Source organism: Arthrobacter sp. 9V (genome assembly GCF_902506065.1).
Lineage (GTDB): Bacteria > Actinomycetota > Actinomycetes > Actinomycetales > Micrococcaceae > Arthrobacter.
Genome location: NZ_LR732912.1, coordinates 3,673,805 through 3,730,761, shown reverse-complemented (window position 1 = coordinate 3,730,761; position 56,957 = coordinate 3,673,805). Strand labels below are relative to the sequence as shown.

The following is a 56,957-nucleotide window of genomic DNA, read 5'->3' as shown; positions in this document are numbered from 1 at the left end:
GCGGAAGGGCTTGGGATGTGCGCGAGCGTTGGTGGGAAGGGCTTGGGATGTGCGCGAGGGTTAGAAGTCGCGGCGGTTTGCCAGCACCGGGAGTTTTGCGCGGGCTTCTTCCACAACTGCAGGATCGAGATCGTAGAAAATGAGGCCGGGCTCGCCTTCGAGGCCTTCCAGGACCTCGCCAAACGGGGATACGACGGCGGAGTGCCCCACGCCCGTGGGTGCGGCACCTTTGACCTCAACGCCTTGGGTTGCCGGATCACCCTGCCCGCAGGCGAGCACGAACGTGGTGGTGTCTACCGCTCGGGCCCGCGCCAGGAGTTGCCACTGATCGGCTTTGCCCGGACCTGATCCCCATGAGGCAGAGACGATGTTCACCAAAGCTCCCCGCTGGGCGTTGGCAGTGAACAGGGCAGGGAAACGGATGTCGTAGCACGTGGCCAAACCAAAGGTGAGGCCACCGGCGTCGAACGTTACCGGATCTGTGCCCGCCTCAACGGTGTCCGATTCCAAGAAGCCGAACGCGTCAAAGAGGTGGATCTTGTCGTAGCTCGTCTCCACACCCGGTCCGGTGGCCAGGAGCGTGTTGCGTACGCGCGGAGACCCGGAATCGGAAGGAGTGCCGGGGGTGAACATGCCGGCCACGATCACCAGCTGAAGTTCCTGTGCGAGGGCCCGTACGCGGCTGGCCCACGGCCCGTCCAAAGGCTCGGCGATGTCCAGCAGGGAGTTTCCGAACGCGCGCATCATCGCTTCCGGGAAGACAACCAGCTCGGCGCCGCCGTCCTTGGCCCGGCGGGCATGCTCCTCAAGGAGCCTCAGATTGCTGGCCAGATCCCGGCCGGTGATGACTTGGGCAAGTGCCACGCGCACGATAAAACCTCCAGTTGTCTCCATCCCAGTATGCCAAGGGGTGTGGCCGCCGGAAGAGCAAGGCGACACAATCGGCGCCTGGCATCACTATGAAACGCTGCGCCGATGCGGCATTCCAGCACGTGAGTGGCTGATCAAATCCCGCCATCCACGGGCAAGTAATGAAATCGAGACGCTGAACGTCGTCACATGGCAGGCCAGCGCGGTACATACTTTGCGTGGAACTAAACTTGCAAGCAATGGTTATGCCTATTTTTGACACAGCAGCTGCCCTGGACGCGTCTCAACCCAGGCCCCTCGGACTGAGCACCCCCCAGCCCGGAGTTCTTGACGCCCAAAGCACCCCGGACAATTCGGTGAACGTGGCCGTCTTCGCACCGGATCTGGATCGGGTGGAGGTGGTGTTCCAAGCGCCTGGGGAAGCTTGGCAGTCTCACATTCTGTCCAACACCGAGGACGGCGTGCACTTCAGCCTCGTCAACGGCATGCCGCCGGGCACTCGCTACGGTTTCCGCGCTGCCCCGGCCGAGGGCGGTCTTCCTCTTTCCATCCCGGCTTTGGACCTGGACGACGACGGCGGCCAGCCGCTGCTGCTCGATCCTTACGGCCGCGCCGTGGACCAGCGGGGCGAGTTCCTCACCAGCGTACACGTGGATACAGGCTTTGATTGGGGAGAGGACCATCCGCCGCGGACGCCCATGCGTACCTCGGTGATCTATGAGGCCCACGTGCGTGGCCAGACCATGCTCCACCCGGACATCCCGGAGCACCTCCGCGGGACGTACGCCGGCATGGCGCACCCGGTGATGGTCCAGCACCTTACTGAACTCGGCATCACTGCCGTCCAGCTCCTGCCCATACATTTCCACTTGGATGAGTCCCATCTCCAGGACTTGGGCATGACCAATTACTGGGGCTACAACACGGCCGCCTTCTTTGCGCCCCACGCTGACTACGCCACGGAGGCGGCGCGCAATGCGGGTCCCCACGCGGTGCAGGATGAGCTCAAAGGCATGATCAAACTGCTCCATGCGGCAGGGATTGAGGTCATCCTTGACGTGGTGTACAACCACACTGCCGAAGCGGGGCCAGACGGACCGCCACTGAGCTTCCGCGGCTTGGCAGAGAAACGTTACTACCGCCACGATGCCCACGGCCGCTACCTGGATACCACCGGGTGTGGAAACACCTTGGATTTCAGTGACCCCGTGGTGGTGGATTTGGCGCTGGATTCCCTGCGGTACTGGGTGAATGACTTCCATGTGGACGGGTTCCGCTTCGACCTCGCGGTGACTCTGTGCCGCGACGCCAGCAACACTTTTGATCCGCAGCACCCGTTCCTGCAGGCGATTGCCGAAGACCCTGTGCTTTCGGCGGTCAAGCTGATCTCCGAGCCCTGGGACGTTGGCTATGGAGGCTGGCAGACGGGACGTTTTCCGCAAGGATGGTCGGACTGGAATGACCACTTCCGCGACGGCGTCCGGAGCTTCTGGCTCTCAGACCGGGCCGCCATGGAGTCCGGTGGCCAAGGTGGCTCTGTTGCGTCACTGGCCGAGCTCATGGCCGGGTCAGCCAATCTCTTCGCATCCTCGGGTCGCACCCGGCTGGCCAGCGTCAACTTCATCACCGCGCATGACGGCTTCACCCTCAAGGACCTGGTCAGCTACGACCGTAAGCACAACGAGGCCAACGGTGAGCAGAACCGTGACGGCCACGGAGACAACCGCAGTTACAACCACGGTGTGGAGGGCAGGAGCGAGAATGAGGCCATTGTGGCCGCCCGCGCCCTCTCCGTCCGCAACCTGATGGCCACCCTGCTCCTGTCGTTTGGTGTTCCCATGATCACTGCCGGGGACGAGATCGGGCGCACGCAACAGGGCAACAACAATGCTTACTGCCAGGACAACCCCACGGCTTGGCTGGATTGGAGCCGGACCCAGGAAGCCAATGCCATGTTCAGGACTACGCGCGAACTGGTGCGGCTGCGCCGGTGGTTCCTGAGGCATCAGCCTGAGAGCTTCCCCGGCAGCGCGAACGATTCCAGCCTGCAGTGGTTTGATGACAAAGGTAAAAAGATGACGCCGGCGCGCTGGAACGATCCCAACGTCCGCTCCGTCCAACTCTTGATGGGTCACGAGGACAGCGGGATCCGTGGCTTGATCTCTGTGAACGGCAGCAACCAGGACGTCAAGATGGTTCTGCCGGAGATCTTGAGCGACTCGGGAATCGGAAAGCGCATGTTTGAGCTTCGCTTCACTACCTCGGTGCTGCATGAGCGCAGGAAGGGCGCGTTGGTTGCTTCCGGCGAGCGGGATATCCTGCAAGCCAACACCATCAACATTTACCGCACATAGTCGTCACTAACAGCGCCAACCGCACAGGGAGCCCTTCCGCATGAACCGCAGCCGCAGCAAACTGGTGGCGTTCGCGGGCCTGGTGATCGCCGTCGTCGTGCTGGTGGTCGCCATGGTGGGCGGAGGCTCGCTGTCGTCGCAAACCACGACGCCGGAGCCCGGCTCTGCCACCACGTCACCGACGACGGCCAGCACCGCAGCATCCAAGCTCGCCGCCAACCCTTCTTCGCTGCCCGCCATCAACGCCTCGCAGTTGCCCAAGGAAGCCCGTCAGACCCTTGCGCTGATTGCCAAGGGCGGCCCATACCCCTACGACCGTGACGGTGTGAACTTCGGCAACTTCGAGGGCTTGCTGCCCAAGAAGTCCGGTGGTTTCTACAAGGAGTACACGGTTCCCACGCCGGGGGAGTCTGACCGTGGCGCGCGGCGGATCATCGTGGGCAAGGACTCAGCCAAGTACTACACCCCGGACCATTACGGGTCCTTCAAGTTCATAGCAGAAGACAAGTAGGAGCCCATGAAGATCTATTCCGCAGATACCTGGACGCTTGAAGAACTGCGGGAGCAGATCTCCGACGCCGGCCGCCGGACCCTGCTGGTCCCACCGGCGACCACCAAGCAGGCGGTCCTTGAGGTCTTCGGCCAGGTCCTGGACTTCCCCGAGTACTACGGCGTGAACCTGGACGCCCTCAACGACTCCTTGCACGACTACGCCGATGCCCTCTCAGAGGACGACGGCGGCCCGGTCACCATGATCTGGCAGGTCCCGGCGGCCTACCGCACGGACCGTTCCTTCGGAGTAGTTTGCGAAATCCTCCAAGACGCAGAGCGCTACGCCGGCCGCGACCTCAAAGTTATCGCCGTCTTCGAAAACTAGTCGCGCCAACGGGCCCTATGGATCCCAACCCTAGCGGCCTGCCGAACAACAAAGCCGGATGTCAGTTATCCGGATGCGTGCGTCAAAGCGCAAAGTGGGCCCACACCGGCAGGGTTCCCTGGCCGAGCTTGCGAGGCTAGGGGGACGGTGGGGTACACGCGGAGGATGACTGACATCCGGCGGATGTCGTCTGGCCAGGCTTAGGCGTTCGCGATCAATCCCAGTTCAGCTTTGGAGGCCAACGCCGAGTGCTTCGGGAACACCCGGACGGTGTAGCCGAAGGAGCCTGAGCGGTTGATCACCAAGGAGCCGCTGAACAGGTGGCGTCCGCCGCCGAGGTCTTCGAGGGAGTCCAGTTCGGCTACCACCACGTCCTCGAGCTCATCGGAGTCCTCGGCACGTCCGAAGGCCACCTCCACGGAGACGTCGTCGGGTGTGAGGTTGTTCAGGGCTACGTACGCGTTGACTTGGAGTGCGTCGCCTACCTGGGGTTCCTCGGAGACACCCACGGAGTCCACGTGTTCCACCACAACCTCCGGCCAAGCGTTCCGCACCTTGGTGGTCCAGGCAGCCAGTTCCTTGGCTTCCTTGAAGGATTCGGCAACGGCTCTGCGGCCGGAAACGGCGGCCGGGCAGTAGAGGTTGTTGACGTAGTCGTGGAGCATGCGTTCTGCCGAGACTGCGGGGCCGAGGTTGGCCAGCGTGTGCTTGATCATGGACACCCAGTGGGTGGGCACAGTCTCGCGGCTGGATTCGGAGGGTCCTGCAGCACCGGCGCCTTGGGCAACGGTGGTTCCGTAGAAGCGCGGCGCAACCTGTGTTTCCAGCAGCTCGTAGAGTGCTGATGCCTCAATGTCGTCGCGTTCCTCGGAGGAGGCGTTGTTGTTGGCTGTGGGGATTGCCCAGCCGTTTTCGCCGTCGTACATTTCGTCCCACCAGCCGTCCAGGACGGAGAGGTTGAGCGAGCCGTTGATGGCGGCTTTCATACCGGAGGTGCCGCAGGCTTCGAGGGGGCGCAGCGGGTTGTTCAGCCATACGTCGCAGCCAGGGAACAGGGTCCGTGCCATGGCGATGTCGTAGTTGGGCAGGAACACAATCCTGTGCCTGACCTGGGGGTCGTCGGTGAACTTGACCAGGTCTTGGATCATTTTCTTGCCGGCGTCGTCTGCTGGGTGCGATTTGCCTGCGATGACCAGCTGGATGGGGTGCTTGGGATCCAGCAGCAGGGCCTTCAACCGTGCAGGGTCGCGCAACATGAGGGTGAGCCGCTTGTAGGTGGGTACGCGCCGCGCGAATCCGATGGTGAGGACGTCGGGGTCCAGCACGGAGTCTGTCCAGCCGAGTTCGGCGTCCGCAGCGCCACGCTTCTTCCAGGAGGCACGGAGCCGGCGTCGGACGTCGTCGATGAGTTGGGCGCGGAGCTCCCGGCGGAGGGCCCAGACGTCTTCGTCGCTGACGTTGTAGGCCAGGTCCCACCGTCCCATTGCTTCGGCTTCGGCCCCGAACTGGGTCCGTGCGAGGGCGGAGATGCGCGGATCCACCCAGGTGGGTACATGCACTCCGTTGGTGACGGAGGTGATGGGGATTTCGGAGTGGTCGAATCCTGGCCAGAGTCCGGCGAACATTTCGCGGGACACCACGCCGTGGAGCTTTGCCACGCCGTTGGCGCGTTGGGCCAGGCGAAGGCCCATCACGGCCATGTTGAACACCGAGGGGTTTCCGCCGTCGAAATTTTCGCGGCCAAGTTCGAGAATGCGTTCGGTAGGCACGGCAGGGGCCAGGCCTGCTTCGAAGAAGTGCTTGATCTGCACGGTTTCGAAGCGGTCAATCCCCGCGGGTACAGGCGTGTGTGTAGTGAAGACGGTGGACGCGCGGCCCGCGGCGAGGGCTTCGTCCCAGCTGAGGGGCTGGTTGGGATCGGACATGGCTTCCTGGATGCGTTCGATTCCCAGGAAACCTGCGTGGCCTTCGTTGGTGTGGAACACCTCCGGCGCGGGTGTGCCGGTGAGTTCCTGGTAGACGCGCAGCGCCTTGACGCCGCCCATGCCCAGGAGGAGTTCCTGCTGGAGCCGGTGGTCGCCGCCGCCGCCGTAGAGGCGGTCGGTGATGCCGCGCGCGGCTTCGTCGTTGGAGGGAACGTTGGAGTCCAGCAGCAACAGCGGAACACGCCCGACGTCGGCACGCCACACATGGGCGTGAAGCTCGCGTCCGTTGGGCAAAGGCAGGGAAATGTGGACGGGCTTGCCTTGGGCACCGTCCTTGGCCGGGTGGCGGAGCAGCGTCAGGGGCAGCCCGTCCGGGTCCAGTACAGGGTAGGTTTCCTGCTGCCACGCGTCACGGGAGAGCGACTGTTTGAAGTAGCCGGCCTGATACAGAAGTCCCACGCCGATCAGCGGCACGCCGAGGTCAGATGCTGCCTTGAGGTGGTCGCCCGCAAGGATTCCGAGGCCGCCGGAGTACTGCGGGAGCACTTCAGTGATGCCGAACTCGGGGGAGAAGTAGGCGATACAGGCTGGAGCGTCCTCGTTGAGGCCCTGGTACCAGCGCGGCTCGCTGAGGTAGCGGTCCAGATCGGCTGCGGCGTGCTGAACGCGTTCCACAACTCCGCCGTCATTGGCCAGGTCCTGCAGTTGCTCGCGGCTTATTGACCCCAGCAAAGCAATGGGGTCGTGCTGCGAGGCCTCCCAGAGAGCCGGATTCAGGCTCGCAAAAAGCTCCCGGGTGGGCCGGTGCCAGGACCAACGCAAATTGGTCGCCAGACGGGCCAGGGGCCGAATGGGCTCGGGGAGGACGGTACGGACTGTAAACCTTCGAATAGCCTTCACGAGCGCCACACTAACGGACTCGCATGGCAGCCGGAACTGGATTGGGTTTCTTTTAGGTAAAAGTCACCTTGCGTCGAGGAGAAAGGTCGTGTGCTTAGCATTCTGTGATTTTTCTCGCTAACGTCGTGGTTGTGACGAAAACTGCGCGAACCATCACCGCTCTGAAATCCAAGACGACCACGGACATCACGGAGGGACTTCGCTTCGGCCGGTTCCCCATCACTGCCGTGCAGCCGGTAGTTGAGGGTGGCCGTTTTCCTGCGAAAGCCCTGCCCGGCGAGGACCTGGCTGTGGGCGCCACGGTTTTCCGTGAGGGCCATGACCAGCTTGGTGTCTCTGCCGTGCTGCTCGATCCCAGGGGCAAGGAGCGTCAGCGCGTCCGCCTGACCCCGGCCCAGGGCGAGCAGTGGAAGGGCTTGGACCGTTGGGAGGGCCTGATCACGCCCACCGGCACTGGTGCCTGGTCCTTCGTCATTGAGGCATGGCATGACCGTTATGGCACCTGGCACCACAATGCCGAGGTCAAGGTAGGAGCCGGCATTGACGTTGAGTTGATGCTCGCCGAGGGCGCTGCCCTCCTGGCTGAAGCAGCCGACGACGCCGGGCGCACCGGTGTGGAGAAGCGCACCTTGCGTGCCGCTTCGGTAGTGCTGGCAGACACCACCAAGACCGCCGAGGAGCGCCTTGGCGCCGGTTTCAGCCCTGAGGTGCTGGCCGCCGTCGGACGCGTCCCCATCCGCGAACTGGTGACCGTGTCCGAACGCTTCCCGCTGCAGGTGGAACGCGACCTCGCGGGCCGTGGTTCCTGGTACGAGTTCTTCCCCCGCTCAGAGGGCGCTGTGCTTGATCACTCCACCGGTGTGTGGACTTCGGGCAACTTCCGTACGGCAGCCCGGAGGCTCGACGCCGTGGCGGACATGGGCTTTGACATCATCTATCTGCCCCCCATCCACCCGATCGGTTTCCAGCACCGCAAAGGCCGCAACAACACGTTGACGCCGGGCCCGCAGGATCCCGGTTCGCCGTGGGCCATCGGCTCCAAGGACGGCGGCCATGACGCCATCCATCCGGACCTGGGGACGTTTGAGGACTTCGACGCCTTTGTGGCCCGTGCCAACGAGCTGGGCCTCGAAGTTGCCTTGGACCTGGCCCTGCAGGCAGCTCCGGATCACCCTTGGGTGACGTCAAACCCGGAATGGTTCACCACACGCGTGGACGGGTCCATTGCTTACGCAGAGAACCCTCCGAAGAAGTACCAGGACATTTACCCCCTGAACTTTGACAACGATCCCGCCGGCCTGTCCAAGGAAATCCTGCGGATCGTACAGCTGTGGATCAGTCACGGGGTCAAGGTTTTCCGCGTGGACAATCCGCACACCAAGCCCGTCTGGTTCTGGGAATGGCTGATCGGCAAGATCAACAAGAAGAACCCCGAGGTTGTTTTCCTGGCGGAGGCCTTCACACGCCCGCCCATGATGCACGCTTTGGGTCGCGCCGGATTCCAGCAGTCCTACAGCTACTTCACGTGGCGGAACACCAAGACCGAACTTGAGGAGTATTTCCACGAGATCAGCCACGAAACCGCGGCTTTCTTCCGTCCGAACTTCTTTGTAAACACCCCGGACATCCTCACCGAGTACCTGCAGTACGGTGGGCCTGCGGCATTCAAGGTCCGCGCCGTCCTGGCCGCTACGGCCAGCCCGCTGTGGGGCGTCTACGCCGGTTATGAGTTGTACGAGCACGTGGCCCGTCCGGGTGCCGAGGAGTACATCGATAACGAGAAGTACGAGTACAAGGCGCGGGATTGGGAAGGCGCGGCGGAGTCCGGGCGGACCTTGGCCCCGTACATCACCAGGCTCAACACCATCCGCAAGGACCACGTGGCCTTGGGCGATCTGCAGAACCTGGCGCTGCACAGCAGCACCGACGACGCAACGATTGTGTACTCCAAGCACAAGACGCTGCCGGACGGCACCAAGGACACCTTGATCATTGTGGTCAACGTGGATCCGCACAGCACACGCGAGAGCACGGTGTCCCTGGACCTCGCGGCACTGCAGCTGGATCCTTCGGACTTCAACGAGGACGGCCGGTTCCGGGTGGATGACCTCATCAGCGGCCAGAGCTGGGAATGGGGCGAGCATAACTATGTGCGGCTCGACGCCCATGTTGAACCGGCGCACATTCTAAGCATCCGGAGGCAGCCTTAGTGAGTTTTTCTCCGCAGAACCCCAGCCAGTACTTCACTCCGAAGAACACCTTCGAGTTGAACGCCCCCGGTCTCCAGCACGATCCGCACTGGTACCGCAAGGCAGTCTTCTATGAGGTACTGGTGCGGGCCTTTGCGGATGCCAACGGGGATGGTTCCGGCGACTTCCACGGCCTGATCGAGAAACTGGATTACCTCCAGTGGCTGGGCGTGGACTGCCTGTGGTTGCCGCCGTTCTTCCATTCCCCGTTGCGCGACGGCGGTTACGATATCGCCGACTATACCTCCGTGTTGGACGAGTTCGGCACCATCAGCGACTTCAAACGATTGGTGGCCGAGGCCCACGCACGTGGCGTCCGGGTGATCATTGACCTGCCGTTGAACCACACCTCGGATCAGCATCCCTGGTTCCAGGAATCGCGAAAGGACCCAACGGGGCCGTACGGCGATTTCTATGTGTGGAGCGATACCGACGAGAAGTACCAGGATGCACGCATCATCTTTGTGGACACCGAGGAATCCAACTGGACGTTCGATCCCATTCGCCGCCAGTTCTTCTGGCACCGCTTCTTCAGTCACCAGCCGGACCTGAACTTTGAGAACCCGGCGGTCATCGAGGCACTCTACGACGTCATACGGTTTTGGCTGGACCAGGGAATCGACGGCTTCCGTGCCGACGCCATCCCCTACCTGTTCGAAGAGGACGGCACCAACTGCGAGAACCTGCCGGCCACGCACACCTTCCTGCAGGACCTTCGCCGGATGGTGGACTCGAACTACCCCGGCCGGGTGATCATTGCCGAGGCTAACCAGCCGCCGCATGAAGTGGTGGAGTACTTCGGCACCGAGGAAGCCCCCGAGTGCCACATGGCCTTCCATTTCCCCATCATGCCCAGGCTTTACTACGCCTTGCGGGACCAGAAGGCCGCTCCCATTATTGAGACCCTGCGGAACACTCCGGAGATCCCCAAGGGGGCACAGTGGGGGACTTTCCTGCGGAACCATGACGAACTGACGTTGGAGATGGTGCCCGCTGAGGAGCGGGCCGCCATGCTCGGCTGGTACGCCCCGGACCCCCGGATGCGGGCCAACATTGGTATTCGACGCCGTTTGGCGCCGCTGCTGGATAACTCCCGTTCCGAGATCGAGCTGATCAACGCGTTGCTGCTGTCCCTACCGGGCAGCCCGTTCCTGTATTACGGGGATGAGATCGGCATGGGCGACAACATTTGGCTCGATGACCGCGATGCTGTCCGGACACCCATGCAGTGGAATCCGGACCGGAATGCAGGCTTCTCCGGAGCTGATCCGGGCCAGCTTTACCTTCCGGTCATCCAGTCGCTGGTTTACAACTACAGCATGGCCAACGTCGAGGCCGAAGCTGCGCACTCGGGCTCGCTGCTGCGCTGGACCCGCCAGATCCTGAGCGTCCGGAAGAACCATCCGGTGTTTGGTCTGGGAGCCTTCCGCCATATCGAAGCGGACCATGAGGTGGTGCTCGCGTACGTTCGGGAATTGCCGGCGGGTAACCCTGAAGGGGAAGACGCCGAAACCATACTGTGCGTCTTCAACCTCTCCCAGCACCCCGTGGCAGCAACGCTGGATGTTCCCGAATTTGCAGGCCGCGGCCTGCGCGATGTTTTCGGCGGCCAGCCTTTCCCGGCGGTCGGCGACAACGGTCACCTGACCGTGATGCTGGGCAGCCACAGTTTTTACTGGCTGCGCGTCCGCTCGGCATTTTCCAATCCCTCGTCGCCTTTTACCCAGGCGATTCCCGTGGTGACCTCCAAAGGATGAGATGAACAAGGAAAACTTGAACCCCTCCATTGAAGGACTTCTCCGGACCTGGCTGCCAGGCAAGCGCTGGTTCCCGGTCAAGAGCCCCGACTTTGCGCTCGAGCAGGTGGGAGGCTTCAGCCTCCCCCATGGCAGCGGCGACGCACAGCTGGAAGTTGTGCTGTTGGCGGTAACCCACCGAACGGCCGACGGCGGTTTGCGGACTGACGTTGTCCAGGTTCCGTTGAGCTTCAGGAGCCAGCCGTTGTCCGAGGCGCCCACAGCATTGCTGGGGGAGTTCACGGATCCGGAACTCGGCCTGCGGCTCGTTTACGACGCCGTCTTCGATGCTGATTTCGTCACTGCATGGCTGGAACTCATGCGCAGTGAAGGAAAGGTGGGCGGCGCCCAGGGACATCTGACGCGTGGCCGTGTCGCGCTTCCGAAAACCCCCAAGACTGCCAAGGTCCTCTCCGGTGAGCAGTCAAATACCTCGGTCATCATTGACGACGGCGATTCGGCGGCGATCATCAAAATCTTCCGCGTGCTAGCGGCCGGCAAAAACCCTGAAGTGGAACTCGGTGCCGCCCTGACGGCAGCGGGGACCACCGAGGTTCCCGCGACGCTCGGATGGATTACCGGCGCGTGGGATGGTCCGGCGTCGAACGGTTCCACAGCGTCGAACGGTTCCACAGCGGCCACGGGCGAGCTGACCGTAGCCCACGAGTTCCTCCTGGGAGGCATGGATGCCTGGCGCTTGGCAGTAGAGGCAGCCGCAGCAGGTAGGGATTTCACTTCAGAGGCCCGCGGCCTCGGTGCTGCCACCGCCACGGTTCACGCCAGGCTCGCAGAAACGTTCGGCACCCTGGACGGACAGGAACAGGGGCCGGAGATCATCGCTACAGTGGACCGGCGCGTCCGGGCCTCGTGGGCGGAAGCCTCGTCCGCCGTCGGGCCTCATGATCAACAACTCGATGAGTTGCTGGCGGCCCTGGATCCGCGCGACGTGGGCCAGTTGCAGCGCGTCCATGGGGATCTGCACCTGGGCCAGATCCTGTTGGTTCCAGGCGCTGAGGGACAGCCTGGACGGTGGGCCATCCTCGACTTCGAGGGCGAGCCGCTCCGGACCATTGATGAGCGCAATTCTCCGGATCTTCCTTTGCGGGATGTCACCGGAATGCTGCGCTCCTTCGACTACGCAGCCGGTGCCGCCACGCGCGAAAACACTGACGCCAAGGTGCCCGAAACCTGGGTGGATGACTGCGCTGCCGCGTTCCTTGAGGGGTACAGCGAGGTCACCCCGGGAACCATTGACCGCCGCTCGCCGCTCTTTGTGGCATTGTGGCTGGACAAGGCCTTATACGAGGTTGTTTACGAGTTGCGGAACCGGCCCGACTGGTTGTCGATCCCCGTGAATGCATCCCGAAGAATCCTCGACAACACAAGCCGCGGCAAGCATGCGGCAGCTACAGCGGAAGGTAATGATATGACTGGCTCTGCACGCACCGAACGGCCCCGAGTTCCCCTGCACGTGGACTCCGAGACCTTGGAACGCGTGGCGGCCGGCGCCTACCATGCGCCCCACTCAGTGCTCGGCGCTCACTTGGACGATCACGGTCACGTCACCATCCGCACGGTGAAGCACCTCGCGAAGTCCGTGGCTGTGGTGACCGAAGCCGGCCGCACCGACATGACCCACGAGGCTCACGGCGTCTGGACCGTCGTCCTGGAACCGCTGCAGGCCGGCCACGTGCCGGACTACCGTTTGGAAGTGGTGTACGACGTCGAACCCGTCACCATCGATGACCCGTACCACTACCTGCCCACCGTGGGTGAGGTGGACCTGCACCTGATCGGTGAAGGGCGCCACGAACGTCTCTGGGACGTCCTGGGCGCGCACGTCCAGCATTACCGCTCCGCGTTGAGCGAGGTGGACGGAGTCTCCTTCGCCGTCTGGGCTCCCAACGCCCAGGCAGTCCGCGTGAAGGGCGACTTCAACGGGTGGGACGGCCGCTCCCACGGCATGCGTTCCCTGGGTTCCTCCGGTGTGTGGGAACTCTTCATCCCGGGGGTTGTAGCAGGGGCGTGCTACAAATACGAGATCCTCACCAAGTCCGGACACTGGATTGAAAAGGCTGATCCCTTGGCCTTCGGCACGGAGGTACCGCCACTGACTGCCTCGCGTGTTGTTGACGCAAGCTACCGTTTCAAGGACGCGGAATGGATGAATGCCCGCGCCGCCAAGGACCCGCACAACTCGCCCATGAGCGTCTACGAAGTCCACTTGGGCTCCTGGCGACTGGGCCTTGGCTACAAGGAACTCGCCAAGGAACTCGTGGACTACGTGAAGTGGCTTGGGTTCTCCCATGTTGAGTTCATGCCCGTTGCCGAGCACCCCTTCGGAGGTTCATGGGGCTACCAGGTAACGTCCTACTTCGCGCCGACCTCACGGTTCGGTCACCCGGACGAGTTCCGGTTCCTGGTGGATTCACTACACCAGGCCGGAATCGGCGTCCTCCTCGACTGGGTCCCTGCACACTTCCCCAAGGACGCCTGGGCGCTGGCGCAGTTCGATGGCCAGCCCCTGTACGAGCACTCGGACCCCGCTTTGGGTGAACACCCGGACTGGGGAACGCTGATTTTCGACTTCGGGCGCAGCGAGGTCCGGAACTTCCTGGTGGCCAATGCGCTGTACTGGCTGGAAGAATTCCACATCGACGGCCTGCGGGTTGATGCCGTGGCTTCCATGATCTACCTGGACTACTCACGTGAAGAAGGGCAGTGGCGGCCCAACAAGTTCGGCGGCCGTGAGAACCTCGAAGCGATTTCCTTCATGCAGGAAGTCAACGCCACCGTCTACAAGTCCCACCCCGGCGCTATCATCATTGCCGAAGAATCAACCGCTTTCCCGGGTGTCACTGCTCCCACCAACCACGGAGGGCTCGGCTTCGGGCTCAAATGGAACATGGGCTGGATGCACGACTCTCTCAAGTACATTTCCGAAGATCCCATCAACCGCAAGTGGCACCACGGCACCATCACGTTCTCCTTGGTCTATGCGTTCACGGAAAACTTCCTGCTTCCCATCAGCCATGACGAAGTAGTTCACGGCAAGGGCTCCATGCTCCGGAAAATGCCCGGTGACCGCTGGCAGCAGCTGGCAAACCTGCGTGCGTTCTTCGCCTACCAATGGGCACACCCGGGCAAGCAGCTCATCTTCATGGGCACCGAGTTCGGCCAGGAAGCAGAGTGGTCCGAACAGTACGGCCTGGATTGGTTCCTCGCTGACATTCCGGCCCACCGCGGATTGCAGCTCCTGGTAAAGGATCTCAACGAGCTCTACACCTCCACGCCGGCCCTTTACCAGCGCGACAACGAGGCCGGCGGTTTCCAGTGGATCAACGGTGCCGACGCCGATCACAACGTCCTCACTTTCATCCGTTGGGGTCACGACGGCAAACCGCTGGTTTGTGCCGTCAACTTCTCCGGCGGTCCTCACAAGGACTACATCCTGGGGGTACCGGCAGCGGGGGAGTGGACGGAAGTGCTGAACACAGACGCTGAGACCTATGGCGGCTCGGGAGTTCTGAACGCAGGATCGCTGAAGGCATCTGCTCCCGGAACCGACGGCCAGCCTGCGGCGCTGACCGTCACCCTGCCTCCACTGGGTGCCTCCTGGTTCACACCTACAGCCTGACCATCTCTCACATCACCACCCTTTTCCAGCGTCCCTCGCTCACATAACGGCCGCTTTCGAGCAACGCTCCCTCACTCAGGTGGGGGAGCGTTGCTGGTTCAGCCCGGCTTTGGTTTGCGGCCCGGTCCGCAGCCAAACACCCGACGACGGCGGCCCCCACCAACGCGCCTTTGCCAACGGGGGCAAAGTGTGGGTATAGTTAGTACCCGCGCTGCTCCACTGGTTGAGACCGCAAACTGACAAGAAACCGCAAGGAAAAATCAAGTCAGTCTTGCCGATTTGACTCAGAGGAAGCTAGCCGGTAAGTTTGAAAAGTTGCTCCGGAGCGATCCAGTTGAGGCTGGTGGTACTGCTCTGGAATAGTGACCTGTTGTTTGAGAACTCAATAGTGTGCCAAGTTTGTTGATACCGATTGTTTTATCAATTGGTTGAAATTATGGCCAGTACTGTCATGCACCCCCGTGTGTGGTGGTCTGGTTTTCAGCTGGTTTCGATAACAGAGTTACGGCGGTCATAGCGTGGGGGAAACGCCCGGTCCCATTCCGAACCCGGAAGCTAAGACCCACAGCGCCGATGGTACTGCACCCGGGAGGGTGTGGGAGAGTAGGACACCGCCGGACATAAATTCAGAAGAGCCCCAGCCACCCGCTGGGGCTCTTCGCATTTAACCCACCTGTGTGGCTTCGGCCAACGGTAGAGTTGGTGGTCATGGAAAATCTGTTTAGCCACCCCGAATCGGAGCCCGGGTCGTCCAGGCAGGACGGTGACGGCCTGGAGCCCTTCATCATCACTGTTGTGGTCCCCACCAACGTCTCGCACGCCTTCCAAGGCTTCACCGACCATCCACATCTGTGGTGGCCGCTGGAGCTGGAGAGCGTGTACGGCGAGGGCTCCCATGTTGAGTTCGAGGAGAACCTGATTCTGGAGACGGCTGAGGATGGCCGCACCTCCGTATGGGGAACAATCGATGACTGGCAGCCCCCGCTGTCCTTCCATGCCAGCTGGTACCCGGCCAGTACCCCATTGTGGTCCACCGAGATCCGGGTGGTCTTCCGGGCAGTGGATGGGGGCACTGAAGTCCGCCTGATCCATGATGGTTGGGAGGGTGCCGAGGACCCCGCTGCTTCCCGCGCGTCCTACGCCGAAGGTTGGCCTCGGGTCCTTGAGCGATACGTGAGGTTCATGGGCGGAGCAGTTGCCTAGGATCCGAAGGCTTCACTCAAGCGATTGGCAGTTGCTAAGGGCTGTCCGTCTGGAAATGATCGCGGACACTCCCATGGCCTACGTGGAGAGCCTGGAAGCGGCGCGCCGGCAAACGGAAACCCAGTGGCAGGTCCGTGCCGCCGCAATGTCCGGAGAGGGGAGCATCACCCTCGTAGCTGATGCGGGCGAAGACGGCAGCAAACTGTGCGGGCTGATGCGTGTGGTGCTCAAACATCCCCAAAACCCGGAGAAGCCGGTGCAGGCCGTACTGATCAGCGTCTACGTGGCGCCGGAGCACCGTGGGTTGGGACTGGCCGACGAACTCCTCAACGAATCGTGCAAGGCCGCCGCGGAGGAGCTACGCGCTGAAAGAATTGAGTTGGGTGTTCACGAGGAAAACGTGAGGGCGCTTGCGTTCTACCGGCGCCACGGGTTCGAGGCCACCGGTGCCAGCCGGCCTTATCCGCAGGACACATCAAAGTTGGAGCTCGTGATGGAGCGGCACCTGCCGTAGAGGACTTACGAGGCCCCGGCCTTGGGCACGGCTGTACTTGTCCGGACTACCAGCCGGGTTGGATGTTGGGTGTCTGCCGGTTCCAGCACCAGCCCGTTGTTGATTGCACCGAGCAGGGTCCGTACAGCTAGAGCCCCTTGGCCCTTGGCGTCCTGATCGATAGTGGTCAGGCCAAGCACCTTGCCGAGGTCGTGCCCGTCGATGCCCATCACTGAGAGGTCGTCCGGGATACGCAAGCCGAAGTCCCTGGCGGCGAGTATGGTGCCGATCGCCATTTCGTCGGAGGCCGCGAAGACTGCGGTAGGCCGCTCCGGTGCGCTTGCCAGCAGTTGCCGTGCGGCAGCGTAAGCGCCTTCTATGGTGAAGTCCGCGGAAACGATCCATTCGGGCCTGACGGGGCAGCCGGCGTCGTGCATTGCTTTTTCAAAACCGCTGCGGCGGGTTCCGGGCAGGCGGAAGTCTTGGTCATAAGCTTCAAGCCCGGTGATGTGGGCGATCTTGGTGTGGCCCAGGCCCAACAAGTGGTTGGTGGCCTTCAGCGCGATTCCGGAGTCGTCGATCCTGATGGTGGAAGCACCCGGCAAGGGCCCACCGATTCCCACAATAGGCCGGTGAACTGCGTGAAGCTGCTGGATTTCGTCTTCACTGAGCTCCAGGGATACTGCAATGACCGCATCCACCCTTTTGCGGAGCAGGAAGTCGTTGAAGACACTTTGGCGGCGCGCGGGGTTTTCGCCGATGTTGTAGAGCGTGAGGTCGTAGCCTGCCTCGAGCAGCGCCGCGGAGGCGCCCTCGATCACCGCTGAAAAGAACCAGCGGTGGACCGAGGGAACCACCAGCCCGACGTTATGCGTGCGCCCGGAGGCCAGGCTCGACGCATGGTAAGACAGTACGAATCCCAGCTCGGCGGCGGCGGTGCGGGCCCGTTCCCGGCTGGTGGGGGAGACGTTGCCCTTCCCGCTTAGTGCCCGTGAGACCGTGGCAACGGACAGCCCTGCTCGCTCGGCTACGTCCTTGATGCCGGTCATGCTGCTCCTCGGTGGAAAGTTAGCTGGCTGTGAGCCAGATTGTCTCCCCCGAGCCTAGTAGATCAGAGGCTTCTGCCGCCGAGCTCCGCAGGACCGTTTCGCCTGCAGGAAGCGGCATGGCCTCAGGCCCAACGTTGATGATCACCAGGATATTGCCGTTGAGGTAGGCGAGCGAGGTGTCGCTGCAGTAGTCCTCAACCCAGGCAAGCGAACCCTCGCCAAGGCGGTTGGTAGCGCGGAGGTCGAGCATCCGACGGTAAAGATTAAGGTGCGACGCCGGATCAACCTCTTGCTTGTCCCTCGCCAGTGCGGGCCAGGACTCGGGTTGTGGCAGCCAGGGGTCCAGGCCGCTGCCGAACCCGGAGTGTGGTTCGGAAGAGCGCCAGGGAAGCGGCACACGGCAACCGTCGCGTCCGATGCGTGTTCCGCCGGTTCGGGCGAATGTGGGGTCCTGGCGCATGTTACCGGGGATGTCGGAGGAGTCGGGAAGACCCAGTTCCTCACCTTGGTAGAGGTAGGCGCCGCCAGGCAGACCCAGCATGAACAGGGTGGCCGCGGCAGCCCGCCGTCGTCCGAGTTCCTCGTTGGGCTGGACGTCGTCAGGGCCGATTCCGTCGCCATCACGGGGCCCCGGGCCGTCATAGCCGAAGCGTGAAACGTGCCGGACAACATCGTGATTGGACAACACCCAGGTGCTCGGGGCGCCCACGGCATCAAGCGAGACCAAAGAATCGGTGATGATGTGGCGGAGGCGGTTTACATCCAGTCCGGCGTGCAGGTAAGGGAAGTTGAAGGCCTGGTGCATTTCGTCGGGACGAACCCACTGGGCCAACCGGGGGAGCGGGTCCACGTTGGCTTCGGCGCACAGGATGCGGTCCGGTCCGTATTCTTCCAGGATAGAACGCCACCGGCGGTAGATCTGGTGGAGGGCCGGTTGGCCGAACATCGGAGCGTCCTGGCCCGGGAAACCATCTGAGCTGTTGCCGTCAGCTCGCCCACCCCAGTTGGGGAGGCCCGCTGCCTTGACCAGCGCGTGGGCAACGTCAACGCGGAATCCGGAGATGCCGCGGTCCAGCCAGAAACGCAGGACGCGCTCGAACTCGGCGTGGACGGCCGGGTTGTCCCAGTTGAAGTCCGGCTGTGAGGAATCGAAGAGGTGCAGGAACCACTGGCCGGGCTGACCGTTCGGCTCCACGATGCGTGTCCATGCCGGGCCGCCGAAGTGCGACTGCCAGTTGTTGGGCGGCTCAATGCCATCGGGTCCTTGCCCGTCCCGGAAGATGAACATGTCCCGCTCCGCACTGCCGGCTCCGGCAATGAGGGCTGCCTGGAATGCGACGTGTTGATCCGAGCAGTGGTTGGGAACGAGGTCCGCGATGACGCGCAGGTTGAGCCTGTTGGCCTCGGCAATGAGCGCGTCGAAGTCGGCCAAGGTGCCGAAGAGGGGATCGACGTCGCAGTAGTCGCTGACGTCGTATCCTGCGTCGCGCTGGGGTGAGCGGTAGAAGGGTGACAACCAGACGGCGTCCACACCCAGCTTTGCCAAATGCGTGAGCTCGGCAGTGATGCCCGCCAGGTCTCCTATGCCGTCACCGTTGAGGTCGCGGAAGGAACGCGGATAGATCTGGTAGATCACAGCCGAACGCCACCAACCGGGCGCCGTCGAGGCGTCGTGGACCGGGGTCAGATGCGTGAAGGCTGTAGTGGGCTCGTGGGTCGCAACCGAGAGCATGGAATCAACGGACATGGAGACATCGTAGAAGAGTTTCCTGGAAATTGTAAACGTTTCCAGTGCTAAGGCTGCTGTCCTTACAGATGAGTGGCGCCCTTGACTACTTCCCTATGCCAGCCGGAGTCCAAAGGGTGGAAGCGCTTGCAATTGTCAATGGAAGATATGCAAAGGGATGTTCCTCGGACTGGGATCCTCCATGCGGCCGGACCGCCGCGCTTGGCCTCCGCGCAGTGCCTCCGCCCACCGGCGCTGGCTAGACTATGAGCACTGAAAACGCTGCGAAGACTGCCGATTTGGCGTGTCCGCGGCGCTCATGCGGAGGTAATGCCTTGTCGGACGAAACGGCCGTGGCCGGTACATCAGCGGAACGCATCAAGAACCGTACTGTCGGTCACGCGGAAGAGACCCGGCAGACAACCGGGCATCAAGCGTTCCTGCAGCAATTGGCCGACGGACTCCGGACAGGCCAGATAGCCCGTGACGAAGAGACCCTGACCATCTACTCCATCGATCAGGGACCAATGCTGGAGAGGCATCTGCCCTTGGCTGTTGTCTGGGCCGAGTCCGTGGAAGACGTGCAACACATTGTTCGCAGCTGCGCTGCACATGGTGTGCCGATCGTCGCCCGTGGTGCCGGCACCGGTGTTTCAGGCGGTGCGCACGCCACCCAAGGCTGCATAGTGCTGGGCTTGGAACGGATGAACCGCATCCTGGACCTTAACCCCGACGACGAGACCGCCGTCGTCGAACCCGGCGTCATCAACGCTGAACTCAACGCTGCTGCCGCCGAACACGGGCTGATGTATGCACCGGACCCCGCCAGTTACAAGATGTCCACAATTGGCGGCAACGTCGCCACCAACGCCGGGGGACTGCGGTGCGCCAAGTACGGTGTGACGCGGGATTCCGTGCTGGCCCTGGACGTTGTCATGGCCGACGGCTCACTCATGCACACCGGCCATCAAACCTTCAAAGGCGTGGCAGGCTATGACCTCACCGCACTGTTGGTGGGCTCAGAAGGAACGTTGGGGATTGTGGTGGGCGTTACCGTCCGCCTGAAGTACCTGCCCCGCGAAGTGCACACCATAGCCGCGTTCTACCAGGACTTCCGCAGCGCGGCCGCCGGAGTGCTGGCCGTGGGCAAGGCCAGAGTGCAGCCCGCCATCATGGAACTCCTGGACAACGGCACCCTGGTGCAGCTCGACGAACTCCACGGCGGGGACCTGCAAAAGCGCGGCAAGTCCCTGTTGCTTATTCAGACAGACGGCTTTGGGGCGGCTGCAGAAGCCGACGTCGTCCGGCAGGTTCTCGCCGACGGCGGCGCCACAGTTACCACCGAAGCCAGCGCCGAAGCTGAAATGCTGGTGGAATTGCGACGCAACAGCCGAGGCGTCGAAGTGGACGACGAATTCAGGGTAGGCGAAGACATCGCCGTCCCGCGTTCCCGCCTGGTGGACTTCGTGGCCGAACTCGAAGCCATGGCCGCCCGGTTCCGGGTACGCCTCAAAGTGGTGGCCCACGCCGGTGACGGCAACCTGCACCCCACCTTCTGGATGGACCGCGTAGACCCAGCCACTGATGCCGACGCCCTGCAGCGACTCAATGCTGCCTTGGACGAATCCATCCGGGTAGGCCTCGACATGGGCGGCACCATCACAGGTGAGCACGGCGTTGGGCAATACAAGCTCCGCTGGCTCGGCCTTGAGCAGCCCGAGCCGGTGCGGGAGTTGCAACGGCGGATCAAGGAACTGTTCGACCCCCAGGGGATCCTGAACCCGGGGAAGGCCATCTAAGCGCTATTTCGAAGCGGTGCTCGGCGTGGGGCCGCAGGGCCGAAACGCTCGGCGCGCTCGGCGTGGGGCCGCAGGGCCGAAACGCTCGGCGCGCTCGGCGTGGGGGCCGCAGGGCCGGAACGCTCGGCGCGCTCGGTCGTTCCTCCCTTAGACGCGCGCTGCCGCGTTCCGGCCCTGCGGCCCGTTGATGCGGCGCACCGTGGACGCTCTTTCATGTCCCTCGGGTTTGATCGTGACGCTCTTTCATGTCCCTCGGGTTTGATCGTGACGCTCTTTCATGTCCCTCGGGTTTGATTGTGACGCTCTTTCACTTCCACCCTTCCCGTGGGTTCGCTTCGCCCTCTTTGGTATCCCACGGCTTTGCGGTGCTACCCGGGAACCGCCGACTATCAGCGCGTTTGCCGCATTTACTTTCCAAGCTTTCCCCTTTAGGCTTCTTTGGTATACCAAAAATGAGTGGGGTGACGTGCGCGTGAAGCAGCTGGTTGGGGCGGGAGCGATTCCGGGGTGGGTGCTGGTGGCACTCATTGTTGTATCTATAAACCTTCGGCCGGCCATTACCACCGTTGCAGGGGTGATGAACCAGGTACCGGGAGTGTTTGGCCTGGACCCCGCCTTGCTTCCGCTTCTGGGCACCTTGCCCGTGTTGGCCTTCGGCATTTCGGGCCCGATCGGCCCTTGGCTGGCTCGGCGATGGGGGACCGGCCGGGCTGTGGCTGTTGCCTTGTTGGTTCTTGCTGGTGCATTGATCGTTCGGGCGACCGTTCCGGCCCTTTTGCTCCCCGGCACGTTCCTGGCGGGCATGGCGATCATGACCGCGAGCGTCCTGGTGCCGCAGATCGTCAAGGCAAACCGCGGCACGGGATGGTGGACAGGGTTGTGCACCATGGGTTTCGGGCTCGGTGCAGCGCTTGGGGCCGGACTCGTCCAACCACTCGAGACGGCCTTCGGCGGCAACCTGTCGTCAGCACTGGCTGTGTGGGCGGTACCGGCTCTGCTGGGCGCTTTCCTGATCCACCGCGCTGAAGGGCTTCCGTCCGGACGGCTTATGGACGTGGAAGCATTCACGACGACGACCGGGGACGCGCCGTCGTCGGCTGTCACCTCTAAATCTGCGTTGCCGCTGCGGAAGCAGCGCACGGCGTGGGCGGTGACGGCGTTCTTCGGGCTCCAAGCCATGCTGTACTTTGCTATCACGTCCTGGCTGGCTGTGTACTTGGTATCCCGCGGGTTGGTGCCTGCCGATGCCGCCGCCTTGCTGGCATGGTTCAGCCTGGCGGGCCTACCAGCCAGTCTGCTGGCACCTGTGCTGGCGGGCCGACCCGTCATCTTGAGGATCATGGCCCCCGGGCTCGGCCTATTTGTAGCGGCCGCGCTGCTGGGAGTCCTCATGGCTCCCGTTGAACTACAGTTCCTCATGGTGGGGATTTTGGGCGTGGTGCAGAGCGCCGGATTCGGGCTGGCCATGGCGTTGGTGGTGATTCGCTCCGACGGCCCCCGGTCGGCAGGCAGGCTCTCGGCCATGAGCCAGGGATTGGGCTTCGCGTTGGCGTCCCTCGGTCCACTGTTCGCCGGATTGCTGCACGCTATGACAGGCGGCTGGGAATTGACGTTCTGGATGCTCTCCGCCGAAGCCGTAGTGCTCGCCGGTGCAGGATTCTTTGCTATCCGCGGACCACTTGTCAGCGCGGACGCAAAAAAGCAGGAGCTACGGCCAGCTGAGAACGCCTCCACAGCCACGCTCGCCCCATAACCCGGAAGTGTCCGATCAACAGCCCGTTCAACGGCATGCGCAGCGAACAACACCGGGTGCAGCCACCCGGAAACCCGGTAGAAGGCCTGTTCGGGCAGCAGCTGCGCGGCGTATCCTCGGCCATATGACCAACTCAGCAGCAACAGGTACCAATCAGCCGGAAACGCCCGCTACTGAAATCCTGCAGACCAACGAGTGTTGGGAACTCCTCCGCGGTGTTTCAGTGGGCAGGCTGGCCGTTGTGGTGGACGACCACCCGGACATCTTTCCCGTCAATTACAAGGTTGACCACGGGACCATGGTGTTCCGGACCGGTGAAGGCACCAAGCTTCATGCAGCGCTCGGCGATGCTCCAGTGGCGATCGAAGCCGACGGCGTCAATGCCGAAACCGGCGTGGCGTGGAGCGTGGTGGTCAAAGGCCAAGCAACCGCCGTGAAGCTCACCCAGGACGTCCTGAATACCATTGGGCTCCTGCTCTTCCCGTGGGAGGCAGGCCAGAAGGACCAGTTCATCCGCATCACTCCAAGCGAAGTGACGGGCCGCCGCTTCAAAGTCACCCCGGCTGTGACGTGGTGGTCGCCCTTGGATGATGCACCCACAGCACGCGGCGAGTAACTCTTAGCGCCGAAACCCGCCCTTGTCCGCTGCAGCTTGCGTTGTACGACGTGGGGCTCGAACAAGAGCGGGTAGAAGGGCCGGCCGCTGGAGTAGCGTAGGGGGAGCGCCACTCACGGGACTGGCGTCGGCATGAAGGGAAGTTTGACAGTGGCTGAGGCGATGCCGGAAACCGGGAATGGCCGCGATGAAGAGGCCCGCGCGCAGAACGTCTACCAGTTGGTGTTGGAAGGCATTGTCACGGGCACGTACGCACAGGGTATGAGACTGCGGGAACGCGAACTTTCGGAGCTTTACAACGTCTCCCGCATTCCTGTGCGCGAAGCCATCCAGCGCTTGGAGCAGGACGGCTTCGTGGCGACTTCTCCCAGGCGTGGTGCGGTGGTCCGTCAACTGACTCTTACCGACGTCAACGAGCTCTTTGATGTTCGCCTCTGCCTGGAGACGTTTGCTGCGCGAATGGCTGCCACACGCGTGGCCGAAGGCAGCGACGGTGGCCGGCTGGAAGAGCTCATGGAGGCCTCCAAATCAGCCATCGACGACGAACACACCGACGACGTCGCTCTGATCAGCGCCGAGCTTCACGCCGAAATAGTGCGCCTCTCCGGAAACAGGCTGCTGATTGAATCGGTGAAGCCCCTGTTCGGGCGGATGCGCTGGATCTTCGGGCTGGCCCACAACCGCAGCAATGAACTCCAACGCAATGAACACACCGAACTCTGCAACGCGATCCTGAAGGGTAAACCGGACCTGGCCTACTCGCTGGCGTACTCCCACATTGAGCTGGGGCGCGAACCCGTTCTGGCAGGCCTCGCCGAGACACTGGAACCATAACTTAAACAGGCTCGACGCCGGCACTTACGTAAGTGCCGGCGTCGAGCCTGTTTCAGCGAATGTGGTCGAAACTAGTCGTCAGCGTCCGGGTACTCTTCCTCGTCGTCGTACCGGCCGGATTCCTCCACCTCAACCTCAAGGATCTTGAGCAGCTCCGTGTCCGGGTTGAGCATGATTGCTGCCTCGTCGCGGCGGTGCTGCAGCACAGTGTCCAAATAGGACTGGACGGTTTCAGCCAAGGGGACGTACCTGTCCTGTTTCTGGCTCATGTACCAACGGTGCTCCAGGACCTCGTGCACCACTTCGGCCGGCTCCAGCTTCCCGGCCAGGTGCCGGGGAATGGAACGGACGATTGGTTCGAAGATCTGGCTGACCCAGATGTGGGCGCTGATTTCCTCGTCAAGGTCCGGGTTGTTGTCCGCGCGGAACTGGTCCATGTCATTGAGGAGCCTGCGCGCCTGGTTCTCCTGGGCGTCAAGACCGGTGAGCCGCAGCAAACGACGCTGGTGGTGGCCGGCGTCCACCACTTTGGGCTGGAGTTGGATGGTGGAGCCGTCCGCGGTGGTCTTGATGGCGTACTCTTCCACGTCAAAGCCAAGCTCGTTGAGGCGGCGGATGCGGGCAGCCACGCGCCACCGCTCGCCGAGTTCGAAGGATTCCTTCTCCGTCAGCTCTGTCCAGAGCCGGCGGTAGCTGTCCATGATCAGCTCACTGGTGGCTACGGGATCCACCTTTTCCTCGATCAGTCCGCCATCCAGCAGGTCCATCAGTTCACCGGCGATGTTCACCCGGGCGATCTCCAGGTCATATTCACGCTGGCCCATGGAGAGGTCCGGGTAGAGCTCGCCCGTTTCGGCATCCACCAAATAAGCGGCGAAGGCACCGGCATCACGGCGGAACAGCGTGTTGGACAGCGAAACGTCACCCCAGTAAAAGCCCACAAGATGCAAACGCACCAACAGCAGCGCCTGGGCGTCAATGAGGCGGGTCAGGGTGTCCTTGCGGAGCATCTGGGAGAACAAGGCACGGTACGGCATGGAGAACTTCAGGTGGCGCGTCACAAGCACCGGGTTCAGCGGCCTGCCATCCGCAGTGGTCCTGCCCGTAATGACAGCAACCGGCTCCACGCAGGGAACGTCCAGCCGGGCCAGCTTACGCAGCATGTGGTATTCATGGCGGGCAACGTGCTCAGAGGTCTCCTTGATGGCGATCACCGAGCCACCCAAATGCGCGAATCGGACAATGTGCCGGGAGATACCGCGGGGGAGCGCAGCAAGGTTCTCTGCGGGCCAGTCCTCCAAGGCAATGTGCCATGGCAAGTCCAGCAACTCAGGGTCCGCCGCAGCAGCCGTGATGTTCAGGGAACCGATGACACTCGCCGGAGGTGCCGTGTCCTGCGCGCTCGCCGCTTCAGTCCTGGGGAGCTTGCCGATCTGCCCGTAGTCGGTGGGTTCGTCGTGCCACTGGGCTTCGTTTTGCTCGCTCATGCCTCAATTGTTCCGTACTTGGGAGTGAAGGACGTTGCCGCTTCGGGAAACGGCCACTCGGACGTGCCGGACCACTCGACGTCGGGCGCTTCCTGGAAGGCCACACCTTGCCTGGCGAGCCGCTCACCCAAGGCGCCCAACCGGCGTCGGAAGTCACCCGCATTGCGGACCTCCGGGCTGGACCATGCAACTTCGGCCAAGGAAACGGCCCTGGGGTAGAGGAGCCATTGAGCCTGCTGGTTGTTCCGGACGGTCTCAGACCAAAGGGCACCTTCAACGCCCAGGATGTGCTGGTCCTTGAGCCCGCCTTGGGCTGGATCCCAGTTGTAGTACTCTGCCCAAGTGAACGGCCCGCCTTCCACCCATTCGAGCCCAACGGGAGAGTCCGGCGCGTACTTTTGGTCCAAATATGTGTTGGCGGCAGGAGACATGATCACCGGTGAACCGTCCGTTTCTGCGTGCTTGAGCACGGGCGCAAGATCGCCGAACCAGTACTGGATCACGGACCCCGGGGGAAGTTCAGCGGCGGCGTACTCGTTCCAGCCCACCACTGTCTTACCGGTCCCGGCGGCAATCCTTGCAAATTCCTGAACCATGGCCACATAGTTCTCGTGCCCGGTCACCAGTGCTTCGTCACCGCCGATATGGAGGTACGGGCCTACCGTGATGGCGGCGAGCTGGGTGAGAACTTCCCGCACGAACTCGTAGGTGGCGGGAAGCGACTCGTCCAACGTTGACCAGCCAACCGCCGGAGTGGTGCTCATGGATTTGGCGACGCCGTCAGCGTTAAGCTGCGGAATCGCTGCGAGGGCAGTGTTGACGTGCCCCGGGACGTCGATCTCCGGCACCACCAGGACGTTCTTGCTGGCGGCATAGGCCTGGATGTCCAGGAAATCCTGCTGCGTGTAGAACCCTTCGCGTCCCCGTACAGGCGTAGCGGTGGGCACTTCAACAGCGCCTTGCGCACCCAGGGCGGTGAGGTTCGCGTAGGGCAGCCCGGACGGGTTGCCCTCAGCCCCGGGATCGTGAATTTCGATCCGCCAGGCTTGATCGTCCGTGAGGTGCAAGTGGAGGACATTCAGCTTGAACTGCGTCATGACGTCGATCTGCTCTTTCACCTGCGCCACGGTGAAGAAGCTACGGGCGACGTCCAGCATCAGGCCGCGGTAGGCAAAGCGGGGAGCGTCAGCAATCTCGACGGCGGGAATCACCCAGGTGGGATCGCTTGGACTGGCGTCTGCCGCGTCAGGGCCCTCTATCGCAGCGGGGAACAGTTGGCGCAGTGTCTGGACACCGTTGAAGAGCCCCGCAGTAGTGGAAGCGGTCAACCTGACACCGGATTCGGCGACTGTAAGGGCGTAGGCTTCGGGGCCGCCGTCGAACGTTTCTTCCAACTTCAGGGTGATGTCACCCGGGAGGGGGCCCTGGACTATCGGCAAGGCAAAACCGGTGGACCGCCGGAGCAGCGAGGCGAGCTGCTCAGCGACCGGGCCGGCTGGCTTGTCCGCAGCGATCCGGGCGGCGGATTCAAGTGTGAACGGGGGTTCGTCCTGGAGTGCCACGTGGGAGGGCCGGGGGATCAGATTATCTGTGGTGTTCATGCCGTTCTTTCGCCGGAGAAAGGTTAACGCGAGAGCGGCCCGACCGGGATGGGTCGGGCCGCTATCAAAATGCGGAACGTACAGACGCGTCAGCGCCGGTGGGACTAGTCGCCCAGGCGGAGACCTGTCTTGGTGTCGAACAGGTGCACGTGGCCGGACTGCGGACGAACAAAGATGGACTCACCCTTCATCGGAGGGCGGCGGCCATCGACGCGTGCAACGATGTCGTGGCTCTTGCCATCAAGGATGGTGTGGCCGTAGACGTAAGCGTCGGCACCGAGTTCTTCAACCACGTCAACCTCAACCTGGAGGCCTTCGCCGTTACCCACCGTCTCGAGGTCTTCCGGACGCGAACCAACCGTGACGGTCTGGCCGTGAGCCTCTTCGAGGACGTCGCGCGGCACGGGGTAAACCGTTCCGCCGAACTGGACACCGCCGTCGACGACCGGCAGTTCAAGGAGGTTCATGGCCGGGGAACCGATGAAGCCTGCAACGAAGACGTTCTGCGGGCGATCGTAGAGGTTGCGCGGGGTGTCAACCTGCTGCAGGAGCCCGTCCTTCAGCACGGCAACGCGGTCACCCATGGTCATGGCCTCAACCTGGTCGTGTGTGACGTAAACCGTGGTGACGCCGAGGCGGCGGGTCAGGGATGCGATCTGCGTACGGGTCTGCACACGGAGCTTGGCGTCAAGGTTGGAAAGCGGCTCATCCATGAGGAAGACCTGCGGGTTACGGACGATTGCACGGCCCATGGCAACACGCTGGCGCTGGCCACCGGAGAGTGCCTTCGGCTTGCGATCCAGGTACTGCTCGAGGTCAAGAAGCTTGGCGGCTTCGCGAACACGCTCGGCGCGCTCTTCCTTGGAGATACCGGCGATCTTCAGTGCGAAGCCCATGTTGTCCGCAACGGTCATGTGCGGGTAAAGGGCATAGTTCTGGAAGACCATTGCGATGTCGCGGTCCTTCGGCGGCACGTCAGTGACGTCGCGATCGCCGATCAGAATGCGGCCTGCGTTGACGTCCTCAAGGCCTGCGAGCATGCGCAGCGAGGTGGACTTACCGCAACCGGAGGGTCCAACGAGGACCAGGAATTCGCCATCGGCGATGTCGATGTTGAGTTTATCGACGGCGGGCTTATCTGTGCCCGGGTACAGACGCGTAGCGTTATCAAAAGTAACTGTAGCCACAGTTATCAATCCCTTCACCGGCAGGTACGTGCCGGACGATCCGTTGTGAATGGTTCATTTTCTTCAGTTGAACTCCCCGGCCAATGGCCGGGGAGGATCGCGTGACGCCGCACGGTACTGTGCGTCACATCACATCCAAGAGTATGTCAGACTTTTTGACTAACTACCTAAATGTTACGAACGTCACATATCGCGCTCATCACACATCAGGCCTCAGCGGTGACCTGCCGACGCTCCCGCAACAGGGCTTCCAGCAGCTCCGCCACGTGCACGGGAGCTTCCACCCGGTATTGCGCCTGAGTGAAGTCCAAGCCTACTTTGATGCCAATGTCATCGCCCATCAGCCGTCCAAGCGCATCCTCATCAGTGACGTCGTCGCCGGCAAACAGGATGGCTGTGGCGCCGGTCGCCTGCCGGAGGAACTCCACAGCCTCGCCCTTGGACGCATGGACCACGGAGGTTTCCAGAACGCGCTTGCCCGTTTTCAGGTAGACACCCGGGTGCTCGCGGAGCACCCGGGTGGCGGCCTCAACGGCGTCTTCGGCAACGTCGTCGTCAGCCATTCTCGTGTGGAGGACGACGCCGGCAGGTTTGTCCTCGAGCAACGTCCCCGGAGCGATGGTCACGATTTCCGCCAGAACCTCGCGGACCGCAGCCAGTTTTCTGCGCTGCTCATCGTCCAGTTCCAAGCCCAAGGACCCCTCGCCGAGCCAAACCTCGGCACCATGGCTGCCGATCAGCAGCGTGTCCGCCGGCGGCGAGGCGACCAGCCGCAAACTGTCCAATGCCCGGCCTGAGATGAGTGCCGTCGTCGTGCGTGGAAGTTGAGCCAGAGCCTCCAATGCCGCTGCGGACCTGGGCAGGGGGCGTGCGTCCTCCGCGCGATCAACCAGCGGGGAGAGCGTACCGTCGAAATCGAGGGCAACCAAAAGGTGCTCCGTGGTGGAAATGCGCCGGACGGCATCCAGCAATTCCGGTGACAAGGAAAGGTTTTCAGCTGTCATCGCGCACCACCTTTTCCTCCAATGCGGCCAGGAACTCAGCCGACCAGTGATCGACGTCGTGGTCCAAAATCTGCTTGCGCATCAGCTTCATGCGGCGGCGGGCTTCCTTGGGCGGAAGGTTTACTGCGCGCAGGATGGCCGACTTGAGGCCGTCGATGTCGTGTGGGTTGATCAGGAGTGCCTGCTTGAGCTGGTCCGCCGCGCCGGCGAACTCGCTGAGTACCAGAGCGCCGTCGTCCTGGGACCTGGCGGTGACGTACTCCTTCGCCACCAGATTCATTCCGTCGCGCAGTGCTGTCACGAGCATGACATCCGCGGCCAGGTACAGCGCCACCATTTCCTCCACCGGGTAGCTGTGGTGAAGGTAGCGGACGGCCGTGTTCTGGATGGTGTCGTAGGTGCCGTTGATGTGGCCTACCGTGCCTTCGATTTCCTCGCGCAGCAGTCTGTACTGCTCCACGCGTTCGCGGCTGGGGCTTGCCACCTGAATAAGGGTTGCGTCCTCCACCTTGATGCTGCCTTCGCGGAGGAGTTCCTCAAAGGCCTTGAGACGGTGGCCGATTCCCTTGGTGTAATCCAGCCGGTCAACGCCAAGCAGGATGGTCTTGGGATCACCCAGGTCCTTGCGGATCTGCTTGGCCCGCTCAATGATGTCCGGCCTGGACGCGAGCTCGCGGATCTGGTCAACGTCAATGGAAATGGGGAACGCCTGCGCCCGGGCGATGTGGGTGACCTCCCCGTCCGGGCCCTTCACGTGAACCTGCTGCTGCTTAACGCTGGCGCCCAGGAAGCGGCGGGCAGAGCGCATGAAATTGCCGGCATCGCTGGGGCGCTGGAAGCCCAGAAGGTCAGCACCCAGCAAACCGTCAATGATTTCCTTGCGCCACGGAAGCTGCGCGAAGATCTCCGGGGGAGGGAACGGGATGTGGTTGAAGAACCCGATCTTCAGGTCCGGTCGGACCTCGCGGAGCATCCGGGGAACCAGCTGAAGCTGGTAGTCCTGGACCCAGACAGTTGCGTCCTCGGCGGCATGGCGAATGATGGCGTCAGCAAACTTCTTGTTGACCTGACGGTAAGAATCCCACCACGTACGGTGGAACTCCGGCGGTGCGATGACGTCGTGGTAGAGCGGCCAGATGGTGGCATTGGAAAAGCCCTCGTAATACAGCTCAACTTCGTGGCTGCTGAGCTGGACCGGGACCAGGTCCATGCCCTCATGGCTGAAGGGGCGCACCGTTTCGTCCGGGGCGCCATGCCAACCCACCCACGCGCCGTCGGACTTTGTCATCATCGGAGCGAGTGCCGTGACCAGGCCGCCGGGCGAACGACGCCAGCCATCTCCGCCGTCGTCATTTCCGTCACTGCTGCACCGATCAACGGGCAGCCTGTTGGAAACCACCATGAAATCGAACTTGTTCGCCGTGGGCTTCTTCGTGGGAGAAGCCTCGGAGCCCTGTTCGGTACTGAGTTTTTCGCTTGCCGGATCCTGCATTAACGCTCCCTGGGGTTGCTGTGACTCAACTCCCAGCCTACTAGCGGAATCATCTCCGGCACTTGATCGTTCAACAACGGGGTCATAAGGCATGGGCAAACCTTCAAGTTTGCTCCCGTAAACTGACCCCTGTTGCCCCAAGCTATGCACGTTGACGTCGAATACCCCGAGGAACTGATGAGCCCCGCAAACGAATCACGCCTGTCCAAGGCCGAAAAGACCGCCCAGGCCCGGGAGAAAGCACGCGCAATCCGCGAAGAACAGCTGAAGAAGGAGAAGCGGAACAAGCTTCTTGTCGGCTGGGGCATCGTGGCGGCCGTGGTGGCAATCGTCGTCATCATCTTCTTTGTGTTTGTTGGAGGCGCCCAGAACAACAACGGGGCTGTACCCGATCAGGGTCCGACGCCGGCCAACGGCAACGTCCACGGCGGTGTCACATTGCTGGCAAACACCGAAGTGGTGAAATCGGAACCCGCCACCGTCAACGTGGCTGACGTCCCGGCACCCCTTGCCACCAAGCCGGCTACGGTAACCGTTCCGGGCGGCGAAGCCGAGGCCGGCAAGCCCGTCAAGGTCATTGCCTACATCGACTTCATCTGCCCCGTCTGCAAGCAGTTTGAGACCGCCTATGGCGAATCCCTCACCAACCTTCGCAACGAAGGCAAAATCTCCGTCGAATACCGCGCGCTCGGCTTCCTGGACCGCCAGTCCACCACCAACTACTCCTCACGCGCGGCCAACGCTGCTGCCTGCGTAGTGAACTCCTCGCCCGAGAAATACGCTGACTTCTTCAACCTGCTCTTCGAACGCCAGCCGGCTGAAGGCGGAGCAGGCATCTCCGACAACGACCTCAAGAAGATGGCCACCGAAATCGGTGCCGCCAACATCGACTCCTGCATCGAAAGCAAGCAGTTCCGTCCGTGGGTGAAGGTTGCCACCCAGGAAGCTGCGGCAATCGGCGTCACCGGTACACCCACCGTATTCATCGACGGCAAGCAGTGGGACGGTAAGTCGGACCTGAACGCCGAGATCCAGACGGCAATCACCGCCAAGGGCTAACACTCGCGGAATGCACGAGGGCGGCCGGTCACCCTTGCGGGTGGCCGGCCGTTGTCGTTGGCTGTTTTGGTGCCTGCTTTGAGGTGCCTTGGCTGTCTTGGAGCGGTGAATTTCGTTGAGGGGGATGGTCTGGGCTAACCTTATCTAGCGCTGTTTCGCGCTTTGCTTCGGGTAACCGAAGCGTGCCTCCTTAGCTCAGTTGGCCAGAGCACCGCTCTTGTAAAGCGGGGGTCGTCGGTTCGAATCCGACAGGGGGCTCCACGAACCCCTCCATTCCGGCGATTTTGCCCGGAACGGAGGGGTTTCTCGTGTTTGAAGTGGGGGTCTCGACCAAAACTTGGAAGGTTGCTCGAAGCTGAATCCAGCCGCCTGCATTGTGCGAAACCGATTCGGCGCCCGGCGCTTAGGGCTGGTTAGCTATGCTGCATGGGATTTTTTAGGAAGAAGACTGTCTCCACCCCTGTGGAGGACGTGGAGCGCCCGGTCTACTCCGAGCTCAGCGATGACCACAAGGCATTCCTGGCTAACCACATAAAGTTGGCGGACCAGGCAGAAGTGAACCTTGAGGACCCGGCTAGCGTGGCTGAGTTCTACGAGCTCGTTTACGCGACCTGGCAGACCTCCCCGGAGGGCACCCATGCGGAACTTCAGGAGCCGTACTGCAGCGCGGCCGGCGTCGCCTACGGCGAGCTGCTGGTAAGGACGACACCTCTGCGGTGGGTCATTGCAGAGGACTCTCTGGGACGTGAGATGGCGCTGCACTCCGAGCAGAACAACGTGTTGGTCTACCCGCTGAACGCTGTCGAGAAGCGGTGGGCGTTGGGTGAAGATGGGGACTTCATTCCCGTGTTGGCCGGTGCGGTCTACAAACAGTTCGGCGGGCGCGGCTAATCGCTGTGGCCTACTCGGGCTTGAACGTAAACAGCTGGCTGATTCGTCGTCGTGCCTCAATTATCAGAGGACGTACTGCCAGAGCCCCTGCCTTCAACAGGCCAAGAACCTTTTTGACGCTGCCGTAGAAGCGGCCCCTGCTACGCCAGTTTTGCGTAAGTTCCCACGTTGTTCGTATGGAGTGAACGCCAAGGACGACGATAAAAAGTGAGATCACCAGGCCAGCAATGGAGGCGGCCACGATCATCACACCTGTGAAGTGCACCAGAAGGACGGCAGAGATCACAACTGTGTGCGCGTCAAGAAGTTCCATGTTCATTTCTCGCTATGCGGGAGGCTGGGGTTGGTTGTGTTCGCGTGCCGGAGGCGGAGAGGCGACGCGGATGGCGACGTTCATTTCCGAGGTGCGATGAACGGTCAAGCCAATGATGGCCGGCGCGATAAGCGCACGCCAAGTCTGCGTCCGGTGTTCTTTTCGGGCACCACTTTTATCGGGTTGTTCCCCACAACAAGCCTTCCTGACCTTTGGTTTCGTCTCATCTTATCGATGGGCGCCCACACGTTTGGTCAGCAACGCATCACGGAATTGTCAGAAGCGCGAATAGGGGTGAATGGCAGCCGTGAGATTAAGGTGACGCCGGAAGACGAGCAATAAGCAACCATGGGCGTGTAGCCCTATGTGCGCTAAAAAATGTATAGGTGTTTAACCCGCCGGTGGTCCAATTTCTGCGGCGACGGCCTGATTCGATCTGCGAAGCCAGCATTTTCAGAAGCCCGGCAACAACCAGGAAAGCGATGCTGAACATTGTCGTGCTGAATGCTGCTCCCAAAAGTCTGCCCTTTCCTCGCGATGCTTCCCGGTGGTTCAAGCTAACCAGACGTCTTGGAACGCCGCGGCCAACAGCAACTTTGTCAGGCTAGATTGACACCGCATGGTTGTCAGTCTAGCCTGACAAGCATGGAAGCTGACGAACTTTCCGAACAGATCCATTCGACGAATCCCGCCGTTGGTCTTCGGGCGGTGGGAGCACTTCACCGCTTGGCGGAGCAGGTGGAGGCCATCCACGTCAGAGCGGCTCGCGAGCAGGGTTGGACGTGGGAGCAGATCGGTGACGCCTTGGGTGTCTCCCGACAATCGGTACACGCTAAATACAAGGAGTGAGTTGAGCCATGTTTGAAAAATTTGCCGGCGACACACGCAGGATCGTGGGGTACGCCATGGAAGAAGCCCGAAGCCGGGGCGATAAACGGTTGGGGACCGAGCACCTGCTATTAGGGGCGCTCCATGAACCGCAACCCTCTGCAGTCCTCGGTATTTCACTGGAAGATGCACATAAGGCAGCGTCCCGGTTGGATGCCGCAGCCTTGAAGGCAATCGGCCTTGAAGCAGGGGATCTAAAGGGGGCCTCGATGCCAACAACGGGTAGGAAGCCGCCGTTTAGTTCAGGAGCCAAGGAAGTGATGGCGAACATGGTGAAACAGGCAATGGGGCAGAAGTCCCGGCAGATTACTACATCGAACCTTCTGGTGGCGCTTTTGGACCGCGAAGAACACGATCCTGTGTCTGCCCTCTTGGAAGAACTGAAGGTGGACAAAGCGACGGTCCGGGCCCGACTCGGGTGAACTAATCAAGAGCCGCCTGGAAGGCATCAATGACAGGTGCGGAACATCGGCTCCGCACCCTACCGAGGGCTTTCCTTGCGCTTCTTGACCCTCCGGATGATGAGCCACCCGATGAAGGCGGCAAGCCCTGCGTACACGGCGTAATTGAGGAATCGTGAGTACTGATCCACCAAGTGATATTGCTTGCCGAGAAGTGCTCCCGCTCCAATGAGCAGGGCGTTCCATACGCCGGTGCCGGCAACAGTAAAGATGCTGAACGTCACCAGGTTCATGCGTTCGGCACCTGCCGGAAGCGAAATGAGGCTGCGCACGCCGGGTAGCAGCCTGCCAAAGAAAATGGCCGACTTGCCGTGGCGCTCGAACCATCCGGCAGCCTTCTCGAAATCTTCCCGATCAACCAAGGGCAGCTTTGAAAGAAGCTTGATGGACCGCTCCAGCCCCACCTTGGACCCCAGCCAATAGAGGAGCAGCGCTCCGCCATAGGCGCCCAATGTGCTGGTGGCAAACACCAGGATCAGGTTCATGCCTCCCTGCTGGGTAAGGAATCCAGCCAGCGGGAGGATCACCTCACTGGGTATGGGCGGAAATATGGTCTCCAAGAGCGTCAGCAAGCCCACGCCCCATTCACCGAGGGCCTCGATCACCTGCGCGGCGACTCCCATAATCCCAGTCAGTTCATCGGCTGCAGCAGTCGCCCTGAGAAAGCTGATCAGCTTGATCTCCTTTCGTAGCGGGCGCTTCTAAAAAAGGCCGGAGAGTAACAAAGGGAAGCCCAGTGATGGGGGACCACTGGGCTTCCACCTCAACGCTATGCCCATCTACGCCGTCGGGCAACAAGCAATGTCAAGAGGTTTTCTAAGCTGGTGAGTGCACTGCAACGGAGGCGCGCTCAACGGCGGGGCAGGCGATCTTCACGGCGGACTCGAGAGGCGCCGCATCAAGGCCCAACAGCATTCGAACACCCGCTGCGCCGAGTTCGTAGTGGGGTAGTGACACCGTTGACAGCGGAGGACGCAGATGGGCGGCGATGACTTCCTGGTTGTCGAAACCCACCACGGCAATGTCATCTGGAATGGAGAGACCGTTCTCCCGCAGGCCATCATAAAGGCCCATGGCCATCCGATCGTTGTAGCAATAAACGGCGCTGACGTTTCGTTTGAGCAGCTCATCGGTGGCGCCGAAGCCACCCTCCTGATCCGGGTAGGCTTCCAAAACCAAATCCGGGTCGAAGGGTATTCCAGCGGCCTCCAACGCGGACCTGTAGCCCTGGAGGCGTCCGTCCTTGGCCGGAGCCGGGGTGGTGGTGTTGATAAAGGCGATTCGCCGGTGGCCTTCGCGGAGGAGGATTTCCGTGGCCGCCTGTCCGCCTTGGGCCTCATCAGGTACTACGGCGCGGGCAGTACCTGTTTCCGGGGAGAAACAGTTGACCAAGACAAAGTCCGCCTCGCGAAGGGTTTCCGGAACATCAGTGGGGCGGTGGAACCAGGTTGAGTACAGGATGCCGCGCACCTTGTATTCCAGCATCATGGCGATCGCGTCCTTTTCGAGGTCCTTGTTACCTTCGGTGTTTGCGATCAATAAGGCATAACCATGTTTCCATGCTTCGTCCTGAGCCCCATGGATGATCTGACCGGCGAATGGCGTTGTGGCTACACCGTCGGCTACCAACCCGATGAATTTTGAAGTTCCGCTAACCAACGTTTTGGCCATGGCATTTGGGCGGTAGCCCAGCTTGGCGATCGCGTCCGTGACCCGTTGACGTGTCTCATCCGCGATGCGTGCGTTCTTCTTCTTGTTGATGACCAGAGAGACCGTGGCAGTGGAAACACCAGCTAATTCAGCCACTTCGCGGAGGGTCACCGGATGGGCGCGGTCTGCTCCGGCGTGAACTTTGGGGCTGGCCGCGTTGCCTGAATTTTTCTCCTGCGAAATCATCTGTCCTCCTTCTGGAGTATATCCGGCTGCCGTGGTGGTCACCCCTTGTTCGCCCCGCTTTCCAAGCCTTGAATCATCGCCTTGTTCAGGACCAGGAAGACCAAGAGCAAAGGAGTGATAGTCACGCAGACCGCAGCAAACGTGGCCGTCCAATCCACCTTGCCCATGGCGCCGATGTAGTTTTGCAGACCCAGTGGAATGGTCTTCAGGTCCTCGGACAGGACGAACGTGTTGGCAAAGATGAAGTCGTTCCAAATGAAGATGCTGTTCACCAGGACTACAGTGACCACAGTGTTGAGCGAAAGCGGCAGGGTAATAAGGCCGAAAATCCTGTAAGGGCCAGCACCATCCAAGGATGCGGCCTCGTAGGTTTCCCGCGGAATGTACTCGAAGAAGGATGAAAACAGATAGATGGCCATGGGCAAGGCGAAACCAGCCAGGGGGATAATCATCGACTGATACGTGTCCAGCAGGTTCACGGCTGAGTAGTCGATGAACAGCGGAACCAACGCGATCTGAACCGGAACAATGATCCCGATCAGGAACAGGCCACGGACGAAGCGGCTCAGTCGGAAACCGAGAACCTGGATGGCGTAGGCGGCCATCATGCCGAAGAGCACAATGAGGATGTTGGCGCCCATGGTGACGATGAAGCTGTTCAGGATGTTCCGGCCCAAGTCGCCTGTTTCAAAGGCCCTCGCGTAGTTTTCCCACGTTAGCGAACCGGGCAGCGCGAACGGATCGCCGGTTGCGAAGTCGTGTTCACTCCGGAGGCTGGTAAGGAACAGCCAGGCAAGCGGGTAGACCTGGGCGATCACGATCAGCATGATCAGGACCCGCGAAAGTGTCCGGTACAGGCTTGGCTTGCGCCGTCGTCGTTGATGAAAAGGCGAGGACGCAGCGGAGGCGCGGGAGGTAGATGGGGCTGTCTGGGTGATCATGAATCTGCTTTCCGCTTGAGCATGAACAGGATGAGGCCGACGGCCACCAGGCACTCGATCACGATGAAGACGGAGATGGTACTTGCGTAGCCGAAGTCCGTGCTGGTGAAGGCTGTCTTGTACATGTAGGTGGTGAGCAGCTCGGAGGACTGTCCGGGGCCGCCGTTGGTCATGAGGTAGGGGATATCGAAACCGCGCAGGCCGTAGGTGGTGGCCATGATGGTGGTGGTGATCCACACGGGACGGATATAGGGGAACCGGATCTTGGTGAAGAGTGTCCACTTCGAGGCCCCGTCCAGCACCGCGGCTTCTTCCAGTTCTTTGGGCACGGCGATCAGGGCTGCGTAAATGATGAGCATGTAAAGCCCGGTGAACCGCCAGCCTTCAGGAGCGGAAACGGCGGCCAGCACGGTGTTCACATCGGAAAGCCAAGCCCGCTCCAAGGTACCCAAACCCACCCAGTGCAGCAGTTGGTTCAAGAGGCCAACCGGGTCAATGGAGTAGATGCGGACAAAGAGGAAAGCGATGGCGACGGTGGAGATCACCGCTGGCAGCAGGTAGAGGGTTTTGATAATTTCCCGGCCTCGGCGCAGTGATGTGAGAAGGCTCGCTACAACCAGCGCTCCGCCAAGCTGCAGCACCAGGCAGATGGCCAGGTAGAGGAGTGCGTTGAAGAAAGATCTCCAGAAAATATCGTCCGCCGTGAGCATCCGGACGTAGTTTTCGAGTCCAACAAACTCCATGTCGCTGATGCCGTTCCAGGAGAAAAAGCTCAGGAACAGCGACTGAAGAATCGGGAAAAGGACGGCGGCGCAGTACAGCAGAAGTGGTGGAAGCAGGAAGACCAGGACTGAGGTTCTTGACCTGTTGGGTAGCATAATGGGCCTTTCCGGCGGGGGCCTTGGGGCCCCCGCCGCTTCGGTTTACTTGAAGAACTTGGGGGCGTTCTGCTGGACGGCCTCGTCCATGGTCTTGGTGAACTGTTCGGGCGTGATGTTGCCCTGGACCAGGAGGACGAGTTCCTGCTGCAGCCGGCCGTTGGTGGTGGGGTCCAGCTGGGTATCCCACGGCATCGCCTGCTTGTCCCCAAGGGTGTTGGCTGTTTCGAGCGCTTTCTTGTACAGCGGAGTCGCGTTCCCGGGGATGGCAGTTTGCACGTTGGTGGTGGGGGAGAGGGCGCCGGTGGCGGCATACTCAGCCGGGTACTTCTTCAAGGCAAACTTCAGGAAGTCGCTCACCAGCGGATCGTAGGTCTTGGAGTTCACTGCCATGCCAATGCCGGAGGGGGAGACGAACTCGTTGGCTGAGGTCACCGAACCTTCGGTGGTGGGCAAAGTGAAGAAATCGATGTCGTTCCGGACCTGTGAGTTGAGCTTGTCGGTGGCGAGGCTCGGGAGTTCCCAGGTGCCGATGTTGTACATGGCGGCTTGCCCCGAGGTGAATTGGTTCTGCGCATCCGAGTAACCCTGCGCGGAGAAGCCCTCCTGGAAGCATTGGGCCTTGCCGAGGTCGGCCATCCAGTTCACAGTCTTCTGGCCGGCGTCGTCCGCAAACGATGCTTCGCCTTTCTTCAGCTTCTGGACGAAGTCCGGTCCCGCTTCACGGAACGGCTGGTACGCAACGTAGCGTTCCAGCGGCCACTGGTCCTGCCCGTCGATGGCGATCGGTGTGATCCCTGCATTCCGCAGGGCAGTGCACATGGCGGGAACATCATCGAGGGACTTCGGCACGGAAACGCCGGCCTTTTCAAACAATGCCTTGTTGTACCAGATGAATTCGAGCTCGAACTGGAACGGAATCATGTACAGGGAGCCGTCGTCGAAGCGCTGGTAGTCCAGTGCGCCGGGGCGGTAGTCGTCATAGACGTCCAGTGATTTCAGGAGCTTGTCGGCCTCCACCATTTTTCCTTGCTTGGCAAGTTCCTGGGCGAAGGGGGTGGCATCGGTGTCGAACAATTCCGGCAGCTTGTTGGCTGCGGCCAGGGTTTCGAGTTTTTGAATGTAGGAGGGCCGGTCCGGGGTGGTGATGAGGTTCAGTGCAAAGCCAGGATGGTCTTTGGCGTAGTCGTCCGCAAGCTTTTTCATGATGTTGATGACAGCTCCGTCGGCGGGCCTGGAGAGCAGCCATGATATTTCGCGGGGTTTGATCTCCCCGGTGGGGCTGACATCGGTGGGACCAGTGGCGGCTCCTCCGCCGCCACAGGCCGTCAAGGCCAGGGCGGCGATGGCTGCAACGGCGGCAGCACGGAATAGTTTCTTCATTGAGGCAATCTCCCTTGATTGGAACAGAGGTGGGGCTGGGGGTATTCAGTTGTCGGTACGCTGGCGTATCTCAAGTTCGGTAAGAGTCACGGTTCCTTCTCCGGCGAAGACGCCGATCCGGCCCGTAGTCAGGTCGTAAATCCTGGCGCTGAGCGCTACCTGACGGTCGACGACGGCGACGCAAGTGTCGCCGTCGACGATGACCTCAAGCGTGTGCTCGCCGGGGGTGAGGTTGCAGGGCCGCTCAAGTTCGACGTCGAACGGGACGTCCCCGGAGACGTGCCACTGGGCATCGCCGGTGATGGCGCGGGGCCAGCGGTCGAAGACGAGCCGGCCACGCTTGGGTTCCAGGCGCAGGACGTAAGAATGGTCGCCGTCATGGCTGGAGCGGAGCAGCAAACCGCACTCGGTGGTGTTCGGTGTGATATCCAGTACCGCCTTGGCGTAAAACTGCTGCGGCAATTCCTCGTCGGACACCATGGCCGCGTACCCGTCCGGCACCTCGAGCCGTGCCGGCAACGCGCCGTTCAGGGAAACCGGGACGTCTTCCCAGAAGCTCTCCACGAGTTCATCCGCGAACGAAAATCCCAGGGTCCCGTCAGGGTTTTGGAGGGCTTCCAGCACGGACATGGTTCCTGCCCACTGCCATGGACCGTGATCGGTGTTGCCTTCTTTGCTGGCAATCCATCCGAAGAAGAAGCGCCGTCCGTCGCGTTCTGCCGTCTTTGACGCGTAGAAGGCGCGGCCGTCGATGCTGTCCAATGCGGGCACCATCCACGGGCCGTCGGGGCTCTTGGCCATGCGGTAGCGGGTGGTGAACGTTTCCGAGAACTCGGAGTAGACCATGTACCACCAGTCACCCCAGGCGAACACGTCCGGGCATTCGTGCGTGATGTAGCGACGCGGGTCCCAGAACGGTTCGGTGTGTTGCCACGTCATCAGGTCCGCGGATAGGCACTGCGCGATGACGCCGCGGCGGCGTTCGGGCCCGCTCGAGTGCCTTGCCGCGAGAAGCATCCTCCACAGGTTCTTGTTGTCGTCCCAGAACACGAAGGGATCGCGCCAATCACCGGATTCGTAGCCGGCCGGGGCGCCGAAGGTGTGCTCGGGGTGCTTGTGCCAGGTCCGCATGCCGTCGGTACTCGTGGCATGCATGACCAACTGCAGGGGTGCCCCATCGGGACCGAGGTTGCGGGGGTTCTGGCCGGTGTAGAACAGGTGATGGACGCCGGACTGGTCCGTGACGATGCTGCCTGTGTAGGCGTTGAAGTCCAAGTCCTTTTCGCTGCCGTGGTGCAGCGATACGCCGTGGTCCTCAAACTGCGTGAGGTCTTTGGTGGTGACCAGGTTCCATGAGGTGCCCGGTTTTGGGTCTGAGCGGTCTTCGTGAAGGTAGAAGAGCCAGAACTCCCCGTCCTTTTCGAAGGGGATGAGGTCTCCAACCCAGCCGTCGGCTGGTTGGAAGAAGACTGAGCGTTTCATCTGCGCTGATGTCCATTCTGCTAAAGCGTTTGATCACTCGTAAGTTAGCGCGGATCTCACAGGTGTTCAAGCGTTTTAGCAAAACTGGTTTCAAAGAATTGTGCCTGTGCTAAAACGCTTGACCATCAAGTTGCAAGCAGTTATTGTCGGGCATAAGTGATCGCCGGGGGCATAGTGCAGCCCCCGGAGACGGGGATCTTGACAGGCGGGAGTGGTAAGTGCGACCCCGGCTAAGCGCCGTGCGGCCGAATCCGGGCGTGGTGCCCGGATCGAACCTTCAGGGATGATGGCCGGAACCTATGGACGGCTCGCGGCTCGCCCTTTGGGTGGCGGGGGTGCCGCGCCTTGGGCTTGTGCTCCTCTTCTGCTCGGGATGAGGGAAGCAGAGCCAGTGGCAGGATGGTGGCTGCGAGCCAGACAACCACGCCGATAAACACCAGAAGGATGGCTGAAGTGGGCTCCATAACTCAAGCATAGGCACCTTGGTCACCGTTGGTAAGTAGCCTGATTACCGGCCTGAGCGGGATGCGCCCTTGAAAACCCGGGCGCTCCCACAAGACTGATTTCATGTATCGGAACAGCCGCGTCTCAGCCCAGTTTTCCATGTCCCTCGACGGATTCATTGCACGGGATGATGGCGGAGTCGGACCACTCTTGGACTGGTACGAGGCCGGTTCCGTCGAAACAAATCATGCTGGGCAATCCGGTGATCGTCCAAGGAGCGCGCGTCACGCACCTCAGCTATCAGGTACGGTCTCGGGACCCGCGCTAACGTCACCAAACCGGGGTTATCCACAACCAGGCAAACGGCGTACGACGGCGGGGCCCCGCCCGCGCTAGGCTGGTCACCTCGGCTGATGCAAGTGGCCGCAGGAACCACAACGCGGAGCCACACTTTAATGTCCGATGACCTTGCCCTGACCGCCCTGGCGGCCTCTTCCTTTTCCTTGCCTGAACTGCGCGACGGCCAACTGGCCGGTATGGGCGCCCTCGTAGAGGGGCGTGATGTCCTCGCTGTCATGCCCACGGGATACGGAAAATCCGCCACCTATCAAGTCGCAGCACTGCACCTTCACAACACAACGGGCCGTCCCGCCGTCGTCGTTTCTCCTCTCATTGCCCTTCAAGAAGACCAAATTGACGGGCTGGCTGATGACTTGGGTGAGGGCGCCGCCGTCGTCGTCAATTCTTCGCGCACCGATTCCGAGGTAGAGGCAGCCTGGGAGGCAGTCGAATCCGGAAAAGCAATCTTCCTGTTCCTCGCCCCGGAGCAATTGTCCAAGCAGGAAACCGTAGAGCGCATTGCCAAGCTGGACATCACAATGTTCGTGGTGGACGAGGCACATTGCGTATCCTCCTGGGGACACGATTTCCGCCCGGACTACCTGGAACTGGGTAATGTCCGCGAGCGCCTGGGTAACCCACCGGTCATAGCCCTGACCGCAACGGCGTCCCCACCTGTTCGTGAGGAGATCATCAACAGGTTGGGCATGATGGAGCCGCTGGTCCTGGTCCGTGGCTTCGACCGCCCCAATATCAGTCTTGATGTCGTCCGGCATCAGGAGGACAAGGGCAAGCGACGAGCCGTTGTGGAGCAGGTGGTCGCGCTTGCGAAGGCGGAGGGCCTGGGACTGTTGTATGCCGCCACCCGCAAGGACACCGAGAAATATGCGGCTCTGCTGGCGGATCAGGGTCTGCGCGCCGAGGCTTATCACGCAGGTAGGGCGGACGCTGACCGGGAAGACATCCATGAGCAGTTCCTGGACGACAAACTGGATGTAGTGGTTGCCACCACTGCCTTTGGCATGGGGATCGATAAACCCAATGTCCGGTTTGTTGTGCATGCGGATATTCCGGAGTCCTTGGACGCCTATTACCAGGAAATCGGCCGCGCGGGCCGTGATGGCGAACCGGCATCAGCCATACTTCATTACCGCGCTGAGGACCTTGGGCTGCGTAAGTTCTTCGCCACCCATGCCCCGGATCCGGAGGAGCTCATGGCCGTTCTGAAAGTCATCAAGAACGCCGGCGCACCTGCCCCCAAAACTGCCTTGGTGGAGCTTACGGGCTTCCCCGCGCGCCGCGTCACAGCACTGGTGAACCAGTTGGAGGAAGCCGGTGCTGTGAGAACCGGCAAGCGCGGCACCCGGCTTAGCTCCAAAGCGAAGCTGACCGCGCTGGTGGATAAGGCGGTTCAACTGGCTGAGGCGCGTCAACGCGTGGACCAATCCCGACTCACCATGATGCGTGGCTACGCGGAGACGGATGCGTGCCGCCGCCAATTCCTGCTGGGCTACTTCGGGGAGGACCTGCCGCGGCCCTGCGGCAACTGCGATGCGTGCGCCGAAACTCCCCACGACGCCGCGTCAGATGACGCTAGCCAGCGCACCGCAGCTGCCGAGAATTTGTTCCCTTTACAGTCCACCGTGATTCACAAAGAGTGGGGGCCCGGGTTGGTGATGCGGCACGAGGATGACGTGATGACTGTTCTGTTTGAACAGGAAGGTTACAAGACCCTGTCCCGTACTGCCGTCGTCGAGCATGAACTGCTGAAGCCGGCTTAGGTGCGGGAATCAGGTGTTGAGCTCCAGCATGAGTGCTGGTAGTTCGTCGGCGAGCTCGCGGGCCAGGAAACCCAGGGGCCCGAGCTTGCTGGCCAGACGGTCGGCGGCGGCGGCGTGAAGATGAGTGCCCCAGCACGCGGCTTGGGCGCCGCTGGTGCCGCGGGCGCGTAGCCCGGCGATGGCCCCGGCCAAAACATCGCCGCTGCCTGACGTGCCCAGGCCGCCGTAGCCGGTGGTGATCTTCCACAGAGTGGAGTCTTCGTCTGCTGCAGCGGCCTCACCGGACGGCGCAGCGATGTAGCCTTGGCAGCTTACTACCGCATCAAAACGCCGGGCGATCTCGGCAACATCGGCGCCCAGATCCTCCGCGTCCCTGCCAAGGAGAATCCCTGCCTCTGTGGGGTTCGGTGTGAGGATCAGCCGGCCGCGCCACGGCACCAAATCATCTTCGATCTTCACCAACCCGCCCAAAGCGTAGGCATCCAGAACGATAGCGGGAGCACCGCCGTCGTTGGTTGCAGTGCGGGACTCTTCCCGCTCCAGCAGCGCTCGCAGCAGCGATTCGGCGAGTTCCGGATCATCCAGGCCCGGGCCGATCAGCACCGCGTCAGCACGATCCAAGTAGGAGGAGATCCTCTGGAGTCCTTCTCCCGTTACGGACCCTTCAGTGGTCTCCGGCAGGCCCACGGACCCACACTCCGGGAGCGCAACTCCCACCGGCACGGCTACGGATTCGGCCACGGCCAAGGTGATCTTTCCTGCGCCGGCACGAAGAGCCGAGGTGCCGGCCAGCAATGCGGCGCCGGGAGTCGCACGTGCGCCACCGATTACCAGTACTGCTCCTCGTGAGTACTTGTCCTCCCCGGGTGCGGGCAACGGCCAGTCGCGCAGAAGCGAAGGCGTCACCAGAGTGGGCGTGCCGGGATCACTGTGGGTGGACACTGGCATCTCCGGAGTGTTCTGTGACAGTGACGCCCTGTTCGGTGAGGTGGTCAGCTACGTTGAAGCTCTCCAGCTCCCAGGGTCCGGCACCGGAGGGACGCACGTAGCGGGTGATTGATGCATTCAGCACCGATGTGGTGGCTGCGAGGTCGAGGATTTCCTGCTCGGACATGCCCTCCAGGACATAGCGGACCAGCAGGATGACGGCGTCGTGGCAGACCAGCATGACTCGCTGGCCTGTTCCCAAGGTGTTGAGTTCATCCAGGATTGAACGTAGGCGCAGCGCGACGTCAGCCCACGACTCACCACCGGGCGGCCGGTAGTACAGCTTGCCCAGCCACAGCCGCCTCTCGGCTTCTTCCGGATACCGGGTCTCTACGCCCAGCCGCGTCAGCCGGTCCAAGATGCCCAGCTCCCGGTCGCGGAGACGCTCGTCCGTGAGTACCTTGACCGGCCAGCCAGCCGCTTCAACGGCGATTTCCGCAGTCTGCCGGGCCCGTGCATAGGGTGAGGAGACTATGGCGTCCGGGCGGAGTTCATCGGCAATCCGGGCCAGCGCCGTTCCCAATGCTTTGGCCTGGTCCTGTCCGGTGCCCGATAGACTCACATCAGCGTCCCTGGCAGGAACATCAATGACTTCGGCGCCAGCCAAACGAGCTTCTGTTGCGGCTACGTTGCCTTCGCTCTCGCCGTGCCGGACCAGGAGCAACTCCACGGCGCCCGCCTCCTGCACTGCCTCCGTCAGCCCGTCCTCGTTCACAAAGATCACCCTTCCGCGTGCGTTGCCGAATGCAGAACACTACCCACTGCGTACCCACAGGAACACAAGATAAACGCTCGACGGCGATTGGCGAACCCCTGTTGCGGGAACCTGGAGTGCAGTAAGTTGCTCGCATGGAGGACTCATACCCAGTCATCATTGTCGGTGCCGGATTCGCGGGCGTAGCAGCAGCCAAGGAGTTAGGGCGCAAGGGCATTCATGTCCTGCTGATCGACGCAAATAACTACCACCAGTTCCAGCCGCTCCTGTATCAAGTGGCAACCTCGCAAATCGGAGTGTCAGCCATAGCCCGGCCGCTGCGTTCCGTTTTCCGGCGCTACAAAACTGTCAAGGTCCTGACCTCGAGGGTGAATTCGGTAAACGCCGCTGAGCGCTTGGTCAAGACTGGTGATGGCCACGCGTTGCGGGCTGATGTTCTGGTCATCGCCGTTGGGGCGGTGCCCAACTTCTTCAATACTCCCGGCGCAGAAGAGTATGCCTTCCCGCTGTATTCCGTCACGGACGCGACGAAGCTTGGCACCGGCCTCACCCGGCTATTGGACGAAGCCGACAGGAAGCTGGACGGGTCCGTGGACGTAGTTGTGGTGGGAGGTGGGCCTACCGGTGTTGAAACAGCCGGAGCCATGGCCGAAAACGTCAAATACGTAGTGAGTAAGTACTTCTCGCCGGAACTTGCGGCCCGCTGCCAGGTGCATTTGGTGGATATGGTGCCCAGCGTTCTGAACATGTTCTCCAAAAAGTCCCAGAGCTACGCCACCGATCATTTGAAGAAAGTGGGCGTCCAACTTCACATGGGAGTGGGCGTGACCGAAGTCCGGCCGGACGGAGTGACGTTGGCGGATGGGAATTCCGTACCCGGGCAAATTGTGGTGTGGGCCGGGGGCTTGAAGGCGGGTGACCTCATTGCAGGATCCGGTCTGCCTCAGGGGAGAGGCGGGCGAGTTGATGTCCGCACAGACCTGACTGCCCCGGACACGGACGGCGTTTACGTCATTGGCGATGCAGCCAACATCACCGATTCGACGGGAGCAAAGCTACCGCAGCTGGGCTCGGTGGCCCAGCAGGCCGGAAAATGGGCGGGCAAGAATATCCTTGCGGACCTCAACGGTGGCAGCCGTGCTCCCTTCCGATATGTGGACAAAGGCTATATGGCCATGGTGGGGCGCGGAGCTGCAGTGGCAGAGCTGGGGCGCAAGAGGATCCAACTCCAAGGCATCCTGGCGTTCCTGTCCTGGCTGTTGGTCCACCTTGCCCTGTTGTCCGGTCTCCAGCAAAAGATCCGCGCCTTGTTCTCCTGGCTCAACGGTTACCTTCTGCACAGCCCTGCGCAGGTAGTAGTCAGCGGGCCGGTGGAAAAGGAAACAACGGAGCAGGATCCGCCGGGGGCGCTGCCTTCAAAGGAATCTTGAGGAGGACTCGTTCTTATAGGTGCGGTGAGCCAAGATCCCGTGGCCGGCCAGGAGGATGCCGGCTAGCGCAAACGGGAACGCTTGCAGTGGGATGGCCAGCAGGATCAACAGCACTCCGACGGCGACGGCCAGGACGTCACGGATGCGCGGTTGAACCGGGCCTCGTACTGGAACCCCGGATTCCAATTGCCGGGCAAGATCCGGGTCTTGGATAAAGAGTTCGCGCTCAAGCTGCTGAAGAACTTTGCGCTCCCTTTCTGAAAGTGGCATGGGAGTCCCTCCTCAAAGCGCTAAGGCTCCTTTGTGCGGTTGGCGGGTCAGCTGGTTTCCTGGATGATCCTGGATTTCCAGCGACTCGATAAGCTAAGCATGCTTACTATTCAAATCGCAAGGATTAATTCCTGTTGAGTAAGTCCCGGAGCATCACGCCATTCAGGCTGGCTGGACCGGGTGGCGTGCGGCGGGAGAACACCTTGAGCGCCCAAGCTGGGAAGATGGCAGGAGGAATCCCGAACAAGGAGCAACATCATGACACTCAAAGAACGCTTGAAAGCCGACGTCGTTGACCACATGAAGGCCGGCAACAAGGTTGCCCTCACCACTGTCCGCAACGTCCTGGGCGAGATTAGCACCCGCGAAAAGTCCGGGAAGACCCCCGTAGAGCTGGACGACGCCCAGGTGACGTCACTGCTTCAAAAAGAAGCAGCCAAGCGCAGGGACACTGCTCGCATTTACACCGAGGCCGGCGAGGCAGATCGGGCCGGGGCCGAGGTGGCGGAGGCCGAAATAATCGAGGCCTACCTGCCCAAAGCCCTCACCCGGGAAGAAGTAGAGGCAATCGTTGACGACGCCGTCGCGACACTGAAAGCTGATGGCCAGGAGCTTTCCATGCGCTCCATCGGAGCCGTCATGAAGCCCGTCACCGCCAAGGTTGCAGGACGCTTTGACGGCAAGGCCGTCAGCGAGATCGTGCGGGGAAGACTGGCATAGCGTCCGGCCATCTACGCCTTGGGGTCAGCGAGCTCAGCTGACCCCAAGCAGCCACCGCAAAGTCTCAGCATTCCGCACGGCGTTACCGCCGCCGTCGTTATTGAAGTAGACGTACACGTCCTTGCCGGAACCGTCCCACTCCCGAATGCGGTCAGCCCACCATTGGAGATCCGCATCGGAGTACGAGCCGCCGTACAGGTGCTCATGGTCAGGGCCGTGCAAACGAACGTACACAAATGGTGCGGTGGCCCGGAGGATGCACGGCAAATGGGCGCCACTCATGATGCAGTAGGCGGCACCCCGGCGCTCCAGCAAGGCGTAAACGTCCGGGTGATCCCAAGTGTCATGTCGGAACTCGACGGCGATGCGAACCCACTGCGGAACGGTGGCCAGGAAGTAGTCGAGCCGGGTGTCGTCGCGTTGAAAATCCGGTGGCAGCTGGACCAGCAGGACCGCCCTTTTATCGCCGAGTTCGTGCCAGCAGTGGACGATCCGTTCCACCCAAACTTCCGGACCATAGAGCTTCTTGCCGTGCGTGAGACCCCGCGGTGCTTTCACCGACATGGCAAAGCCGGCAGGGAGCCGTTCCCTCCAACTCGCGAAGGACGTGTCACGCGGCCACCGGTAAAAACTTGCATTTAGCTCAACCGTGCTGAATCGCGCCGTGTAGTGGGCCAAGCGCTTGGCCGCGGGAAGACCCGGGGGATACAGCACGTGCTCCCAGTGGTCGTAGCTCCAGCCTGAAGTGCCAATGTGGATGCCCATGGTGTGGATGGTAGCGGGTTATTCACATAAAGCGATGGTTTGTTTGGGCGGCAATCCGGCGCTGGCTTAGACTCGAAGGGCCAAATCCAGTTGATCGGGGAACCATGGAGAAGCGGGTCAGTTCTGCTGTGCCAGAGACAACTGCCGATCAGCCCGACCGCAAGGTGCCGGGCCCTGTTCCACCGGAACTCAGTTGGCAGGCTGGTTGTTGTTGACTGCTCGGAATGCGGCTTCGTATTTTTGGGCAGCGTCCAAGGTCCAGTTCTTCAGGACCGCCAGGGTGCCCTTCGGTAGCTGGCGCAGGTCGACTAGCGAGTCTTCCGGGAGGACGTAGCCCCTGTCGTTAGCGAAGATGAGGACGGCATCCAAGGACCACTCCTTGAGCACGGCCAGCACCCCCTGAGGCAGCGGATGCAGATCAACGAGTTCGTCCTCGGGCAGTAACGTAGCGGCTGTCTGCCGCTGAGTACGTCAGTGCGCCCACTGGCGGGTACCAGATTTGTTCCCCGCGTCTTCGTCGGCTGATTTCGTAGCCGAAGATGCCGCCGTGTGTGGGTCTCCAGACCTCCACAAGTGACGCAAAGGTGTCGACGATGGCGTCTTTACCCTGCACCTGCGCTTTCTCAAAGGTCAATGAGAACGAATCGCTGGAGGATCCGTCGTGTGCTCCATCGCTGATGGCAGCGTGAAACGGGCTTGTACCTCGTTCCGTCCCTTTGACGTATGAGACGAGCTGCACGAAATAGCCTCAACTTGGGTGAAAGCTCCCGGCATCGTCCTTTCGGACACCGGCTACAACAAGTTCGACGAGCTCCTCGACGGTGCGTCCTAAAGTGTCGGATCCTGCGATCTGCCCAGCAGTATGGGGAATTCCAACCCACTCCATCGGGCGTGTATCAAGCTGCTCGAGAATCGGAAGCGTCGCTAGAACCCTCGCCGCCACATCCCGAGGTGCCGCTTCCCGCCCGCCCAACTGCAAGTCGAGATCTATATCGTCCAACGCGGAAGAGATCCCTTGAAATGACGTCTGCGACGTCGTACCTCGCGTCGTGAATCAAAACTAGCCCTCCTTCGGTGCGATACTAATGTCCACTGTGAGTGTCTGCATCCGTCCAGGCATCAACGAAATCTCCTCGTCCAAATCAAAGCCTTTGCCTGGTACGTACGCCAGGTTCCTGCGCTCGGAATAGATGACCTGACCCCGCGGATACTTCATCCAGAGCCGGCAATGACGGTTGCAGGCTATCGGCCCAATAGGTCACGAGGCCAAAGTTTGGGTCGTGGCTGCTCTGGGTGGCCATCGGTGCCTACGGGGGGGCGTTATCCGTTGTTTTACATCTGTTTCACTTTCAATGCGTAAGTGATGGCTGCTTTGCTGCTCATATCGTGTACTTGAGCGAGCATCCCCTTGACGGTCTTTCGGATGGTTACATTACTCGATGCCGGGAGCGGGCGATTGATAGTGTCTGCCCAGTAGGAAATAATTCCAATTTCCGGTTCGCCGAATGTTTGTTCAGTAGAATCAATAATCTCATCTGTTAAAACGGCAAACCATGTAGCATTCCAGAGTTCTCCGATTTCCTCGACGAGGTACGACAAGTCAGAACTTGAAAGCATCAAATCGCCGTCTCGAGGAAGAAAAGCAATTTCCAGGGAATTCCCTAGGCGGGTATCGGCACCAACTGTCCCAGTCACGGATACCATCTTGCCGGTAGGCCAGTCGCTGGCTCTCCCGTAGAGCAGTACGGTAAGGCCGCCCTTTGTCCAAACCCGTTGGGCATCATCCTTCCGAAGAAACGGCTTCAAGTCTATGTCGGAGGGATCAGCATCGGTGGGAAAGGGCCGTAGCCTGAACTCGGCTTCGCCACCTGCATCAAAGGCCCATTCCATCCGACCAGAGTTAACTGAACTCTCGACTAGTGTGAGCGTCTTCAGGAGCTTGACAGCGATTTCGGACAACTCTTCGGGTCTAGCTTGCCAGTTGCCAAGAATGAAAGGTTTTAGTGTCGCATCAACTGTAGTCATCTATGTTTTGTCCAACTGTTCTATTTCTTCAAGGGGATAAATTTCATATCGATTGGAAACCTGGCTCGACGCACAGCGGTGCGCACAATCTGAGCGAGTTCTTCAAAAGTTGTGAAAATCCACTCCAATCGTGCACCTGCAGGTAACGCCTCAAGTTGGCTCGTCATTTGACCACGGGTCCACTTAGCAATCGCAGCATCGGTAGCGCCAATACCTCGAAAGAAGGGCTTCTCCAAATGGCTGTAGTTTCCCTTGATTTCTTGAAAGACCTCGACGGGCGGATGGCCCCGCCAGAGGTGTCCGTCAAATTCAACTTCGATGTTGTCGTGGATCACTACATACTCAAGCAGTTTGCCTTTGGGGCCAACGTTATCAACCCCGTTCCCGAAGATCTGGTCAGGGACGCCATTCTTGCTTCGACCTTTGATGGGCTCCTGCCAGCTTCCAATGCCGCCGTCGGTGTCGCCGATGGTGGGTTGCAGTTCGGGGTGGCGTCCTGGGAGGGAGGTGTCTCCGAGGGTTTGGTCGACGATGCGGGGGACGGGTTCTGGGGCCGGCTACGCCTTGGCGCCTGCCGCGCTGGTCTCGTCGATCTTGGCCAGCCACTGTGTTTCTGGGACTGGGGTGGGGAGTTGGTGCGGTATTCCGGCGTGGGCGGGTTGTGGTCCGTTGAGGGTTTGGTTGAGTTTGGCCAGTCCGTTGTCGAGTTTGTCGAGGGCTGTGCCGATGCCGTGGTCCCAGATGGCGGTGCGTGCTTGGGTGAGTTTGGCGGTGATGGCTGTTGCGGTTTCGCCGAGCATGGTGCGGGTTGCGCCGGTGATAGTGGTCGTGGCTTTGGACAGAGTGGCGGCTTTGGAGAGGGCGGCGGTTTCGGCACCTAGTTTGCCGCCGAGGGATGCTCCCTTGATCCCGATACCGGTGCCGCCGACGAACATCGAGCCCACGTCGAAGGTGGTGGCGCCGATGGCGTAGCCGGCGGCGCCGCTTCTTCGCAAAGCTTGGATCGCGGTTGCTCTATGTGATGGTGTCAATGCAGACGGTCGCTTTCGTGTTCGATGTTGAAGCCTAGCTGCGGAAGAGTTTGTTGCCGATCTTCGCGAAGACGCCTGGTTCATTGGATGCGTCAATAATCTCCGGTTCGACGGAGAAGTCGGTGCCACTTTCGGTGACGGGGAGGCGTTTGTTGTCCCAATCGACAGTATTCAGTCGGGGGGTTGTACACCGGGGGCGTCTGAGCATCTGTACGCAGAGCAGTCCACATGCATTCCTGAATATTGTCAATGTGCGGGGGAATGTCAGGAGATCCATCTTGACGGCCTGCCCTGATGCTGGGCTGTTGGAGTTTTTCGGATCACCGAACATGCCGCGAGTCAGAATCTCGTAGTCGAATGCCTCTATACGCCCTTCGTCGGACGGGAAAAGGAATACTCTGAAGGTTTTCCATGTGCCGAGGCCTGGAACATAGAGTTCACGTCTGACTTCCATCAGCCAGTAGTCAAGCAGCTCGGGTGGAAAATCGGTTTGCCAGTCCCGACCACCCCACTGACCGTCGCGGCAAACATCGACGTAGCGCCTCGACGTATCTTCAAACATCAGCGAGGTGCTGATGACTTCCTGTGCACCAAAGCCTAGTGCGGCCTTGGAGAAAGTATGCTCCTGCAAGCGATCTAGTCCCTGCCTAATATAGGGCGCATCAACCACGGAATCTTGCATCAACAGCCTCACTATTTCGGCCTAGGACCCCTTCTACTCTTAGGTGTAAGTCCAGGGGTTGTCCGGTATCAATGCGGGGAACGGCCTTGGTCATGCGGTCTCTTTCGAGTTGATAGAAGCGAGTATTTGCCGCCAGGCGCTGCGGTTAGTTGCATTTGAGCAGCCCAGCAGGCTGTGGGGGCCTCGACGGCGGCTTAAGCAGCCCCGTTTCTTCATAAAACTTGGATCTCGGCTGCCCTGTCTGACCGTACTGCTGCGGACAGGGCGCGTTCGTGTCCGTGTTGAAGCCTAACCGCCGAAGAGCTTCTTGCCGATCTTCTTGGTTCTTTGGATGGGTCTACGATTTCCGGTTCGACGGAGAAGTCGGTGCCATTTTCGGTGACGGGGAGGCGTTTGTTGGCCCACTCGACTGTTTTGAGTTGTGGGTTGTAGACAGGGGGTGTGATGCCTTCGGCTCGGAACACCGTCCACATCCATTGGGGTATGTTGTCCAGCGTTCTCGGGAACGCTTTGAGGTCCTGGAACAGAGTCAGTGCGTCTGCCGGACGATCTGTCAGGTCGTCGTTGGCGTCGCGCTCGATGATCTCAATGTCAAAAGTCTCTAGTTTCCCGTGAGTTTCCGGGTAGAGATAGACCTTGCAGCTCGTCCACGTACCGACTCCAGCGCGGTAGGACTCCCGACGTAATTCTTTAAGCCAGTAATCCATGGATTGCACGGAAAAATCGACGAATCCCTCAGCGTAACCCCAGATGCCATGTCGAAGGATGTCTTCGGAACGGCTTGACCAAACTTGATGAATGACAGATGTGCTAATCACTTCCTGCGCACCGAAGCCCAAGGCGCCCTCTACAAACGTTCCGGCCTGCAGCCTCCGTAAACCCTGCAGAACATTCTCGCTCGAAATAAATGACCCGGAAATCATCCTTGGGATCCCTCCGCTAATGGAAGATTTGGAAACAATTTAGACCTTCGCTTTTCAGAACCAAACCGGTGATCGACATTGAGGGGTTGTCCGGCGTCGACGCGGTGGAGGGCCTTGGTCATGAGCTCTCGTTCGAGTTGGTAGAACGCCAGGGTGTTGGCGGGCACGTTGGGGGTTCCGTGGCCGCGGTTCTGGAACATGAGTTGGGCCAGGAGGTTGGCGCCTTCTCCTGGTCCTGCGAAAAGGGATGCGATGAGGTGGCCGCCCTCGTAGCCGCGTCCGCCGACGCGGATACCGGCTAGTATCTGCTGCCATGCGCTGCGGTTGATGTCGCCTCGAGCAGATGAACCTCGACGACGGCGTACGCAGCTCCGCTTCTTCGGGGAGTTTGGATTGTGGTTGCTCGAGGTGTTGGTGTTGTCTAGCCGAAGAGCTTTCGGCTGATTTTCGCGAAGACGCCTGGTTCTTTGGATGGGTCGATGATTTGGGGTTGGGCGGAGAAGTCGGTGCCGGTTTCGGTGACGGGTAGGCGTTTGTTGGCCCACTCGACTGTTTGCAGTTGGGGGTTGTAGACAGGGGGTGTGACGCCTTCGGCGCGGAACACAGTCCACATCCACTGCGGAATGTTGTCCAGCGTGCGTGGGAAAGCCTTCAGGTCCTGGAACAATGTCAGTGCGTCCGCCGGACGATCAGGAATTCCGTCATCGCTGTTAGGCCGAAAAAGTTCGAAATCGAAGGTTTCGAGTCTGCCGTCGGAGTCAGGATAGAGATAGACCTTGCAGCTGGTCCACGTACCAGCTCCGGCGCGATAGGACTCACGGCGTACTTCTTCTAACCACAAGTCCATGGAGTGATCGGAAAAGTCCACGGCGAATTCGCGGTATCCCCAAACGTCGTTTCGCTTGATATCTTCAGTGCGCCTGGACCATGCCTGATGGATCACGGAGGTACTCACCACCTCCTGGGATCCGAAACCGAGGGCCCCCTGCCGGAAAGTTTCCTCTTGCAGGCGGCGCAATCCGAGTAATACGGAAGGGCTGCTGGCGGGCGTAGCGTCAATCACTGCAACTCCTCTTCAGCGATGGGCAGATTTGAGAATCGGTGTGTCCTCGGTAGACCTCCGTCGAAGCCATGGGTCACCTTCAACGAGCCAGGCAGCCCGGGTTTTGGTCCTGGGACGGCTTCTACCTTTAGACGTAAGTCTAGGGGTTGTCCGGTGTCGACGCGGTGGAGGGCCTTGGTCATGAGCTCTCGTTCGAGTTGGTAGAACGCCAGGGTGTTGGCGGGCACGTTGGGGGTTCCGTGGCCGCGGTTCTGGAACATGAGTTGGGCCAGGAGGTTGGCGCCTTCTCCTGGTCCTGCGAAAAGGGATGCGATGAGGTGGCCGCCCTCGTAGCCGCGTCCGCCGACGCGGATACCGGCGAGTATCTGCTGCCACGCGCTGCGGTTGATGTCGCCTTTTAGCAACCCGGTGATGTGTGCTTCGACGCTCTTGGGCTTGGCGAAGTCATCGGTGATGATCGTGAAGTGGTTTTCCAAGCCACCGTCGGTTTTCGCGACGACGTTGTAGGTGACGTTGGGCATCCGCTTGTTCAGTTCAACGGACCAGGCACCCTTGACGCCAGCGTACGTGTCTACGCGTTCGACCCGGCCGGTGGCATCCGTATAGAACCGTTCAAGACTGTCGGCCGTGAGGCCGCCGGTGCTATCTGGCATTTTGGTGCGGTTGTCCACGATGTACAAGGTGTTGGGTTCCAGCCCGGTCTTGGCTGCGAAGTTGTCTTTGCGGCTTACCGGGAAGAAATCGTGACCATGCTGAAGGACCACGGTGTTGGTGATGTTGTTCTGTGGCGGGAAGGGGTCAGGGACCACGGGGGTATGCGCCGCCGGAGCATGGATTTCAGCGAGTGCACCGGAGCCGCCCTGTGTCTGAGGGGTGTTTCCCCGGATGCCTGCAGCACTTTTATCCAGCCAGTTCGGTACTGCTGTGTCGCCGGCGGTCCGTGTCAGGAAGCCGCTGGGATCGGGGTGAAAGGTGGTTGGAAGGATCGCGTCGGCGTTTCGTAGGCCTTGGGCTAGGGAGCTCATCCCGTCGGCGGTGAGGTTTTTGCCTCCAGTGATGAGGTCTGCTGCGCCAAGTTTCGCGTTGCCGAGAGCGGCCCACGAAGCCGCCTTCGTTTGGGTGATTTTGTCGAGCACCTTGGCCGTGGTGGATGGCATTACCAGGTCCGATAGTTTCAGTGCCAGTGAGCCGGGCTTATCCAGGAACAGTCCGGTCCGGTGGAGTCCGTTGGCGGCGTTACTGAGGGCCGAGGACAGCCTTCCCAGCCGTGGGCTGTCCATGGTTGCGGTGCTGAGTCGCTGCGCAGCCAAGCCCAGCTTCCCGGCAGCTGATCCGGCCTTGATCCCGACTCCGGCGCCACCGGCAAGAAGTGTCGCTACGTCGAAGGTGGTCGCGCCGATGGCGTAGCCGGGGTTGGTGCCCCATTCGTCGTAGTGGATGGTTTCTTTGGCCACGTTGACGGTGGTCAGGACGGCTTGCGCTTCGTCGGCGGTCATGTCTTTGCCGCCGCGGGCAAACACGTTTTGGGTGGTGAGTACTGCGGCGCCGGCGGCGAACATCCCTTGCCAGGCCTGGACTTGTTTGGCCGTATCGGTGGTGAATACAAGGGTGTGGAGGCCTTGGACGGCGCCGATCAGGGCGGTGGTGAATCCTTGGGCTGCTGAGATCGGCCCGGCCAGCCGGACGGAGATGTTTGGTGGGCCCCAGGGAAGGTCGGGTAGTTTTTCGTCGTTTCCCAGGTAGTGCTGGACGTGGGTGAAGGCGTTGGAGAGGACGTCGGTGGAGTTGTTGAGGTTGGCTCTGGGGATGGTCGGGGGAGTGTAGTTTTGCCCACCGGTGAGGGCGGCTAGTGCGGTGGCGCAGGTGGCGTCGGAGTCGAGGATGGCTTGGGCCAGGGCGCTGGCTTTGTCCATGGTGTCGCGGTGCTGGTCCACGATTTTGAGGTTGGAGCGCCAGTCATCGTTGCCGCCGATGAGCTCGTCCAGGGTGTGGACTTCGGCCCGGAGGGTGTTGATGCGTTGTTTTAGTTCCCTGGCCCGGTCCGCGTACGCGGCCAGCACGGTCGCGGCGTTGCTGGTCAGGTTGGCGAGGTCTTGGGAGCGGGAGAACACGGGGTTGAAGGCGGTCAGGACTTGCCCGGCTTCGGGGGCGTCGTAGGCGTTGGAGAGACCGGCCCAGGACCTTGCGGCGTCGTTGATCCCGGAATGCACGGCGTTCCCGGACGCTGAAAGGGCTTGTCCCTGGGTGTCCAGGGCGTCGGGGTCCGGCAGCGGCGGGAGCCCGTCAACGCTGATCCCGGACGCGCCGGGACCAGCAGCGCAGACATCTGCGAAGTTCACACTCATCGTTTTCTTCCCAATCCCGGTTGGTTACTGCAGCGGGTTGCGGCGGCTTTGGAGGTGCACGGTTGAGGCACTGGACGCCGCTGTGGATGCCATGGTCAGGTCGCTGTTGGCGTAATGGCTTACGGCTTCGGAGGTCCCGGTCAGGGCTGCGGTGCTGCGTTCGAGCACGTCCGTGGTGGCAGGAACCACCCCGTTTTCGATCAACGCCCCTAACGCTTCCTGGACTTGGGCGGAGGGCATGGCCGCGGCGATTCCTTCCACTGCGCCCTGCACGCCCGCCAACGGTTCCTCCAACGCCGAAACAGAGCTCGCGGCCGATGAGATCACCGCCCGTGCGGTGCCAACATCAATACTCCACACAGCCATACCAGTCACCTGCCTCTAAAGTGCTGC

General features: G+C 61.3%; 52 protein-coding genes, 1 tRNA gene and 1 rRNA gene. 23 read left to right on the top strand and 31 right to left on the bottom strand.

Annotated features, from left to right (window positions below; genetic code table 11):
* Window positions 1-60: 60 nt before the first annotated feature.
* Window positions 61-870, bottom strand: a complete 810-nt coding sequence (locus tag BACI9J_RS17095) for a carbon-nitrogen hydrolase family protein (RefSeq protein ID WP_159735424.1) — start codon at window positions 868-870, stop codon at window positions 61-63.
* A gap of 239 nt (window positions 871-1,109) precedes the next feature.
* Here BACI9J_RS17095 and glgX point away from each other — a divergent pair, with 239 nt between their 5' ends.
* The 3 genes from glgX to BACI9J_RS17080 are packed head-to-tail and all read left to right on the top strand — an operon-like array spanning window position 1,110 to window position 4,101.
* The gene (glgX, locus tag BACI9J_RS17090) at window positions 1,110-3,224 is read left to right on the top strand and encodes a glycogen debranching protein GlgX (RefSeq protein ID WP_159735423.1); all 2,115 of its coding nucleotides are present in this window, start codon (window positions 1,110-1,112) and stop codon (window positions 3,222-3,224) included.
* A gap of 40 nt (window positions 3,225-3,264) precedes the next feature.
* Complete coding sequence (locus BACI9J_RS17085) at window positions 3,265-3,735, top strand: ribonuclease domain-containing protein (RefSeq protein WP_159735422.1); 471 nt, start codon at window positions 3,265-3,267, stop codon at window positions 3,733-3,735.
* Window positions 3,736-3,741: 6 nt separating this feature from the next.
* A complete protein-coding gene (locus BACI9J_RS17080) occupies window positions 3,742-4,101 on the top strand; it encodes a barstar family protein (RefSeq protein ID WP_159735421.1) in 360 nt (119 codons plus the stop codon).
* A gap of 200 nt (window positions 4,102-4,301) precedes the next feature.
* Here the strand turns inward: BACI9J_RS17080 and glgP are convergent, their stop codons facing one another.
* The gene (glgP, locus tag BACI9J_RS17075) at window positions 4,302-6,926 is read right to left on the bottom strand and encodes an alpha-glucan family phosphorylase (protein WP_201296606.1); all 2,625 of its coding nucleotides are present in this window, start codon (window positions 6,924-6,926) and stop codon (window positions 4,302-4,304) included.
* A 125-nt stretch (window positions 6,927-7,051) separates the two neighbouring features.
* Here glgP and BACI9J_RS17070 point away from each other — a divergent pair, with 125 nt between their 5' ends.
* From BACI9J_RS17070 to BACI9J_RS17045, 6 genes are all read left to right on the top strand, one after another.
* Window positions 7,052-9,136, top strand: coding sequence for an alpha-1,4-glucan--maltose-1-phosphate maltosyltransferase (locus tag BACI9J_RS17070; protein WP_328699823.1), 2,085 nt, complete (start codon window positions 7,052-7,054; stop codon window positions 9,134-9,136).
* Window positions 9,136-10,932 (top strand): maltose alpha-D-glucosyltransferase, encoded by a 1,797-nt coding sequence (gene treS, locus BACI9J_RS17065; protein ID WP_159735418.1) that lies wholly within the window; start codon window positions 9,136-9,138, stop codon window positions 10,930-10,932. The genes BACI9J_RS17070 and treS overlap by 1 nt, the downstream gene beginning before the upstream one ends.
* A gap of 1 nt (window position 10,933) precedes the next feature.
* Window positions 10,934-14,608: a 1,4-alpha-glucan branching enzyme gene (locus BACI9J_RS17060; RefSeq protein WP_159735417.1), complete on the top strand. Its 3,675-nt coding sequence runs from the start codon at window positions 10,934-10,936 to the stop codon at window positions 14,606-14,608.
* A 503-nt stretch (window positions 14,609-15,111) separates the two neighbouring features.
* Window positions 15,112-15,228 (top strand): 5S ribosomal RNA (gene rrf / locus BACI9J_RS17055).
* An 88-nt stretch (window positions 15,229-15,316) separates the two neighbouring features.
* The gene (locus BACI9J_RS17050) at window positions 15,317-15,811 is read left to right on the top strand and encodes an SRPBCC domain-containing protein (RefSeq protein ID WP_159735416.1); all 495 of its coding nucleotides are present in this window, start codon (window positions 15,317-15,319) and stop codon (window positions 15,809-15,811) included.
* On the top strand, window positions 15,804-16,325 hold the full coding sequence (locus BACI9J_RS17045; RefSeq protein ID WP_159735415.1) for a GNAT family N-acetyltransferase: 522 nt from the start codon (window positions 15,804-15,806) through the stop codon (window positions 16,323-16,325). Before BACI9J_RS17050 ends, BACI9J_RS17045 begins: the two co-directional genes overlap by 8 nt.
* Window positions 16,326-16,330: 5 nt before the next feature.
* Here the strand turns inward: BACI9J_RS17045 and BACI9J_RS17040 are convergent, their stop codons facing one another.
* Together BACI9J_RS17040 and BACI9J_RS17035 are read right to left on the bottom strand one after the other, a co-directional pair.
* Window positions 16,331-17,353: a LacI family DNA-binding transcriptional regulator gene (locus BACI9J_RS17040; protein ID WP_159735414.1), complete on the bottom strand. Its 1,023-nt coding sequence runs from the start codon at window positions 17,351-17,353 to the stop codon at window positions 16,331-16,333.
* A 19-nt stretch (window positions 17,354-17,372) separates the two neighbouring features.
* Window positions 17,373-19,100, bottom strand: a complete 1,728-nt coding sequence (locus BACI9J_RS17035) for a glycoside hydrolase family 13 protein (RefSeq protein WP_236558741.1) — start codon at window positions 19,098-19,100, stop codon at window positions 17,373-17,375.
* Between the two features lie 314 nt (window positions 19,101-19,414).
* Between BACI9J_RS17035 and BACI9J_RS17030 the strand changes: the two genes are divergently transcribed.
* From BACI9J_RS17030 to BACI9J_RS17015, 4 genes are all read left to right on the top strand, one after another.
* Complete coding sequence (locus BACI9J_RS17030; protein WP_201296605.1) at window positions 19,415-20,878, top strand: FAD-binding oxidoreductase; 1,464 nt, start codon at window positions 19,415-19,417, stop codon at window positions 20,876-20,878.
* 472 nt (window positions 20,879-21,350) lie between these two features.
* Window positions 21,351-22,631: an MFS transporter gene (locus BACI9J_RS17025; RefSeq protein WP_236558740.1), complete on the top strand. Its 1,281-nt coding sequence runs from the start codon at window positions 21,351-21,353 to the stop codon at window positions 22,629-22,631.
* 124 nt (window positions 22,632-22,755) lie between these two features.
* Window positions 22,756-23,247: a pyridoxamine 5'-phosphate oxidase family protein gene (locus BACI9J_RS17020; RefSeq protein ID WP_159735413.1), complete on the top strand. Its 492-nt coding sequence runs from the start codon at window positions 22,756-22,758 to the stop codon at window positions 23,245-23,247.
* 132 nt (window positions 23,248-23,379) lie between these two features.
* The gene (locus tag BACI9J_RS17015; protein WP_159735412.1) at window positions 23,380-24,081 is read left to right on the top strand and encodes a GntR family transcriptional regulator; all 702 of its coding nucleotides are present in this window, start codon (window positions 23,380-23,382) and stop codon (window positions 24,079-24,081) included.
* 71 nt (window positions 24,082-24,152) lie between these two features.
* Here BACI9J_RS17015 and BACI9J_RS17010 read toward each other — a convergent pair whose 3' ends face one another.
* The 5 genes from BACI9J_RS17010 to BACI9J_RS16990 all read right to left on the bottom strand — a co-directional run bounded on the left by BACI9J_RS17010 (window position 24,153) and on the right by BACI9J_RS16990 (window position 30,852).
* Window positions 24,153-25,568, bottom strand: a complete 1,416-nt coding sequence (locus BACI9J_RS17010; RefSeq protein WP_159708694.1) for a DUF4032 domain-containing protein — start codon at window positions 25,566-25,568, stop codon at window positions 24,153-24,155.
* The gene (locus BACI9J_RS17005; protein WP_159735411.1) at window positions 25,565-27,169 is read right to left on the bottom strand and encodes a beta-N-acetylhexosaminidase; all 1,605 of its coding nucleotides are present in this window, start codon (window positions 27,167-27,169) and stop codon (window positions 25,565-25,567) included. The genes BACI9J_RS17010 and BACI9J_RS17005 overlap by 4 nt, the downstream gene beginning before the upstream one ends.
* 104 nt (window positions 27,170-27,273) lie before the next feature.
* Entirely contained in the window at window positions 27,274-28,356 is a 1,083-nt protein-coding gene (locus BACI9J_RS17000; protein ID WP_159735410.1) for an ABC transporter ATP-binding protein, read from the bottom strand.
* A 206-nt stretch (window positions 28,357-28,562) separates the two neighbouring features.
* A complete protein-coding gene (otsB, locus tag BACI9J_RS16995) occupies window positions 28,563-29,360 on the bottom strand; it encodes a trehalose-phosphatase (RefSeq protein WP_159735409.1) in 798 nt (265 codons plus the stop codon).
* Window positions 29,350-30,852, bottom strand: a complete 1,503-nt coding sequence (locus BACI9J_RS16990) for an alpha,alpha-trehalose-phosphate synthase (UDP-forming) (protein ID WP_159735408.1) — start codon at window positions 30,850-30,852, stop codon at window positions 29,350-29,352. The genes otsB and BACI9J_RS16990 overlap by 11 nt, the downstream gene beginning before the upstream one ends.
* A gap of 177 nt (window positions 30,853-31,029) precedes the next feature.
* Between BACI9J_RS16990 and BACI9J_RS16985 the strand changes: the two genes are divergently transcribed.
* The 3 genes from BACI9J_RS16985 to BACI9J_RS16975 all read left to right on the top strand — a co-directional run bounded on the left by BACI9J_RS16985 (window position 31,030) and on the right by BACI9J_RS16975 (window position 32,802).
* A complete protein-coding gene (locus BACI9J_RS16985; protein WP_201296604.1) occupies window positions 31,030-31,911 on the top strand; it encodes a DsbA family protein in 882 nt (293 codons plus the stop codon).
* Between the two features lie 184 nt (window positions 31,912-32,095).
* A tRNA-Thr gene (locus BACI9J_RS16980) sits at window positions 32,096-32,172 on the top strand.
* Window positions 32,173-32,337: 165 nt separating this feature from the next.
* Window positions 32,338-32,802: a DUF3806 domain-containing protein gene (locus BACI9J_RS16975; RefSeq protein ID WP_159735407.1), complete on the top strand. Its 465-nt coding sequence runs from the start codon at window positions 32,338-32,340 to the stop codon at window positions 32,800-32,802.
* Window positions 32,803-32,812: 10 nt separating this feature from the next.
* Here the strand turns inward: BACI9J_RS16975 and BACI9J_RS16970 are convergent, their stop codons facing one another.
* Window positions 32,813-33,115, bottom strand: a complete 303-nt coding sequence (locus tag BACI9J_RS16970) for a hypothetical protein (RefSeq protein WP_159735406.1) — start codon at window positions 33,113-33,115, stop codon at window positions 32,813-32,815.
* A 96-nt stretch (window positions 33,116-33,211) separates the two neighbouring features.
* On the opposite strand from BACI9J_RS16970, the gene BACI9J_RS16965 reads away from it, so the two are divergent.
* The 3 genes from BACI9J_RS16965 to BACI9J_RS16955 all read left to right on the top strand — a co-directional run bounded on the left by BACI9J_RS16965 (window position 33,212) and on the right by BACI9J_RS16955 (window position 34,425).
* Window positions 33,212-33,457, top strand: a complete 246-nt coding sequence (locus BACI9J_RS16965; RefSeq protein WP_159735405.1) for a hypothetical protein — start codon at window positions 33,212-33,214, stop codon at window positions 33,455-33,457.
* Window positions 33,458-33,760: 303 nt separating this feature from the next.
* Window positions 33,761-33,964, top strand: coding sequence for a helix-turn-helix domain-containing protein (locus BACI9J_RS16960; protein WP_159735404.1), 204 nt, complete (start codon window positions 33,761-33,763; stop codon window positions 33,962-33,964).
* An 8-nt stretch (window positions 33,965-33,972) separates the two neighbouring features.
* Window positions 33,973-34,425 carry a Clp protease N-terminal domain-containing protein gene (locus BACI9J_RS16955; RefSeq protein ID WP_159735403.1) on the top strand — a complete coding sequence of 151 codons (453 nt, stop codon included), beginning with the start codon at window positions 33,973-33,975 and terminating at the stop codon, window positions 34,423-34,425.
* 59 nt (window positions 34,426-34,484) lie between these two features.
* Here BACI9J_RS16955 and BACI9J_RS16950 read toward each other — a convergent pair whose 3' ends face one another.
* From BACI9J_RS16950 to BACI9J_RS16920, 7 genes are all read right to left on the bottom strand, one after another.
* Complete coding sequence (locus BACI9J_RS16950; RefSeq protein WP_159735402.1) at window positions 34,485-35,087, bottom strand: DedA family protein; 603 nt, start codon at window positions 35,085-35,087, stop codon at window positions 34,485-34,487.
* Window positions 35,088-35,280: 193 nt separating this feature from the next.
* Complete coding sequence (locus BACI9J_RS16945; protein WP_201296603.1) at window positions 35,281-36,360, bottom strand: LacI family DNA-binding transcriptional regulator; 1,080 nt, start codon at window positions 36,358-36,360, stop codon at window positions 35,281-35,283.
* Between the two features lie 38 nt (window positions 36,361-36,398).
* A complete protein-coding gene (locus BACI9J_RS16940) occupies window positions 36,399-37,301 on the bottom strand; it encodes a carbohydrate ABC transporter permease (RefSeq protein ID WP_159735401.1) in 903 nt (300 codons plus the stop codon).
* Window positions 37,298-38,179 carry a carbohydrate ABC transporter permease gene (locus tag BACI9J_RS16935; protein ID WP_159735400.1) on the bottom strand — a complete coding sequence of 294 codons (882 nt, stop codon included), beginning with the start codon at window positions 38,177-38,179 and terminating at the stop codon, window positions 37,298-37,300. Before BACI9J_RS16935 ends, BACI9J_RS16940 begins: the two co-directional genes overlap by 4 nt.
* 45 nt (window positions 38,180-38,224) lie before the next feature.
* A complete protein-coding gene (locus tag BACI9J_RS16930; protein WP_159735399.1) occupies window positions 38,225-39,562 on the bottom strand; it encodes an ABC transporter substrate-binding protein in 1,338 nt (445 codons plus the stop codon).
* Window positions 39,563-39,607: 45 nt separating this feature from the next.
* Window positions 39,608-41,044 carry a family 43 glycosylhydrolase gene (locus BACI9J_RS16925; RefSeq protein WP_159735398.1) on the bottom strand — a complete coding sequence of 479 codons (1,437 nt, stop codon included), beginning with the start codon at window positions 41,042-41,044 and terminating at the stop codon, window positions 39,608-39,610.
* Window positions 41,045-41,274: 230 nt separating this feature from the next.
* A complete protein-coding gene (locus BACI9J_RS16920; RefSeq protein ID WP_159735397.1) occupies window positions 41,275-41,508 on the bottom strand; it encodes a hypothetical protein in 234 nt (77 codons plus the stop codon).
* A gap of 435 nt (window positions 41,509-41,943) precedes the next feature.
* Here BACI9J_RS16920 and BACI9J_RS16915 point away from each other — a divergent pair, with 435 nt between their 5' ends.
* Entirely contained in the window at window positions 41,944-43,608 is a 1,665-nt protein-coding gene (locus tag BACI9J_RS16915; protein WP_201296602.1) for a RecQ family ATP-dependent DNA helicase, read from the top strand.
* Between the two features lie 9 nt (window positions 43,609-43,617).
* Here BACI9J_RS16915 and BACI9J_RS16910 read toward each other — a convergent pair whose 3' ends face one another.
* Both BACI9J_RS16910 and BACI9J_RS16905 read right to left on the bottom strand, forming a co-directional pair.
* Window positions 43,618-44,556, bottom strand: coding sequence for an NAD(P)H-hydrate dehydratase (locus tag BACI9J_RS16910; protein WP_201296601.1), 939 nt, complete (start codon window positions 44,554-44,556; stop codon window positions 43,618-43,620).
* On the bottom strand, window positions 44,534-45,319 hold the full coding sequence (locus BACI9J_RS16905; RefSeq protein ID WP_159735394.1) for a histidine phosphatase family protein: 786 nt from the start codon (window positions 45,317-45,319) through the stop codon (window positions 44,534-44,536). The genes BACI9J_RS16910 and BACI9J_RS16905 overlap by 23 nt, the downstream gene beginning before the upstream one ends.
* Before the next feature lie 125 nt (window positions 45,320-45,444).
* On the opposite strand from BACI9J_RS16905, the gene BACI9J_RS16900 reads away from it, so the two are divergent.
* A complete protein-coding gene (locus BACI9J_RS16900; protein WP_159735393.1) occupies window positions 45,445-46,740 on the top strand; it encodes an NAD(P)/FAD-dependent oxidoreductase in 1,296 nt (431 codons plus the stop codon).
* Here the strand turns inward: BACI9J_RS16900 and BACI9J_RS16895 are convergent.
* Complete coding sequence (locus BACI9J_RS16895) at window positions 46,726-47,010, bottom strand: DUF3040 domain-containing protein (protein WP_159735392.1); 285 nt, start codon at window positions 47,008-47,010, stop codon at window positions 46,726-46,728. The genes BACI9J_RS16900 and BACI9J_RS16895 overlap by 15 nt on opposite strands.
* 258 nt (window positions 47,011-47,268) lie before the next feature.
* Here BACI9J_RS16895 and BACI9J_RS16890 point away from each other — a divergent pair, with 258 nt between their 5' ends.
* On the top strand, window positions 47,269-47,730 hold the full coding sequence (locus BACI9J_RS16890; RefSeq protein ID WP_159735391.1) for a GatB/YqeY domain-containing protein: 462 nt from the start codon (window positions 47,269-47,271) through the stop codon (window positions 47,728-47,730).
* Window positions 47,731-47,763: 33 nt separating this feature from the next.
* Here BACI9J_RS16890 and BACI9J_RS16885 read toward each other — a convergent pair whose 3' ends face one another.
* The 8 genes from BACI9J_RS16885 to BACI9J_RS16850 form a co-directional block, all read right to left on the bottom strand.
* On the bottom strand, window positions 47,764-48,495 hold the full coding sequence (locus tag BACI9J_RS16885; RefSeq protein WP_159735390.1) for a DUF72 domain-containing protein: 732 nt from the start codon (window positions 48,493-48,495) through the stop codon (window positions 47,764-47,766).
* A gap of 189 nt (window positions 48,496-48,684) precedes the next feature.
* On the bottom strand, window positions 48,685-48,864 hold the full coding sequence (locus BACI9J_RS16880) for a hypothetical protein (RefSeq protein WP_159735389.1): 180 nt from the start codon (window positions 48,862-48,864) through the stop codon (window positions 48,685-48,687).
* 49 nt (window positions 48,865-48,913) lie between these two features.
* Window positions 48,914-49,234 carry a hypothetical protein gene (locus BACI9J_RS16875; protein WP_159735388.1) on the bottom strand — a complete coding sequence of 107 codons (321 nt, stop codon included), beginning with the start codon at window positions 49,232-49,234 and terminating at the stop codon, window positions 48,914-48,916.
* A gap of 593 nt (window positions 49,235-49,827) precedes the next feature.
* Complete coding sequence (locus BACI9J_RS16870; RefSeq protein ID WP_159735387.1) at window positions 49,828-50,520, bottom strand: hypothetical protein; 693 nt, start codon at window positions 50,518-50,520, stop codon at window positions 49,828-49,830.
* A 20-nt stretch (window positions 50,521-50,540) separates the two neighbouring features.
* Window positions 50,541-50,855, bottom strand: a complete 315-nt coding sequence (locus BACI9J_RS16865) for a hypothetical protein (RefSeq protein WP_159735386.1) — start codon at window positions 50,853-50,855, stop codon at window positions 50,541-50,543.
* 222 nt (window positions 50,856-51,077) lie between these two features.
* Complete coding sequence (locus BACI9J_RS16860; protein ID WP_159735385.1) at window positions 51,078-51,515, bottom strand: hypothetical protein; 438 nt, start codon at window positions 51,513-51,515, stop codon at window positions 51,078-51,080.
* Window positions 51,516-51,585: 70 nt separating this feature from the next.
* Entirely contained in the window at window positions 51,586-52,236 is a 651-nt protein-coding gene (locus tag BACI9J_RS16855; RefSeq protein ID WP_236558739.1) for a hypothetical protein, read from the bottom strand.
* A 209-nt stretch (window positions 52,237-52,445) separates the two neighbouring features.
* Window positions 52,446-53,156 (bottom strand): hypothetical protein, encoded by a 711-nt coding sequence (locus BACI9J_RS16850; RefSeq protein WP_236558738.1) that lies wholly within the window; start codon window positions 53,154-53,156, stop codon window positions 52,446-52,448.
* A gap of 68 nt (window positions 53,157-53,224) precedes the next feature.
* Between BACI9J_RS16850 and BACI9J_RS16845 the strand changes: the two genes are divergently transcribed.
* On the top strand, window positions 53,225-53,458 hold the full coding sequence (locus BACI9J_RS16845) for a hypothetical protein (RefSeq protein WP_201296711.1): 234 nt from the start codon (window positions 53,225-53,227) through the stop codon (window positions 53,456-53,458).
* A 119-nt stretch (window positions 53,459-53,577) separates the two neighbouring features.
* Here the strand turns inward: BACI9J_RS16845 and BACI9J_RS16840 are convergent, their stop codons facing one another.
* The 3 genes from BACI9J_RS16840 to BACI9J_RS16830 form a co-directional block, all read right to left on the bottom strand.
* A complete protein-coding gene (locus BACI9J_RS16840) occupies window positions 53,578-54,111 on the bottom strand; it encodes a hypothetical protein (protein WP_236558737.1) in 534 nt (177 codons plus the stop codon).
* A 104-nt stretch (window positions 54,112-54,215) separates the two neighbouring features.
* Window positions 54,216-56,564: a DNA/RNA non-specific endonuclease gene (locus BACI9J_RS16835; protein ID WP_159735382.1), complete on the bottom strand. Its 2,349-nt coding sequence runs from the start codon at window positions 56,562-56,564 to the stop codon at window positions 54,216-54,218.
* 24 nt (window positions 56,565-56,588) lie between these two features.
* A complete protein-coding gene (locus tag BACI9J_RS16830) occupies window positions 56,589-56,930 on the bottom strand; it encodes a DUF6507 family protein (protein WP_159735381.1) in 342 nt (113 codons plus the stop codon).
* Window positions 56,931-56,957 lie beyond the last annotated feature (27 nt).

Coding starts and splice junctions, on each gene's coding strand:
- BACI9J_RS17040 (WP_159735414.1), bottom strand. CDS start 17,353: ATGACCGGCATCAAGGACGTAGCCGAGCGAGCAGGGCTGTCCGTTGCC.
- BACI9J_RS17005 (WP_159735411.1), bottom strand. CDS start 27,169: ATGAACACCACAGATAATCTGATCCCCCGGCCCTCCCACGTGGCACTC.
- BACI9J_RS16910 (WP_201296601.1), bottom strand. CDS start 44,556: ATGCCAGTGTCCACCCACAGTGATCCCGGCACGCCCACTCTGGTGACG.
- BACI9J_RS17050 (WP_159735416.1), top strand. CDS start 15,317: ATGGAAAATCTGTTTAGCCACCCCGAATCGGAGCCCGGGTCGTCCAGG.
- BACI9J_RS16940 (WP_159735401.1), bottom strand. CDS start 37,301: ATGATCACCCAGACAGCCCCATCTACCTCCCGCGCCTCCGCTGCGTCC.
- BACI9J_RS16935 (WP_159735400.1), bottom strand. CDS start 38,179: ATGCTACCCAACAGGTCAAGAACCTCAGTCCTGGTCTTCCTGCTTCCA.
- BACI9J_RS16945 (WP_201296603.1), bottom strand. CDS start 36,360: ATGATTTCGCAGGAGAAAAATTCAGGCAACGCGGCCAGCCCCAAAGTT.
- BACI9J_RS16965 (WP_159735405.1), top strand. CDS start 33,212: ATGAACGGTCAAGCCAATGATGGCCGGCGCGATAAGCGCACGCCAAGT.
- BACI9J_RS16885 (WP_159735390.1), bottom strand. CDS start 48,495: ATGGGCATCCACATTGGCACTTCAGGCTGGAGCTACGACCACTGGGAG.
- BACI9J_RS16985 (WP_201296604.1), top strand. CDS start 31,030: ATGAGCCCCGCAAACGAATCACGCCTGTCCAAGGCCGAAAAGACCGCC.
- BACI9J_RS17060 (WP_159735417.1), top strand. CDS start 10,934: ATGAACAAGGAAAACTTGAACCCCTCCATTGAAGGACTTCTCCGGACC.
- BACI9J_RS17010 (WP_159708694.1), bottom strand. CDS start 25,568: ATGAGCGAGCAAAACGAAGCCCAGTGGCACGACGAACCCACCGACTAC.
- BACI9J_RS17080 (WP_159735421.1), top strand. CDS start 3,742: ATGAAGATCTATTCCGCAGATACCTGGACGCTTGAAGAACTGCGGGAG.
- BACI9J_RS16970 (WP_159735406.1), bottom strand. CDS start 33,115: ATGGAACTTCTTGACGCGCACACAGTTGTGATCTCTGCCGTCCTTCTG.
- BACI9J_RS16835 (WP_159735382.1), bottom strand. CDS start 56,564: ATGAGTGTGAACTTCGCAGATGTCTGCGCTGCTGGTCCCGGCGCGTCC.
- BACI9J_RS16955 (WP_159735403.1), top strand. CDS start 33,973: ATGTTTGAAAAATTTGCCGGCGACACACGCAGGATCGTGGGGTACGCC.
- BACI9J_RS16925 (WP_159735398.1), bottom strand. CDS start 41,044: ATGAAACGCTCAGTCTTCTTCCAACCAGCCGACGGCTGGGTTGGAGAC.
- otsB (WP_159735409.1), bottom strand. CDS start 29,360: ATGACAGCTGAAAACCTTTCCTTGTCACCGGAATTGCTGGATGCCGTC.
- BACI9J_RS16930 (WP_159735399.1), bottom strand. CDS start 39,562: ATGAAGAAACTATTCCGTGCTGCCGCCGTTGCAGCCATCGCCGCCCTG.
- glgX (WP_159735423.1), top strand. CDS start 1,110: ATGGTTATGCCTATTTTTGACACAGCAGCTGCCCTGGACGCGTCTCAA.
- BACI9J_RS17035 (WP_236558741.1), bottom strand. CDS start 19,100: ATGTCCGTTGATTCCATGCTCTCGGTTGCGACCCACGAGCCCACTACA.
- BACI9J_RS17015 (WP_159735412.1), top strand. CDS start 23,380: ATGAAGGGAAGTTTGACAGTGGCTGAGGCGATGCCGGAAACCGGGAAT.
- BACI9J_RS16990 (WP_159735408.1), bottom strand. CDS start 30,852: ATGCAGGATCCGGCAAGCGAAAAACTCAGTACCGAACAGGGCTCCGAG.
- BACI9J_RS16895 (WP_159735392.1), bottom strand. CDS start 47,010: ATGCCACTTTCAGAAAGGGAGCGCAAAGTTCTTCAGCAGCTTGAGCGC.
- BACI9J_RS16870 (WP_159735387.1), bottom strand. CDS start 50,520: ATGACTACAGTTGATGCGACACTAAAACCTTTCATTCTTGGCAACTGG.
- BACI9J_RS17085 (WP_159735422.1), top strand. CDS start 3,265: ATGAACCGCAGCCGCAGCAAACTGGTGGCGTTCGCGGGCCTGGTGATC.
- BACI9J_RS16950 (WP_159735402.1), bottom strand. CDS start 35,087: ATGGGAGTCGCCGCGCAGGTGATCGAGGCCCTCGGTGAATGGGGCGTG.
- BACI9J_RS16920 (WP_159735397.1), bottom strand. CDS start 41,508: ATGGAGCCCACTTCAGCCATCCTTCTGGTGTTTATCGGCGTGGTTGTC.
- BACI9J_RS16900 (WP_159735393.1), top strand. CDS start 45,445: ATGGAGGACTCATACCCAGTCATCATTGTCGGTGCCGGATTCGCGGGC.
- BACI9J_RS16915 (WP_201296602.1), top strand. CDS start 41,944: ATGTCCGATGACCTTGCCCTGACCGCCCTGGCGGCCTCTTCCTTTTCC.
- BACI9J_RS16960 (WP_159735404.1), top strand. CDS start 33,761: ATGGAAGCTGACGAACTTTCCGAACAGATCCATTCGACGAATCCCGCC.
- BACI9J_RS16975 (WP_159735407.1), top strand. CDS start 32,338: ATGGGATTTTTTAGGAAGAAGACTGTCTCCACCCCTGTGGAGGACGTG.
- BACI9J_RS16850 (WP_236558738.1), bottom strand. CDS start 53,156: ATGATTTCCGGGTCATTTATTTCGAGCGAGAATGTTCTGCAGGGTTTA.
- BACI9J_RS16890 (WP_159735391.1), top strand. CDS start 47,269: ATGACACTCAAAGAACGCTTGAAAGCCGACGTCGTTGACCACATGAAG.
- BACI9J_RS17020 (WP_159735413.1), top strand. CDS start 22,756: ATGACCAACTCAGCAGCAACAGGTACCAATCAGCCGGAAACGCCCGCT.
- BACI9J_RS16830 (WP_159735381.1), bottom strand. CDS start 56,930: ATGGCTGTGTGGAGTATTGATGTTGGCACCGCACGGGCGGTGATCTCA.